The sequence below is a fragment of the Flavobacteriales bacterium genome (genome assembly GCA_016704485.1).
Classification (GTDB): Bacteria; Bacteroidota; Bacteroidia; order Flavobacteriales_F; family PHOS-HE28; genus PHOS-HE28.
Genome location: JADJAA010000001.1, coordinates 1959272 through 2016942, shown reverse-complemented (window position 1 = coordinate 2016942; position 57671 = coordinate 1959272). Strand labels below are relative to the sequence as shown.

57 protein-coding genes (1 of these 57 cut by a window edge) are annotated in these 57671 nt (G+C 50.7%); 29 read left to right on the top strand and 28 right to left on the bottom strand.

Annotated elements, in window-relative coordinates; all coding sequences use genetic code 11:
- The first annotated feature begins 119 nt into the window (after nt 1-119).
- Both IPF95_08580 and IPF95_08575 read left to right on the top strand, forming a co-directional pair.
- Nucleotides 120-1931: an acyl-CoA dehydrogenase family protein gene (locus tag IPF95_08580; protein ID MBK6474755.1), complete on the top strand. Its 1812-nt coding sequence runs from the start codon at nt 120-122 to the stop codon at nt 1929-1931.
- 275 nt (nt 1932-2206) lie between these two features.
- Nucleotides 2207-4027: a hypothetical protein gene (locus tag IPF95_08575; protein ID MBK6474754.1), complete on the top strand. Its 1821-nt coding sequence runs from the start codon at nt 2207-2209 to the stop codon at nt 4025-4027.
- Here the strand turns inward: IPF95_08575 and IPF95_08570 are convergent, their stop codons facing one another.
- Both IPF95_08570 and IPF95_08565 read right to left on the bottom strand, forming a co-directional pair.
- On the bottom strand, nt 4028-5029 hold the full coding sequence (locus IPF95_08570) for a hypothetical protein (protein ID MBK6474753.1): 1002 nt from the start codon (nt 5027-5029) through the stop codon (nt 4028-4030).
- 16 nt (nt 5030-5045) lie between these two features.
- Entirely contained in the window at nt 5046-5486 is a 441-nt protein-coding gene (locus IPF95_08565; GenBank protein MBK6474752.1) for a hypothetical protein, read from the bottom strand.
- A gap of 235 nt (nt 5487-5721) precedes the next feature.
- On the opposite strand from IPF95_08565, the gene IPF95_08560 reads away from it, so the two are divergent.
- The 5 genes from IPF95_08560 (at nt 5722) to IPF95_08540 (ending at nt 11074) form a co-directional block, all read left to right on the top strand.
- Nucleotides 5722-6924 (top strand): T9SS type A sorting domain-containing protein, encoded by a 1203-nt coding sequence (locus IPF95_08560; protein MBK6474751.1) that lies wholly within the window; start codon nt 5722-5724, stop codon nt 6922-6924.
- Between the two features lie 3 nt (nt 6925-6927).
- Nucleotides 6928-7569, top strand: coding sequence for an O-methyltransferase (locus tag IPF95_08555; protein ID MBK6474750.1), 642 nt, complete (start codon nt 6928-6930; stop codon nt 7567-7569).
- A 4-nt stretch (nt 7570-7573) separates the two neighbouring features.
- Nucleotides 7574-7999 (top strand): DUF2007 domain-containing protein, encoded by a 426-nt coding sequence (locus IPF95_08550; protein ID MBK6474749.1) that lies wholly within the window; start codon nt 7574-7576, stop codon nt 7997-7999.
- A gap of 262 nt (nt 8000-8261) precedes the next feature.
- Nucleotides 8262-9281 (top strand): aminotransferase class I/II-fold pyridoxal phosphate-dependent enzyme, encoded by a 1020-nt coding sequence (locus IPF95_08545; protein MBK6474748.1) that lies wholly within the window; start codon nt 8262-8264, stop codon nt 9279-9281.
- A gap of 50 nt (nt 9282-9331) precedes the next feature.
- Nucleotides 9332-11074 (top strand): sensor histidine kinase, encoded by a 1743-nt coding sequence (locus IPF95_08540; protein MBK6474747.1) that lies wholly within the window; start codon nt 9332-9334, stop codon nt 11072-11074.
- A gap of 7 nt (nt 11075-11081) precedes the next feature.
- On the opposite strand, the gene IPF95_08535 is transcribed toward IPF95_08540, so the two are convergent.
- From IPF95_08535 to obgE, 6 genes are all read right to left on the bottom strand, one after another.
- Nucleotides 11082-12383, bottom strand: a complete 1302-nt coding sequence (locus IPF95_08535) for an OmpA family protein (GenBank protein MBK6474746.1) — start codon at nt 12381-12383, stop codon at nt 11082-11084.
- 199 nt (nt 12384-12582) lie between these two features.
- Nucleotides 12583-12987, bottom strand: a complete 405-nt coding sequence (locus IPF95_08530; protein MBK6474745.1) for a hypothetical protein — start codon at nt 12985-12987, stop codon at nt 12583-12585.
- Between the two features lie 185 nt (nt 12988-13172).
- Complete coding sequence (locus tag IPF95_08525) at nt 13173-14843, bottom strand: alkaline phosphatase family protein (GenBank protein ID MBK6474744.1); 1671 nt, start codon at nt 14841-14843, stop codon at nt 13173-13175.
- The gene (locus tag IPF95_08520; protein ID MBK6474743.1) at nt 14840-15208 is read right to left on the bottom strand and encodes a CrcB family protein; all 369 of its coding nucleotides are present in this window, start codon (nt 15206-15208) and stop codon (nt 14840-14842) included. Before IPF95_08520 ends, IPF95_08525 begins: the two co-directional genes overlap by 4 nt.
- A complete protein-coding gene (locus IPF95_08515; GenBank protein ID MBK6474742.1) occupies nt 15205-15720 on the bottom strand; it encodes a phosphatase PAP2 family protein in 516 nt (171 codons plus the stop codon). The genes IPF95_08520 and IPF95_08515 overlap by 4 nt, the downstream gene beginning before the upstream one ends.
- 91 nt (nt 15721-15811) lie before the next feature.
- Nucleotides 15812-16795, bottom strand: a complete 984-nt coding sequence (gene obgE / locus IPF95_08510) for a GTPase ObgE (protein MBK6474741.1) — start codon at nt 16793-16795, stop codon at nt 15812-15814.
- A 228-nt stretch (nt 16796-17023) separates the two neighbouring features.
- Here obgE and IPF95_08505 point away from each other — a divergent pair, with 228 nt between their 5' ends.
- Nucleotides 17024-17518, top strand: coding sequence for a hypothetical protein (locus tag IPF95_08505; protein ID MBK6474740.1), 495 nt, complete (start codon nt 17024-17026; stop codon nt 17516-17518).
- Between the two features lie 110 nt (nt 17519-17628).
- Here IPF95_08505 and IPF95_08500 read toward each other — a convergent pair whose 3' ends face one another.
- Nucleotides 17629-18207 (bottom strand): adenylate kinase, encoded by a 579-nt coding sequence (locus IPF95_08500; protein ID MBK6474739.1) that lies wholly within the window; start codon nt 18205-18207, stop codon nt 17629-17631.
- Nucleotides 18204-18752: a hypoxanthine phosphoribosyltransferase gene (hpt, locus tag IPF95_08495; GenBank protein ID MBK6474738.1), complete on the bottom strand. Its 549-nt coding sequence runs from the start codon at nt 18750-18752 to the stop codon at nt 18204-18206. The genes IPF95_08500 and hpt overlap by 4 nt, the downstream gene beginning before the upstream one ends.
- Nucleotides 18753-19195: 443 nt before the next feature.
- On the opposite strand from hpt, the gene IPF95_08490 reads away from it, so the two are divergent.
- From IPF95_08490 to IPF95_08475, 4 genes are all read left to right on the top strand, one after another.
- Nucleotides 19196-20008, top strand: coding sequence for a hypothetical protein (locus IPF95_08490; protein MBK6474737.1), 813 nt, complete (start codon nt 19196-19198; stop codon nt 20006-20008).
- On the top strand, nt 20005-22179 hold the full coding sequence (locus IPF95_08485) for a helix-hairpin-helix domain-containing protein (protein MBK6474736.1): 2175 nt from the start codon (nt 20005-20007) through the stop codon (nt 22177-22179). Before IPF95_08490 ends, IPF95_08485 begins: the two co-directional genes overlap by 4 nt.
- Before the next feature lie 101 nt (nt 22180-22280).
- Nucleotides 22281-23042, top strand: a complete 762-nt coding sequence (locus IPF95_08480; protein ID MBK6474735.1) for a hypothetical protein — start codon at nt 22281-22283, stop codon at nt 23040-23042.
- 70 nt (nt 23043-23112) lie between these two features.
- The gene (locus tag IPF95_08475; protein ID MBK6474734.1) at nt 23113-23721 is read left to right on the top strand and encodes a hypothetical protein; all 609 of its coding nucleotides are present in this window, start codon (nt 23113-23115) and stop codon (nt 23719-23721) included.
- A gap of 44 nt (nt 23722-23765) precedes the next feature.
- Here IPF95_08475 and IPF95_08470 read toward each other — a convergent pair whose 3' ends face one another.
- Entirely contained in the window at nt 23766-25160 is a 1395-nt protein-coding gene (locus IPF95_08470; GenBank protein MBK6474733.1) for an MATE family efflux transporter, read from the bottom strand.
- Between the two features lie 132 nt (nt 25161-25292).
- Nucleotides 25293-26195: a T9SS type A sorting domain-containing protein gene (locus IPF95_08465; protein MBK6474732.1), complete on the bottom strand. Its 903-nt coding sequence runs from the start codon at nt 26193-26195 to the stop codon at nt 25293-25295.
- Between the two features lie 402 nt (nt 26196-26597).
- Between IPF95_08465 and IPF95_08460 the strand changes: the two genes are divergently transcribed.
- On the top strand, nt 26598-27689 hold the full coding sequence (locus IPF95_08460) for an OmpA family protein (GenBank protein ID MBK6474731.1): 1092 nt from the start codon (nt 26598-26600) through the stop codon (nt 27687-27689).
- 25 nt (nt 27690-27714) lie between these two features.
- Here IPF95_08460 and IPF95_08455 read toward each other — a convergent pair whose 3' ends face one another.
- From IPF95_08455 to IPF95_08435, 5 genes are all read right to left on the bottom strand, one after another.
- Nucleotides 27715-27993, bottom strand: coding sequence for a hypothetical protein (locus IPF95_08455; protein ID MBK6474730.1), 279 nt, complete (start codon nt 27991-27993; stop codon nt 27715-27717).
- 115 nt (nt 27994-28108) lie between these two features.
- Nucleotides 28109-28363 carry a DNA-binding protein gene (locus IPF95_08450; protein ID MBK6474729.1) on the bottom strand — a complete coding sequence of 85 codons (255 nt, stop codon included), beginning with the start codon at nt 28361-28363 and terminating at the stop codon, nt 28109-28111.
- A gap of 129 nt (nt 28364-28492) precedes the next feature.
- Nucleotides 28493-29527 (bottom strand): T9SS type A sorting domain-containing protein, encoded by a 1035-nt coding sequence (locus IPF95_08445; GenBank protein ID MBK6474728.1) that lies wholly within the window; start codon nt 29525-29527, stop codon nt 28493-28495.
- Nucleotides 29528-29669: 142 nt separating this feature from the next.
- Nucleotides 29670-30074 carry a hypothetical protein gene (locus tag IPF95_08440; GenBank protein ID MBK6474727.1) on the bottom strand — a complete coding sequence of 135 codons (405 nt, stop codon included), beginning with the start codon at nt 30072-30074 and terminating at the stop codon, nt 29670-29672.
- Between the two features lie 134 nt (nt 30075-30208).
- Entirely contained in the window at nt 30209-30706 is a 498-nt protein-coding gene (locus tag IPF95_08435) for a hypothetical protein (protein ID MBK6474726.1), read from the bottom strand.
- A gap of 34 nt (nt 30707-30740) precedes the next feature.
- On the opposite strand from IPF95_08435, the gene IPF95_08430 reads away from it, so the two are divergent.
- Complete coding sequence (locus IPF95_08430) at nt 30741-31181, top strand: hypothetical protein (GenBank protein MBK6474725.1); 441 nt, start codon at nt 30741-30743, stop codon at nt 31179-31181.
- A 17-nt stretch (nt 31182-31198) separates the two neighbouring features.
- On the opposite strand, the gene IPF95_08425 is transcribed toward IPF95_08430, so the two are convergent.
- Nucleotides 31199-32881, bottom strand: coding sequence for a formate--tetrahydrofolate ligase (locus IPF95_08425; protein ID MBK6474724.1), 1683 nt, complete (start codon nt 32879-32881; stop codon nt 31199-31201).
- Nucleotides 32882-33071: 190 nt separating this feature from the next.
- Between IPF95_08425 and IPF95_08420 the strand changes: the two genes are divergently transcribed.
- The gene (locus tag IPF95_08420) at nt 33072-33677 is read left to right on the top strand and encodes an intradiol ring-cleavage dioxygenase (GenBank protein ID MBK6474723.1); all 606 of its coding nucleotides are present in this window, start codon (nt 33072-33074) and stop codon (nt 33675-33677) included.
- A gap of 36 nt (nt 33678-33713) precedes the next feature.
- On the opposite strand, the gene IPF95_08415 is transcribed toward IPF95_08420, so the two are convergent.
- Together IPF95_08415 and aroB are read right to left on the bottom strand one after the other, a co-directional pair.
- On the bottom strand, nt 33714-34928 hold the full coding sequence (locus IPF95_08415) for a 3-phosphoshikimate 1-carboxyvinyltransferase (GenBank protein MBK6474722.1): 1215 nt from the start codon (nt 34926-34928) through the stop codon (nt 33714-33716).
- A gap of 40 nt (nt 34929-34968) precedes the next feature.
- The gene (gene aroB, locus IPF95_08410) at nt 34969-36108 is read right to left on the bottom strand and encodes a 3-dehydroquinate synthase (GenBank protein MBK6474721.1); all 1140 of its coding nucleotides are present in this window, start codon (nt 36106-36108) and stop codon (nt 34969-34971) included.
- 59 nt (nt 36109-36167) lie between these two features.
- Here aroB and IPF95_08405 point away from each other — a divergent pair, with 59 nt between their 5' ends.
- From IPF95_08405 to IPF95_08395, 3 genes are all read left to right on the top strand, one after another.
- Nucleotides 36168-37364, top strand: coding sequence for a proline dehydrogenase family protein (locus tag IPF95_08405; protein MBK6474720.1), 1197 nt, complete (start codon nt 36168-36170; stop codon nt 37362-37364).
- A gap of 35 nt (nt 37365-37399) precedes the next feature.
- Nucleotides 37400-37777, top strand: a complete 378-nt coding sequence (locus IPF95_08400) for a hypothetical protein (protein MBK6474719.1) — start codon at nt 37400-37402, stop codon at nt 37775-37777.
- A gap of 259 nt (nt 37778-38036) precedes the next feature.
- The gene (locus IPF95_08395; protein MBK6474718.1) at nt 38037-38429 is read left to right on the top strand and encodes a hypothetical protein; all 393 of its coding nucleotides are present in this window, start codon (nt 38037-38039) and stop codon (nt 38427-38429) included.
- Between the two features lie 12 nt (nt 38430-38441).
- Here the strand turns inward: IPF95_08395 and IPF95_08390 are convergent, their stop codons facing one another.
- From IPF95_08390 to IPF95_08375, 4 genes are all read right to left on the bottom strand, one after another.
- Nucleotides 38442-38828, bottom strand: coding sequence for a hypothetical protein (locus IPF95_08390; protein MBK6474717.1), 387 nt, complete (start codon nt 38826-38828; stop codon nt 38442-38444).
- A 76-nt stretch (nt 38829-38904) separates the two neighbouring features.
- A complete protein-coding gene (locus IPF95_08385; protein MBK6474716.1) occupies nt 38905-40125 on the bottom strand; it encodes an alanine dehydrogenase in 1221 nt (406 codons plus the stop codon).
- A 128-nt stretch (nt 40126-40253) separates the two neighbouring features.
- Nucleotides 40254-40664 (bottom strand): tRNA (adenosine(37)-N6)-threonylcarbamoyltransferase complex ATPase subunit type 1 TsaE, encoded by a 411-nt coding sequence (gene tsaE / locus IPF95_08380; GenBank protein MBK6474715.1) that lies wholly within the window; start codon nt 40662-40664, stop codon nt 40254-40256.
- Nucleotides 40665-40712: 48 nt separating this feature from the next.
- The gene (locus tag IPF95_08375) at nt 40713-42266 is read right to left on the bottom strand and encodes a PglZ domain-containing protein (protein MBK6474714.1); all 1554 of its coding nucleotides are present in this window, start codon (nt 42264-42266) and stop codon (nt 40713-40715) included.
- Between the two features lie 220 nt (nt 42267-42486).
- On the opposite strand from IPF95_08375, the gene IPF95_08370 reads away from it, so the two are divergent.
- The 11 genes from IPF95_08370 (at nt 42487) to IPF95_08320 (ending at nt 53299) form a co-directional block, all read left to right on the top strand.
- Nucleotides 42487-43710, top strand: coding sequence for an HD domain-containing protein (locus IPF95_08370; protein MBK6474713.1), 1224 nt, complete (start codon nt 42487-42489; stop codon nt 43708-43710).
- Between the two features lie 113 nt (nt 43711-43823).
- On the top strand, nt 43824-44747 hold the full coding sequence (locus IPF95_08365; GenBank protein ID MBK6474712.1) for a hypothetical protein: 924 nt from the start codon (nt 43824-43826) through the stop codon (nt 44745-44747).
- A 128-nt stretch (nt 44748-44875) separates the two neighbouring features.
- A complete protein-coding gene (locus IPF95_08360; GenBank protein MBK6474711.1) occupies nt 44876-45283 on the top strand; it encodes a hypothetical protein in 408 nt (135 codons plus the stop codon).
- A 6-nt stretch (nt 45284-45289) separates the two neighbouring features.
- On the top strand, nt 45290-45838 hold the full coding sequence (locus tag IPF95_08355; protein MBK6474710.1) for a DUF2911 domain-containing protein: 549 nt from the start codon (nt 45290-45292) through the stop codon (nt 45836-45838).
- A 77-nt stretch (nt 45839-45915) separates the two neighbouring features.
- On the top strand, nt 45916-46962 hold the full coding sequence (lpxD, locus tag IPF95_08350) for a UDP-3-O-(3-hydroxymyristoyl)glucosamine N-acyltransferase (GenBank protein MBK6474709.1): 1047 nt from the start codon (nt 45916-45918) through the stop codon (nt 46960-46962).
- Nucleotides 46963-47075: 113 nt separating this feature from the next.
- Entirely contained in the window at nt 47076-48527 is a 1452-nt protein-coding gene (locus IPF95_08345; GenBank protein ID MBK6474708.1) for a bifunctional UDP-3-O-[3-hydroxymyristoyl] N-acetylglucosamine deacetylase/3-hydroxyacyl-ACP dehydratase, read from the top strand.
- Nucleotides 48524-49306, top strand: coding sequence for an acyl-ACP--UDP-N-acetylglucosamine O-acyltransferase (gene lpxA / locus IPF95_08340; GenBank protein MBK6474707.1), 783 nt, complete (start codon nt 48524-48526; stop codon nt 49304-49306). The genes IPF95_08345 and lpxA overlap by 4 nt, the downstream gene beginning before the upstream one ends.
- A 14-nt stretch (nt 49307-49320) precedes the next feature.
- A complete protein-coding gene (locus IPF95_08335; protein ID MBK6474706.1) occupies nt 49321-49941 on the top strand; it encodes an ABC transporter ATP-binding protein in 621 nt (206 codons plus the stop codon).
- A gap of 544 nt (nt 49942-50485) precedes the next feature.
- The gene (efp, locus tag IPF95_08330; GenBank protein ID MBK6474705.1) at nt 50486-51049 is read left to right on the top strand and encodes an elongation factor P; all 564 of its coding nucleotides are present in this window, start codon (nt 50486-50488) and stop codon (nt 51047-51049) included.
- A 95-nt stretch (nt 51050-51144) separates the two neighbouring features.
- Nucleotides 51145-52071, top strand: coding sequence for a UDP-3-O-(3-hydroxymyristoyl)glucosamine N-acyltransferase (locus tag IPF95_08325; GenBank protein MBK6474704.1), 927 nt, complete (start codon nt 51145-51147; stop codon nt 52069-52071).
- A gap of 1 nt (nt 52072) precedes the next feature.
- Entirely contained in the window at nt 52073-53299 is a 1227-nt protein-coding gene (locus IPF95_08320) for a PP2C family protein-serine/threonine phosphatase (GenBank protein ID MBK6474703.1), read from the top strand.
- A 54-nt stretch (nt 53300-53353) separates the two neighbouring features.
- Here IPF95_08320 and IPF95_08315 read toward each other — a convergent pair whose 3' ends face one another.
- The 4 genes from IPF95_08315 to IPF95_08300 form a co-directional block, all read right to left on the bottom strand.
- Nucleotides 53354-54784, bottom strand: coding sequence for an O-antigen ligase family protein (locus IPF95_08315; GenBank protein ID MBK6474702.1), 1431 nt, complete (start codon nt 54782-54784; stop codon nt 53354-53356).
- A gap of 3 nt (nt 54785-54787) precedes the next feature.
- Nucleotides 54788-55753 carry a hypothetical protein gene (locus IPF95_08310; protein MBK6474701.1) on the bottom strand — a complete coding sequence of 322 codons (966 nt, stop codon included), beginning with the start codon at nt 55751-55753 and terminating at the stop codon, nt 54788-54790.
- Nucleotides 55746-56765, bottom strand: a complete 1020-nt coding sequence (locus IPF95_08305; GenBank protein ID MBK6474700.1) for a hypothetical protein — start codon at nt 56763-56765, stop codon at nt 55746-55748. The genes IPF95_08310 and IPF95_08305 overlap by 8 nt, the downstream gene beginning before the upstream one ends.
- A 96-nt stretch (nt 56766-56861) precedes the next feature.
- Nucleotides 56862-57671, bottom strand: the 3' portion of a protein-coding gene (locus IPF95_08300) for a polysaccharide biosynthesis C-terminal domain-containing protein (GenBank protein ID MBK6474699.1). 687 nt of this gene lie beyond the right edge of the window; the window shows 810 of its 1497 coding nt (coding positions 688-1497); the start codon falls outside the window, past its right edge — the gene reads right to left on this strand; the stop codon is at nt 56862-56864.

The window sequence follows — 57671 nt, the reverse complement described above, 5'->3', positions numbered from 1 at the left end:
AACTAAAGTTATGCATGCATAACTTTAGGCCGAACAATGACGTAGTGTAATCCGTAGAACGCATTCAGCAGGCATTCGATCATCAGATCGTATGATCTTCTGTCCATCTGATCGAAACCATGGCAACTGAAACAAAAAACAAGGCCCTCCAAGGAGGCGAATTCCTGATCCGCGAAAGTGATCCGAAGGATATTTTTATTCCTGAAGAGTTCAACGAGGAGCAACACATGATCGCGCAAACTGCGACCGATTTCCTGTTGAAGGAGGTGTGGCCGATCCTGGACCGGATCGATAGCATGGAAGAGGGCTTGATGCCAAGTCTGCTGGATAAAGCTGGCGAACTGGGGTTGCTGGGCGTATCAGTACCGGAAGACCTGGGTGGTTTCGGTAAGGACTTCTTGACCACCATGCTGCTGACGGAAGTCACCGGTGCGGGACACAGTTTCAGCGTAGCGATCGCTGCGCATACGGGAATCGGTACACTACCGATCCTATACTACGGCAACGAGGAGCAGAAAAAGAAGTACATTCCAAAGCTTGCCTCGGGCGAGTGGAAGGCTTCGTATTGCCTCACCGAACCCAACGCTGGCAGCGATGCTAACAGCGGAAAGACCAAGGCCGAGCTTTCGCCGGATGGCAAGCACTACATCATCAACGGCCAGAAGATGTGGATCACCAACGGTGGTTTCGCTGACATTTTCACGGTGTTCGCAAAGATAATTGATCCTAAGACCGGTGAAGCTGATGAGAACCTGAGCGCGTTCATCATAGAAAAGGATTTCGGTGGAATTACGCTGAACCCGGAAGAGAAGAAGATGGGCATCAAGGGCAGCAGTACGCGACAGGTGTTCTTCAACGATTGCAAAGTTCCCGTTGAGAATTTGCTTAGCGAACGCGGCAACGGATTCAAGATCGCGGTGAACATTTTGAACATCGGCCGGATCAAGTTGGCCGGAGCAGCATTGGGTGGGGCCAAAGCAGTTGTGGACCAAAGCGTGAAGTATGCCAACGAGCGCCATCAGTTCGGAAGGCCGATCAGTTCGTTCGGTGCGATCCGCCAAAAGCTGGCCGACCAAGCGACCTATTGCTATGTGGTGGAAAGCGCGACTTACCGCTGCAGCTACGACATGGAACAAGCCATTGTAGCCTTGGAAGCTGGTGGTGCGGATCATGCAAAAGCATTGCTGAAAGGTGTAGAGCAATACGCAGCCGAAGCTGCCATTTTGAAAGTGGCCGGTAGCGAATGTTTGGACTACGTCTGCGACGAAGGCGTGCAGATCTATGGTGGCATGGGCTACAGTGCCGAAAGCCCTGTAGAGCGCGCGTACCGCGACAGCCGGATCAACCGGATCTTCGAAGGAACGAACGAGATCAACCGCATGCTCACCGTGGACATGCTGTTGAAGCGCGCAATGAAAGGTCAGCTTGATCTGATGGGTCCTGCTCAGAAGGTCGCGTCGGAATTGATGGGGATCCCTGATATGCCGGAGCCGGATGAAACACTGCTCGGCGACGAAAAGCGGATGGTGGCGAATTTCAAGAAGGCCGTGCTGATGGTGGCCGGTGGTGCTGCGCAGAAGCTGGGCTTGGAACTCGCGAAACACCAAGAGACCTTGATGCACATCGCTGACATGGTGATCGACACCTACCTTGCTGAGAGCACCTTGTTACGCACGTTGAAATTGGCCGATATGAAAGGCGCCGATACGGTACAGGAGCAGATCGCAATGACCCAGCTCTACATCCACGATGCTGCTGATCGGATCCACAAATTCGCGAAGGAAGCAGTGAACAACTTCGCAGATGGCGACGAGCAACGCGCGATGCTGATGGGTGCGAAACGCTTTACGAAAGCGACGAATTTGAATACCGCGGAGCTTCGGAAGAGTATTTCGAAGAAGATGATCACAGAGGGGAAGTACTGCTACTGATCGATCAGACAGTTGAATAATTGAACGCCGGAGCAGAGTGCATCTGCTCCGGCGTTCGTGCATTCAGACCAGCTATTTCTTCTATTGGTCGATCGCCTTTCAAGGTGCAACAATTCCTTCAGGATCGCAGTCTGCCGCAGGTGGTAATGCGATGGTTCGTTGATCTCTCTTCAGGTCGCGGGACCGATCTGGCATTTCGAACCCGTCTGTTCCCAATAACGTTTTCACCGTGCATTCGATCATTTCCTTATTGACGCTTTGTATCTTGCAAGGCCATGCGTAACGCACCCTACTGGATCATAATAGCACTCATCCTACCCAGCGCGGTTTCCGGACAGATCAACGTTGAGGTCGATGCAACGAATGTTATCGGCACGGTGAACCCGCTTTGGGGCGATCATTACGATGTGCAATTATTGTTCGGTACAGGAGGCAATCCTACCGTTGAAGGGCCGAAGGAGTTATACATCGACGATCCCGATTTTATGCCTTTGATGAACACGTTGAAGCCACGGAGCATCCGGGTATCCACTGGGCGATTTGATGATCCGCACAGCGCCGACTACTATTCCTCGGACACAGTGGTCCTGCGTAACCTACCGACCGAATGGTATCACGGCCCGAACACGATGGCGGGTGTGAATGATCTTTCGAATTACGACTTCACCTACATCGATTCGTTGGTGGATGTAGTGCGATCAATTGGTGCGGAACCTTTCGTAGAATTTGCAGCAATGCCCTTCGACCTGAGCAGCGTTCATACACCGACCTATTTCGGATGTATAGAGTGGCCTATCCCCTGCCATCTGTTCGGTTGGGACAACGCGATCCGCACGGCACCACCCGCCGACAATGCGGTATACGGACGAGCAGTTTACCAGCTGATCAAGCATTTGTACACCACACGCAATGTGACCTGGTTCGAAGGGTGGAACGAACCCGATCAGTTTCCGGGACTCACGCCATTCTGGGATGGGGATGTTCCACAGCTTCATGCAATGTATGCGGCAATTGTCGCAGAAGTGGAAGCGGACCCTTTGCTCTCGCCGAATATTGAATTGGGCTGTTGTTCTTTCGCGATGCAGAGTTTCCTGAACTTATTTCCGATCCAATTCCTGAGCACCGTGCAGCAGGAAGGCACGCGCATGGACTTCCTTTCATTCCACCCCTATGACGTGATCAACGGTGGGTATGACCACGTCAAGACCGAGATCGCACGCACCTGGCGTGACACTTTTGTACCCAATGCGGAACTGGTGAACGGTGAATGGGGCATTCTCGATCCGGGCTTCGGCTCCGCCGGTTGGAATAGTTTGGATTATGGCTTGGATCGGATCAAAGCGATCATTGGGATGCAGGACGCAGGGATCACTTACGCGCATGCAGCAAGCATGTCGGACAACGATACCACAGTGGGTACGTGTTGCCTTGGCATGTTCTACACCAAGCCGACCTTTAGCGCTAAACCTGCAGCGCATGCATACATGGCCATGAACCGGATCCTTGGTGCCACGGATCGATTGCTGTCCCAAGTGGATACGCCTTATGCAGCATTGGCGTGCAGTACGATCGATCAAGATACCATCTTCGTAGTGGTTCCTGCGGATGATCCCGGTGGAAGTTCCGGTACTATTTCCATTTCGATCAGTGATCTTCCGTGGAACACAGGCACTGCCACGCGCTTTGAATTGACGATGACCGACTATGCGAACGGCGAAGTGCTGGTCCCAACTTCTATGCAACCAATCCTATCCAACAGTTTTCAGGACAGCCTTTCATACACATCCGACCAAAACAATGGGCGGCTATTGATCTGGGAATTGGTACATGAGAATGACATGAGTGTTCCGCAAACGCAACACCCGGCGATCCGCGTTTACCCGAACCCCACCAAGCAGGAAGTAACTATCGACGGACCGTTCAACATCACTCCGCACGATGTGTGGATCACGGATGAATTAGGCAGACCGGTCACAGTGAAGTGTACGGCTGTAGCCCACGGAATGGTCCGTATGGACTTACCTAGTTCCGGTGTGTATTCGATCCGGATCGCTGGTCTGGAGCAGTTCCCGGTGCGGGTTGTGGCACTGAAGTGATCAACACAACAAATTGTAGCGCACCAAGAGGCGTACGCCATCACGCCAGCGTATCCAACCGGTCGGAGGCATGCGGTCTGCGAGTTCCGATGTTCCCACCATCAACCATTCACCGCGAACGGCGAGCGGTTTCAACAAGGCGTCAGCGCCATCGGCGAGGACTGATGCATGGTCGAGTGGTTTGATCCGGATCGGGTTGGTTTCCGGATCAATGATCTCCACTGTATTGACCGTGCTGATGAATTCCGGCCAAAACACAATACCCAGTTCCTGTCGGTCCACCCAACGTGTAGTTCCATCGAAGGTGTTCACCTCAACCTCCACCCAGTTACGTGAGAGCGTGATCATCTTTAAAAGGAGGAGGTCATAGTCCAACTTCATATGGGCCGGAACGAACCATGGTGGCGCCGAGGTGATATTCGTGAAGTGCTCGCCCTTTGCGAAAGTGAGGCTATCCAATGCCTGGAAGGTTGCCGGTAGCTGGTCCATATCCGGTGCACCGTAGAAGTGGAGGACACCGAGTTCCATGATCGGTGATGCCATACCAAGACCCAGCACTGGTTCCTGTTGCTCGGTGGCGTTTCCAAGAACGTCCAACGTAGAACGCCGCGATGCGAAGATGACCGGCGCTATTGGCGCAGTTGGTTCCAATTGCTCATACCGCTCTTGTTCTTTTTGCCATTGTTCATCCTGCTCGGCCTTCATCTGCATGAACCGCCAAATTCCAAACACCACCATTATTAACGCTAACGGACCAACAACAAGCAATGACCGAACGATCCTCCGTCGGGAAAGTTTCTTCACCAGAAAAATACCAAGCACAATGAAAGCGATGGATATGACCAGCATATAACCGAGCACTTCGGCGGCGCCGGCAAGTCCATCCGAATTGGGTACCGCGAAGCGTCCAATGATGCCACCGACAAAAATCCCTAAAAGAGCAAGACACAACACGAATGTGAACCCCGGCAGAAGTTTGGAACGATGTGTAGTCTTGGTCATGATGCGCTCACCATACCTACTGCATCACTTTCTGCAACTGTTCTATCATTTCCGGATCCACCCCTTCCATGCCACCTTCCATCATGGCTACCTGCATACCCAACTTCGCTATGCGCATTCCATAAGTTGCACCAATGGTCTTAAACTCGGACCAACACTTTAGGCCCAACGCCTTTTCACCTCGTTGTTGAATGCGATCACTGAGGTCCTTCGCCTTGGCGGAAAGTTCCTTTTGCTTTTCCGCATCCACTTTCTTAGCAGCGACCATTTCAGTCAAAGCTGTTTCGTACTCCTCCATCAGGTTGCGGAATTCACCGACCAAGGGGTCGCATTCCGCTGCTTCATCCATTACGCGTTCTTCTTTCTGCTCAGGCGTTTCATTCTTGGGTTCGCTGGAACACGCAGCAATAAATAACATGGCAAACGAGAGGATGACGATGTGCTTGGTGGATCTCATGATGGTCGGCGTTAGGTGAGCGAAGTTGGGTGATCCGACCGAATCATCCAAATCAAAAGGAAATTGCAGGAAAGTGAGTTGACCGCATCGGAAGAGTTCACTTTTATCAACTTATCGCCTCACTGAAGACTGAGCCTTGTTCTGAAATGGCGCGACATGTAGTGGAGGTCATGTATGAGCAATAAGCCTCACTCACTGGCCAGCCCCTTCTGATCGCCTCGTCTACCTTTACAGAATGCACCACCTCACACTACTGGCATTCTTCACCTCCACTGTTTGCCAAGCGCAATGGACCCAACTCCCTGATTTTCCTGGAACACCTAGGGATGATGCTGCAGCATTCACTGTTGGCGGCAAGATCTATGTTGGTACTGGATATGCCGTCGGCTGGGTGCTGATGAATGACTGGTTCTGTTATGATCCGGATATGGGAACATGGACTACCATTACACCCTTACCTGCTGATCCGCGACAGTATTGCACCACGTTCACACTTGCCGATACGGGATACGTCTTCGGTGGTCAGGGTCCGAATGGCGCATTGGACGAATTGTGGGCCTACCATCCTGCAACGGATCAATGGGAACAGAAAGCATCATTACCAGCGGAAGGGCGCTACGCTTGTGCTGGTATGGGTATGATGTGGGCCGATGCCATCATTGCAACCGGCATATTAGCGAGCGGAGTACCAACGAACGAAGCATGGAAGTACAACTCTCAAACCAATTCATGGACGGCAACCGGTGATGTGCCTGGCCCTCCGCGACACCGCGCTGCATCTGTTCGTGGAAGTGGCGAAGGATTGTTATTGATCGGTGGAGCGGACAGTGCGTACGTTGGCATGCGCGATGTTTGGGAGTACCCTAGTGCGTTTGAAACCGGGACATGGTACCAGCGCGATAGCATTCCGGAACCGCGATGGGGTGCGGATGGCAGCGGCAGTTACGTTTCCGTAATAGCGTGCGGCGCAACAGAGCAAGAGATATTCCATGATGACGTTTGGGGCGGTTATAGTTTAACGGAACCACTACCCGCATTTCCTGCTGGTGTGCGGCGTGGCGGCGTTGGTGTTGGCATAAGCGGACCACAAAGCTGGGCCGATGCGTTCTACTATGGCCTTGGATTAGATGGTGATATTATGCGCCGAAACGACTGGTGGCGATTGGATATGGTTGTGGGGATCGAAGAAGAGGACCCGATCAACTCGTTGCAAGTGTATCCTGTACCAACCTCCGATCAACTCACCATTACCATACATCCACATATGATCGGAAGCGAACTGACCATATCGGCAATTGATGGACGGGTCTTGTATCGCGTTCGCGCTGGATCGGACACTGTTCAACTTGCGACAACGAATTACGTGAACGGCGTTTACACCATTTCTTTGCACACGGCTGTCGGCAGGGTTACTCAACGCTTTTCAGTTCAGCATTAAGTCATGCATTTTCTATCTCCGGACCTTGAGGCGTATGCCGAATTGAATACTTCTCCGGAACCGTCATACTTACAAGAACTAACGGCAGAAACCAAAGACAATGTGGAACTTCCGCAAATGCTTAGCGGCCACCTGCAAGGCCGATTCTTGAGCATGATCAGTAAGTTGATGTCACCGCATTTGATCTTGGAGATAGGCACCTTTACGGGCTATTCCGCCTTGTGTTTGGCTGAAGGGCTTTCCACAAAAGGCAAACTCCACACGATAGACATCAACACACGTCTTGCAGGGATGGTGGATAGGTACGTCCGTAAAGCGGGTTACCATGATCGGATCCATCAACATTTGGCGCCTGCAACGGAAGTGATACCGACCATTGGAGGCATCTTCGACCTGGTCTTCATCGATGCCGATAAACCGAGCTATTGCAACTACTTCGATCTTATAATTGACCGCATGCGACCTGGAGGGTTGATCATTGCTGACAACATACTATGGAGCGGCCGAGTGCTATCACCAGAAAGCGAAATGGACAGTGAGACCAAAGGTTTACATGCTTATGCCGAGAAAGTAAAAACAGACGACCGCGTGGAAAATGTGCTGTTGCCAATACGGGATGGGCTTATGGTGAGCCGAAGGAAATGATCAGATGAAGCGCGACCTAGTAACGATACGTTTCTACGATGACCCGATTGAAGCACACTTGGCCCGTTGCATTTTGGAAAATGCGGGCATCGGTGCATATGTGAATGATGAGCATACCATCAGCTTGAACCGTCTCTGGGGTTATGCGCTTGGAGGAGTAAAATTAAAAGTGAGTACTTCGGATCGAGAGTCTGCAATTCTATTGCTGTCAGAAAGCGAGTCTTTGCCTTATCTTGATGAAAATGAAGCGGAGATGAAATGTCCGCGGTGTGGCTCAGCCGATCTAACCAGTGGGGTCAGTCGTCCACGGGATTGGAAAAGCATAGGGCATCTTTTGGTCTCATTCATTTTTATCACTTATCCACTGGGATTTCAACGCGGCATGTCCTGCGGCCAGTGCGGTCATTTTTTCGACATGAATGAACAATAGCTCCGATCCAGTTTCAGAACGACCAGTTCAACAGTTCCAAGATTGAACTTTCATCCAACTGCAGGTCCTCATTCCAAGATCGTTTTTACAGCATTACTGCCCATTAAATTGATCAAAAGGCATTGAAGGCACCTTTTACATGTTATGCGTCGATACTGATCAACTGAACTTCTGTAACTAATTCGATCTTGAGTTCGAGCACTAATGGATCTGCTTATGGTGAGCCGTAGAAGGTAAGCTCTCAATTATCTTGCGCTCCACTATGATCGACCTACGCTCCGACACTGTTACCAAACCCTCTGCTGCAATGCGGAAGGCCATGCTGAATGCCGCCGTCGGCGATGATGTTTTCGGCGAGGATCCAACGGTCAACTCGTTGGAAGCACGTGTTGCTGCACTCTTTGGACATGAAGCCGGTCTGTACTGCCCAAGTGGGACAATGACCAACCAGATAGCGATCAATATACACACGCATCCCGGTGATGAAATTATTTGCGATGAAGGCGCGCACATTTATAGATACGAGGGAGGTGGAACAATGGCCACGAGCGGTTGCAGCGTTAAGTTCGTACCAAGTGATCACGGTCGGTTCACTGCTGAAGATGTAGCGGCTGCGATCAACGACCCGAATGCGCAATGGTTGGCACGAACACGTTTGGTGAACATTGAGAATACCTGCAATCGCGGAGGAGGAGCTGTATGGAGTTTGAAAGAGGTCGATAAGATCCGAACCGTTTGTTCATTACATGGATTAGCAATGCACATGGACGGAGCGCGGATCTTCAATGCGTTGTCGGTTACCAAAGAAAAGCCGGAGGAATGGGGCAAGCGGTTCGATACGATCTCGATCTGTTTAAGCAAAGGATTGGGTGCGCCGGTCGGCTCCATACTTGTTGGGAACAAAGTGCTAATGGCCAATGCCCGTCGTGTACGAAAGCGATTGGGCGGTGGCATGAGACAGGCAGGAATACTGGCAGCAGCAGGTCATTATGCGTTGGATCATCATGTGGATCGCTTGGTCGAAGATCACGTTCGTGCTACAACCCTTGGCGATGCGATCGCCGATCTTCCGTATGTGGATCATGTTATGCCAGTGGAAACCAACATCATTATTTTCACGCTGGCCGGAGGGCGTGAAGCAAGCTCAATGCTTACAGAACTGAAGGGATCCGGGATCATTGCTGCTGCATTCGGGCCCAATATGGTGCGCATGGTCCTGCATTTGGATATCGATGATACCGACGTGGATCGTACCATTGCAGTACTCAAGAAATTACAATGATCGCGGATCAGCCTTGCACGTATCATCGCATTTGGTAGGAGAGTTCATCCATGAAGAAGCGCAGAAAGTTCGAACGTTGGTTGGTGGTAGCCATAATTGTGCTACTGGTCTCCACGCTCGGATTCATCGGCTCGCGTTGGATGAAAATGGACCAGCGCGTAATTGTCGTGGCGGACCTGGGTCTCGAAAGTGCCCAACAGTTGTACCGCGTCCGGTTGGATGCCATGTTCCACGAATTGGGTACGGACCTACGGGAAGAATGTGCTGCGGTCCAAGAGTTGGATTCACTTACACCTACTGATCATATAAAGCGATGGCGGCCATTAATGAACTCACAGTGGCCGATCCTTGCGGTACGACTTGCTGATGAGCGCGGAAATGAGATCGGCCTGGTAAGAAATGGTCTGGACTTTCAACTACATCTTACTGATGAAGGATCCAACGGAGGTTCGGTGATCCAAGGCCAAGTCGCCAACAACGCTCAGTCAGGCAGGATCGACAGCGTTTGGATCTCGGACCTGGACTATGACCCGCGTGATCAGCCTTGGTTCAGCAAAGCACTGGAGGATGCGAGGAATGAACCTGCATGGAACATGTACTTCCCTTCGGGATCGGAAAATCCGGTAATGCAGCTTTCCATGTTGATCCGCGGACGGGAGGATGCGGACCCGTACCGCATTCTGGCGTTCGAAGTGGACCTATCCAGATCGGAAGCATTAGTGACCCAAACCACAACACTGCGACATTATGGAGCAATGATCCTAAGCAATGATGGTCGTCGGATACCAACGCCGGATTCTGCACAAGTGGACCCCATTCTACGTGAGGTTGAGCAAGAAGCTGGCCGCACGTGGACCACGGATCAGATTCAATGGCCGCGCACATTCAGCCATGGGGGCAAGAGATTCAGAGGCCTGATAACGCCTTATAAATTGAACGGCCAGACGATCTGTACCGGAGAGATCATCGATCTATCCACCATTCGCAAATTGATGGCTCCTGAACGGAACACGTTGTATGGCATGCTCATAGCATTGGCCGGTCTCACCTTTCTCTTGGGTTGGGTCCGTGTACGCAGAGGAGTTGAGATCTCCTTGATACGAAAACAGGAAAAACGAACACGGGCACAGGAAAAACGACTAGCAAAGGCGCTGGGTGAGCGGGATGTGTTGAACCGCGAAGTACATCACCGGGTAAAGAATAACCTACAGGTCGTAAGTAGCCTGTTGAACTTACAAAGTGCCCGTTTGGAAGAAGGAGAAGTAAAGGAGGAGTTCATGCGCGGCAAACAACGGATCGATACGATCGCGCTTGTCCATCACAAACTGTACGAACTTCAGGACCTACGGAACGTGGATCTTCAATTGTTCTTCACCAACCTGATCACTTCATTGGCTGAAATGCACAAGCCTGAAAGTAACGCTGTTAGTTACGAGGTAGCGACCTATGGGTTAAAGGCCGATCAGGACACAGCGATCGAACTGGGTATCATCGCGTGTGAATTGGTAAGCAATACGTACCGTCATGCGTTCCCATATGCTACAGGTGGCCACGTGGATATCCAAATAACGAATGTTGAAGGAGATCTGTTCCGTCTCGTTGTCAAGGATAATGGTCGAGGTCTATCCGAGGATCAACGTCAAGGTCCTGGAAAACTAGGTTTGGAGATCGTGGAGGCCATGGCCGATCAACTGGATGGGTCATTCCATGTGCGAACCAATGGTGGCGTTACGTTCGAGGTGCTCTTCCGGATGCAGTACAAGCCTTCTGACCTGGAAGAAGCCGAAGACTGACCATACCTCAACGCGCCAACCACTCGATCTCCACGCGTCGTTCATCCGGCGCTCGGCCCATACTGCGGCTATCTCCGTAGTAATTCACCATCAATCGTTCGGCATGAATGCCTCGTTCCAAGAGATAGTTGCGTACCGCCTTAGCGCGTAGTTCACTCAACTTAAGGTTCACACTTGGCGATCCGCTGGCATCCGTATAGCCGGTGATCAGCACACGATCCTGCGGTAGGCGTGCCAACTGTTCGAAAACCTCGTTCAGAAGCACAAAATGTTCCTGGCCCAATAGTGCGGAATTACGATCGAACGATACTGAAAGATTCTTACCGGCCAGCTCACTGAGCTTGGCAAGTGGATTTTCCTGTTCAGGCTGCGGTGGATCGATCTTATCGCGCACCTCCAGTTCCAATCCAACAATACGATCCTCAATATCTTCCAATCGATCTCGCAATTGCCATAGTTCACGACGTTGATCAAGATCATCCAGACGTGAGTTGATCATGTCAAGTTCCGTCTTTAGCCAACGGTCCCGCTTGCGGATCTTGCCGGTGTAAGAAACAACCTCGGCCGTATCCTCTGGTGCAACCTGAGTTTTCGGTACATAAGCCTTCAAAGCGGTCAACCCGATCGATGGGTCGACAGCAGCCATATCACTATCAGTCAGTTTCAGGTCAAGTGCACACAAGAAATTATCCTCGTCGAAAACAGTACCGCACGTAGATGCAATTCGATAGACATTTCCTCTTGTGTCATTCGGTTCTCCCCATACCAGAACGCTACCTAGCTCCATAAGATCAGCACGTATCTGTCTATCCAATTCGGTGCGCTGCGCTTTCAGCGTATGATAGATCGCCAAGTATTTATCGTCGCTGGAACCCGATGCAGTCTGGGATGAATTCCCGCTCCAATCCATGCTCGCAAAGTGCAGAAGTTGCGTTACAGTAGGCACTGTAAGTCCAACAACTGGAAAGGATACCTGAAGTTCCTCGGCAGCGGCTGCGATCATGGAATTCATCTCCAAGGTCATTTCCGTAACCGAAATGTCCGTAGTTACTCCTGATCGACCAAATTGAAGATGGGCATCGAGGTACGCACCCAGTCCGGCTTCCACAAGGCGATCCAGCATTACACGAACATCAGCGCGTGGCGCACTTGTTCGTTGCAATTGAAATACAGCCAATGCACCGGGCACACCTCGCCAAACGCCTTGGAATACTGGTTTTGGAGCTTCCGGATCATCGATACTGGCACTAACGATGACATTGCCTCGCTCCACGACGGACTCCATGGTCAGCACCGGTTGTGCGATCATTGAGCCATGGAGAAAGCATGAGATCAGCGCTGCTGTGACCAGGCCGAACCCGTATGACGGACGATATGGAGCGTGCTGTTGCACACTACAAAATTACCCCGTACAGAGCTGATATTCCAGACCAAGGTCGTAGAAAATGCAACACGCTTTTCAACATTATCAAAGGAAACGGCCAGCGAAACGGCCTCGAGCGAACGGTTCAAACCGTTTCCTTCACAAGCTCTTTATGCTCTTGGGCCCATAACAAAGCATCCTGGCGCCATTCGAAAACACGGAACGGAAATTCCGGTCTGCTCATTTTCTGGAACATCACCCCTTGACGCCTGCTCTTCTGGTCATGCGTAAAAAATGCAACCGGATGACCTTGTGCCTTGCACGCTCTTTTCAATAGGATCCTAGCGGGTTCTTCCGCGTAAGCATTTTCCGGGAACTCCAACAGAACAGGTGCGGTACCAGAAGGATCCAAAGCCGAGATCAACCGGATCATCTCCTTCATATCGCGGATCTGCAACCGGGCTCCTTTTGCAAGGACCAAATGGAGTAGACCATCCTCACGCCATAGTTCGAAAGGACTTCCAAATGCGGGTTTTTCCCAAGCGATCATGGCACCAAACTAATTATGTTTTTCACGATAGAGCCACATGGAATTGTCAAAAAATTAACAGGTCTTGGTGGGCAAGGGTTACAGCACGTTGGATCTCTGACCTGGTATGATCGGGATCCGGTCCATCAAGATACCGCGTGTTCGATCAACCCTCATACGCCCTCATTCGTTGAACGAGTATGCATTCACTTTAGTGCCCTTTCCACCACATTCCCTGATGCGGCATTGGGCAATGAAATTCCAACAATAGCACAAACCGTTGGCACGATATCCGTAATGGACGTGCGTTCCATGATCTCGCCTTGCCGTATGCCCTGGCCATAAAAGATGACAGGCACTTGGGTATCGTAGTTCCATGGGGTCATGTGCGTTGTCCCCTTCGTAGTTCCGTAATAGGACTCCAGATAATTTGGCCGATATACCATCACTACATCTCCACTGCGCTGAACCATGAAGCCCCGTTGAATTGTACGCCTTACACCGTCGGTATATTGGTTACGTGCCAGATCCGTAGCGGACAGCGCGACAATGACATTTGGATCCAACTGCATATGGTCTACCGTTGCTCGTTGGATCTCTTCCGGAATGATCTTTCGGGCCTGCATGAGAGAGTCGTTCAAGAAAACCTGGCCACGGCGGATCGATCGTACCCATTCACCTTCACCAAACCGCTTGGCGAGTGCCTCGTTCAATCCCTTTCTTGCACTCTTCTTATCAATATACCCAGCACTGCTTTTCAGGTCCTTCAGGTATTGTGGCACATCCACTACACCATGATCCGCTGTAAGGAAAACTGTGTATTTGCCTGTTCCAACGCGCGTATCCAACTCGGCGAACAAACGCTTCAGCTCTTGGTCCAATCGAACGTACATATCTTCCAATTCCACGGCGCGTGGGCCCAATTCATGGGCAAGTTCATCCGGACTACCATAGCTTAAGGCGAGCAGATCCGTTACGTCATCCGCACCAAGCTCTTCCCCCGCAATAGCAGCTAGCGCCAGATCGGTAGTAAGCGTATTTCCCCACGGAGTATACTTGATCACTTCGGCTGAGCCGGTTGCCTTGAACATGGCCTGTAGATCCATGGGGAGGGTGGGCGATGTGGTTCCGGGGATGGGTTCTTCGTACGGGTTATCATCCGGCATCACTTGGCGATACCGTTCAATAGGAAGCAACAGATCCCACTTGTTCTGTAGATAGTTGATCTGTCTTTTTTCAGCATTGAAGGCCATAAGCCATTCGGGTAATTCATTCCGGTACCATGTGCTGGTGGCGAACGCACCTTCATCATCGGGGATGAACCAATATGCGGCATCCCCGGTCCTGCCGATCGGAAGAATGGCACTGCGGTCCTTCAATGCGATACCGATCGTCTTTGACCTGCGCTCAGTGGCAAGTTCCAGTTCATCCGCTAGTGTAGAAGCGATCAAATTCTGTGGAGAACTGTGACCGGAGGCTTCACCACAACCAACGCCCTTCACACTCTGATCCTTAACACAATAGTTAAGGGTATCATCCGTACCGAAGAACATATCGTTGAACGTGATGCCATGATCTGCGGGTGTGGTTCCAGTATAAATACTGGCATGTCCGGGTCCTGTCTCTGTTGGGGCGTAGTCGAATTGTGCATTCCGCTGGAACGAACCTTCGTTGATCAACCGCTTAAAGCCGCCATCGCCGAAATTATCCCAGTACCGATAGATGTAATCCACGCGCATTTGATCCACGACGATGCCAACCACCAAACGCGGCGGTTCTGTCCATGCCGGATCTTGGCCGTACATTCTCATACACGCTAACAAGCTTGCACAAAATAGGATCGAATTGCTTTTGATCCGATCGAGATTACCCATCATGTGGTACGTGCAAAAAAGTAAAAGATCAATAGACCGGCCAAGACACTTACGAGGATGTTCATCGCCGCGAAACCATAAAAACCATCACGCATTAATTGATAATTCTCAAAATTGAATGTGCTCATGGTACTGAACCCACCGCAAAAGCCGATAGCCAACAAGGCCATCCAGTGTTCACGTCCGGGTAAATGAGCATGCATGCGGATCATGACATACGCCAAAAGGACGGTTGCAAGTAGATTACTCGCGAGTGTTGCCCACGGAAAAGAAGCCCTTAATGCCAGTGACAACACCCCACGAGAAATGGCGTAGCGTAACAGACTTCCCGCTCCACCACCAAGAAAAACCGCTAACCACGTATTCATTTTCCGGACTTGTTGAAATTGAACATCAGTTGCTTGTACGAGAATGCACACCCAAAGCCAATGATGCCACCGTATAACGCCCCTACCACCACATCAGCAGGAAAATGAACACCGAGATAAATGCGACTGTAACAAATAATGCCGGCCCACAAGAGGAGTGCAGGTGTGATCCACTTGCGCATACCGGATAATAATCCGGCCATGAAAACAGCGATCCCGAAATGATTGCTTGCATGCGATGAAACAAAACCGAACTCACCGCCACGGTACAATTGGCCATCACTTCCGGTCAGCAAATGGATACTATTGTTGAACGCATCCACATGACTTGGTCGCAAGCGCTGAACCGTGTTCTTGAACAGCATTACCGAACCCGTATCCGTAAGAAATATCATCAGCGCTATCACTGGTACCGCAATGCCTAGACCACGCCATCCATATCTCCGTTGGATCAGGTACAGGAAAAAAACATAGAGCGGGATCCACGTGAATAGATCACTTATCTGCCACATGACGGCATCCCAGAACGGTGAATGAAACCCGTTGATCACAAGAACGCCTCATGATCCAGTGAGATGATGCTGTTTACAAGATCCATAGCGGTCAAGCGTGCAGTTTTTCCCAGAGCTTATCCTTTAGTACATCAAGACCCATTCCGGCAACGCTGGAGATCATTACGTGCTCAATGTCCTTTGGCAATTCTGGTGCAAGTTGTTCCATCATTTCCGCATCGAGCATATCGCATTTGGTAATGGCCAGCACGCGGTCCTTATCCAGGAGTTCCGGTGAGTATGCCTTCAATTCGTTCAAGAGAATGGTGTATTCCGCCTTAATATCCTTGGAATCCGCAGGAACCATGAACAGTAATACGCTGTTCCGCTCGATATGCCGAAGGAATCGCAGGCCCAATCCTTTTCCTTCGGATGCGCCTTCAATAATACCGGGGATGTCCGCCATAACGAAGCTCTTATGATCGCGATAGCTCACGATACCAAGGTTCGGGACCAAGGTTGTGAACGCATAATCGGCCACTTTGGGTTTCGCTGCACTCACAACGCTCAACAACGTGCTTTTGCCCGCATTCGGAAAACCGACCAGACCCACATCTGCAAGTACCTTCAACTCCATGAGCACCCATTGCTCAATACCGGGTTCACCGGGTTGGGCAAAGCGCGGCGTTTGGTGTGTGGCCGTTTTGAAATGCTGGTTGCCCTGCCCTCCTCTACCGCCGGGAAAGAGTATATGTTCCTCGCCGTCGGTCACTACTTCGCAGAGCACCTCACCGGTCTCTTCGATCTTGATCACGGTGCCTAAAGGCAATTCAAGGACCTGGTCCTTGCCGCTCGCCCCGGAACTTTGGTTGCTATAGCCCACTTTCCCATCTTCGGCAATTACGTGCTTGGTGTAGCGCATATGGAGCAAGGTCCAAAGCTGTCCGTTTCCACGCACGATGATATGACCACCACGGCCACCATCACCACCATCCGGGCCGCCTTTGGGCATATACTTTTCCCGTCGCAAGTGGCTACTTCCTTTGCCCCCAGCACCGGAGCGGCATTCTATACGGATATGGTCGATGAAGTTCATGGAGGCGCAAATGTCGGGATTGTGCGGTTGGCAGCTCTTTTCGAAATATTCACATTCTATTTCGCACTATTTCGTTAACGTGCAAAGTGCAGGGAGTAAACTCTATATACGAGCATCCCCATTTCGTGGGATATAAAGGGTCCATTTGGGTCGAGCGATCGAAATAGTTCTATTTTTGAGCGGTTAAGACCAGATCAAAACCACCTAAAAACAAAAGCACTCACCCAAATGAAATTGTTGAAGTACACCCTAATGTCGATATTATTGATCGGCAGCACAGGCACATTCACCTCCTGTAAAAAAGATCCGTGCAAAGACAAGAACTGTGAGAACGGCGGTACTTGCGCGGATGGCACCTGTGTATGCGCTGGTGGTTATGAAGGTGAAGAATGCAAAACTCAGGTCCGGAGCAAATTCATAAGCACATATAATGTTTCGGAAAGCTGCCCAAGCGGTAACTTCTCCTACCAGATCACGATCTCCACATCGTCATCAGGTGTTGACCGTGTATTGATCAGCAACTTTGGTGGATATGGTGCAGCTGTTAATGCGTCTGCGAGTGGTAGCCAATTATCCGTTCCAAATCAGCAAGTAGATATCAATGGTAATAGTGCCACGTTCTCAGGCAGTGGTCAATTATCGGGCAACATCCTTACGATGACCTATACCATCGGAGGTGGAGGTGGTTCGGAGACCTGCACAATGACCTGTACGAAAGTGTAACCAGCACTTGGTCTTTTTCTTGTTGAACGAAGAGCCAGACTCGAACGAGAAGCCCCTGTATCCGTCGGATACAGGGGCTTCTCGTTCATCGAAATTCAGAGTTCCGGCGTTCACGACCTACCGATCGCCTCAACCAATCGTTTGGTGATATCTTCCACGGTCCCTACACCATCAATGGCTACAAATTTTCCTTGCTCGCTGTAGTAGTCCTTAAGGCGTGCTGTTTTCTTCTCGTATTCGCGGATCCGGTTGCGAATGATATCCTCCGTGGAATCATCCTTACGATCACTGGTGGCACCGCGACCTAGCAACCGTTTCACCAACTCCTCTTCGGGAACTTGCAATGCCAGCATGGCAACGATCGGTTCTTTGCGGAATTCGAGCATCTCATCCAACGCTTCGGCTTGTGCCTTGGTGCGCGGAAAGCCATCGAAAATAAAACCGTCGGCTTCCACATGTTCCTCGATCGCGTTCTTGATCATACCGATCACGACCTCATCCGGTACCAGTTCACCTACGTCCATAAGCTCCTTGGCTTTTAGCCCCAATGTGGTTTCCGCTTTGATCTCAGCGCGTAAAAGGTCCCCTGTGCTCAGGTGAGCCAAGTTGTACTTCTTGATAAGGAACGCGCTTTGCGTGCCCTTTCCTGCACCCGGTGGGCCGAAGAGTACGATGTTCAGTTTGTTCATTTTCCGTTCTGGATGATCTGGTATATGCCCGGCAGATTCCTACCAAGGCCATCGTGGTCCAATCCGCTACCCACCACAAAAGCGTTGGGGATCTTCAGGGCCACATGTTCTATTTCGATGTCCGGTTGCTTATATGCATCCGGCTTGAAGAGTAACGTTGCAATGCTCACACTGGCCGGATGATGATCCTTCAGTGCATCGAGGATGTGGCGTATCGTATTGCCGGTATCCACAATATCCTCCAATACGACCACATGCCGGTCGGTGATCCGTTCGTTGAGCCCGATCAGGTCACTCACCTTCCCTGTGCTGCTGGTACCGTGGTAGCTGGCCACCTTTACGAAGGTGATCTCACATTCAATATCCAAGCGTTTCATCAATTCGGCAGCAAAGAAAAAAGCGCCGTTCAACACACCAACGAACAAGGGTCGTTTGCCATCGTACTTTTTCCGCAATTCGCCCGCAAGGCGGTCAACAGCGGCGTTCACATCCTGTTCGGTAATGAACAGTTCGAACTCGATATCATGCAAGCGAACGCGTGCCATGGTGTTGTATATGCTCGCTTTGGTGAATACGTCTTCCATGAGCAAGGCGCGAAGGTAAGGATCGTTACCGGGGTGACAGAACAACAACGCAGAGCGATCGCGTCGTAAATCATTCACCACTAAAGCTCTGCGACCCATTCTGGGTCGAAACCCGCACTTGTCAGGGGTTTTGTCTAATTTCTGTGACCCTTCCAGGGTCCATACATGAACTTTTTCTGACCCTTAGATGGGTCGCAGAAATTAGAAATACAGGATCGCCCTAAGTGCTTTTTGACCCGCAACGGGTCACAGAAACAGAATGCTCGAAGAATATACATTTCAAGACGCGATAGCCTTGAACCATAACGTAACAGGATCATTTCATGCATCTACTGTATACCACAAGAAGATGAATTTTCATCCACTTACACCTCACTCCATGTCTATACCCTACTTTCGGAGCGATGCGACCGATACTTGCTATCCTTTTACTACTTAGCTCACCACTGATCCGTGCAGGTGGAGAGGATCTGCCCATGGGCGCTCGTTTTGCCGGAATGGGTTACTCCGGGTTAGCACTGAGTGACCTCTGGAGCATACGGCTTAACCCCGCAGGACTTGCCGCACTTGAAGTTCCCGCGGCTGGAATATTCTATCAGCAACATTTTCTTTCACCTGATCTCGCGCATCAAGGATTGGCGGTCGCCATACCGTTGGGCAAGGGTACATTGGGGATAGGTGCGGACCGGTTCGGTTATTCGTTGTACAACCAGAGCAAAGGCAGTTTGGGTTATGCCATGCGCTTCGGAGAGAGCATTCGCGTCGCCGTGCAATTCGACTATCTGAGTGTTCGGTTAGGAGAGAATTACGGGAGTGCAAGTGCGTTCACGGCCGAGATCGGAATGCAAGCCAAGCTCACAGATCAATTATGGGTAGGAGCGCATGCATACAATTTGAACAAGGCGAAGATCGGAGGCCCTTACGATGAAACGATCCCGACCATTCTACGGGCTGGGCTGGTCTATACGTTCAGCCCAAAATTCTTGCTGACCGCGGATGTGGAAAAGGACATTGATCGCGGTGAGCAATTCAGATTCGGTGCGGAATATCATCCCAATTCCGTTCTGTTCCTCCGCACTGGAATAAGCACTGGTCCGGTACAGGGCCACTTCGGTGCGGGCATCCGCTACAAGAAATTGGATATTGACCTGGCTCTTGCCGTTCGTTCACAACTGGGCGCAACACCAATGATCGGGTTGACATACAGGTTCAAATGAAAAAGGCCTTAGCAGCCATAGCCATGTTCTGCGGCTGTATGCATGTACAGGCGCAAGAGGATGTGATACCACGGGATATTATTGAGCAACGGATCGAAGCCGCCAGTGATCAATTAGGCGATGATAGCAGTGTGGACCTTACCGCGCTGGTAGATCAACTTACGGATAGGCTGAAGAATCCGATCGACCTGAATCATACCGATGCTCAGGAGCTGAACAGTTTGATCTTTTTGAGCGATGTCCAAGTAAGTGCAATATTGGAACACATCAGAAAATTCGGGAAGCTGCAAAGCTTCTATGAACTGCAAACGGTCAATGGCTTGGATGCAGAGACCATTGAGCTGATCAGACCCTTTGTCACGGTGCGCGAAAATGCGAAGAGCACGCGAGCCAATTTGAAAGAGATCTTTTCCAAAGGCGGTAGCGAAGTACTGCTCCGTAGTACCATGAACATTGAGGAACGCAAAGGATTCATGGATCGCGATAATCTGTTCGGCAAGGAATATTACGACCCTGATGGAGAAGCTCTTCCGAATTACGGCGACCCAACGGTACGCGATTCATTGCGTGCGAACAACAAGGTTTATCTGGGAAGTCCTTACCGATTGTATGCGCGTTACAGATTCCGTTATCGCCAGAACGTGAGCTTTGGTATCACGGCGGAAAAAGATGAAGGTGAGGAGTTCTTCAAGGGGTCTCAAAAAAATGGTTTTGATTACTACAGCGCACACCTTTTCCTACGTGATATCGGGCGTTTGAAGGCAGTGGCTATCGGCGATTATCAAGCGCAGTTCGGGCAAGGACTTACTTTCTGGAACGGCTTAGCGTTCTCCAGTAAGAGCAGTTTTACCATGAACGTGAAACGCAACGCCGTTGGTCTATCGCCCTACACAAGTGTGAACGAGAACCTTTACCTGCGCGGTGGTGCTGCTACGATCGAACTAGTGAAGAACGTCGAACTGACCGGATTCTTTTCGCGCAAAGCGATCGATGGGAACGTATCCGCATTGCCCACCCAGAATGACTCCATCGGCACACAGATCCAGGAGGTGACCTTCAGTAGTTTCCAGGAAGACGGATTCCACCGCACCAATACGGAACTGCGAAAAAGCAACGGGATCAATGAGCAGATCATTGGCGGACATGCGCGTTACAAGCGAAGCAATTTCAGCATTGGTGCAACAGCTGCGAACGTTCTATATGATGCATTCCTACAGCCGAACACACAACCGTATAGCCAGTTCAATTTCAGAGGCAAGACCAACACCACGGCGGGAGTTGATTGGAACTACCTCTACCGCAACTTTACCTGGTTCGGTGAAGTGAGTACCAGTTCCAATGGTGGCAAAGCAATGAATACGGGTGTGCTGGTCTCACTGGACAAGCGCGTAAGCATGAGCCTGCTCTACCGTAATTATGGAAGGGATTATCACGGTCTGTACAGCGTGGCCTTTTCGGAAGGTGGCAGTCCTTGGAATGAGCATGGCCTGTTCACTGGATTGGAGATCCGTCCGAACAGGCATTGGACCTTCAATGCATATTTCGATCAATTCAGTTTTCCTTGGTTGCGTTACTTGACGGATGCACCCAATTCTGGATTTGATTGGTTGGCACAGTTGAACTGGAAACCGAGCCGTGGCGTGGAGATCTACATACGCGCACGCCATCAGGAACGCGCAAAGAACACGGCATTCGATGTTGACGGTATTGACAATTTGGTGAGTGTTGACCAGACCAACTACCGGTTCAATGCCACGTACAAAGTGAGTCCATCCATAAGTCTTCGCACGCGTGTAGAGACCGTGGATTTCCAGCGGGGATCCAGCCCTTTGGAACATGGTTTCTTACTCTACCAGGACATTGTACACAGGCCGTTGAGCAGTCCGTTCGAGACAACGTTCCGAATTGCACTATTCGAGAGCGGATCCTACAATGCGCGTTTATATGCCTATGAGAACGACCTGGTCGGAGTATTCTCCATTCCACCCTACTATGGTCGTGGGATCCGCGCTTATGCCATGTTCCGTGTAACACCACTGCGGCGTATGGATATCTGGGTGCGTTATGGTGCGTGGATCTATCAGGACCAAACATCTAGCAGTAGCGGCCTGCAAGAGATAGCCGGGAATACACGGAGTGATCTTAAGATACAGCTGCGGTATAAATTCTAAGTAACGATCGATAATGATCTGTTATCAGGTAATGATCGAAGCGTACCTACGAAAACCGAATACCGACCACAGTCCTACCTTTGAGCCTCGTTGATCCAGCAATGCGCCAATTCCTACTATCGCTAACCTTTCTTTTCTCTTTCCAAGGGTTTACCCAGCTCAACAATTGGGATCCATCGTGGTACGCTACGGATTCAGCGTTGGTCTTTCATGACGATCTGGACTTCTACTTGAATGCATATACCAAGAAGGAGATCAAGAAAATGCGCAAGCAGGTGAACATGTGGCGTATGAATTTCGACAAGATGATGCGCACGACGATCCGCGAGGTGCGTAGTTACAGCGAAGGCGGGGGGATGGTGCCAAAAACACATGATCTGGAACTTCCAGTGGTGATCAGCGGTGGCACCTATTCTTTAAGCGGAAATGCGGGTAGGATCAGGGCATTCATGTTCGTCAGCATTACCAGTCCGCCGGCGCGTGTGCAGATGGAACGCTGGACCGCATTGGCAAAGAAATATGCAAATGAGGACGTGGACCTGTTCGTAGTTTACGGCAGGGAAATGCATCCATCCGACAAGGGTGATTTCAAGAAATTTCCTATCCCTACCACGATTGAACAGAAGACCCAGTACGCTGCACAGTTCTCACAACTAGGCGAATTACCTGTGCTGTTAGATGGCATGGACGATGCAACGTTCAACAACTATGGCCGTGCACCCAATGGCGCCTATCTGGTGGATAAGGATGGCAACCTTGTTTTCCGCAGCACTTGGGCCGATGCACGGAAGATCGAGCACATGATCGATACGTTGTTGAAGTGGTACAAGGCCGGAAAGCCGAAGAATTTCATTCCGAAGTAGTACGGGGAACGATCGGTGAAGAGCAATCAGCTACATTGAATTTCCTTAGTGTATTAAACTGCGGAACATAATGATGCGTCTTCTTGTACAGTCATTCATAGTGTTGTTCCTTTTTGGATGTAACCACGTGATTCGATCCATAGACCTAGAACAAAAAAGCAAGACGGATGAAAGCATTGTGTCAGGCCATAAAACCTACGTCATTCGTGGTACTATTCAAACCACAAGAGGAGAGCCTTGCTCTGGCGTAATCGCTTGCGTTTCAGATACCGGTATCTACACTGGAACGCAAACAGGTCCTGTTTCTGACTTTTTCGAGATCCGTCTAAGGCCAGAACAGTTCAAGATGCTTCGCGCATTACAAATTACTGCAGCTTGTTGCGATACGATCATTGAAAAGTTCAACGGAGCAACGTACACGGATTCGATAATTAAGAGAGGATACAGGCTCTACATTGAGCCGCAAAAGTTTATGGTCATGTACCGCCAATCAGATCATCCCGCTGAATCGGAGCCTGTTGATACAATCTGGTTCAAGCCTCCAATTACCAGCCCCTTCAAGACCAGTTTCATTATACTCCCCAAATACATCGAACAAGACCACGATTTGAGAATGCCGGTTGACACACTATGGCCTGCCAAGGATGGCACCTTTGAAGTACCGTTCAAGAAGAAATAGTCGAGACCAAAGGCAATTTGAGGTCTAGGGAGATCGATCGCCGATCACACCTGCATCAGTTTCCACTTGCCGCGTTTGAACAGCACAACGCTTAACACCGCAAGCGCACTTTCGCTGATGGCTATCGACGCGAATACACCGTGAGGTCCCCATCCAAGTGTCTGGGCAAGGAACCAACCGAGCGGGATCTCCAGCATCCAGAAGCAGACCACATTCATCCACGTGGGCGTAAGGGTATCACCTGCACCATTGAATGCCTGGGCCAATACCATTCCATATCCGTAGAAAAAGTAGCCTAGGCAAATGATGCGCAATGCGTCAACACCAACGCTGATTATTTCTTGTTCAGTGGTAAAAAAGCTGACCAACCACGGTGCAGTGATCCAGAAAAAGATCGCGACGCAGGTCATGAAGATCATGTTGTAATGACCACATAACCACGCGGATCGTTCGGCGCGTCCCGGTTGTGCCGCACCGAGGTTCTGCCCTACTAACGTACTTGCGGCGTTTGCCATTCCCCAAGAAGGAAGTATGGAGAATATGATGATCCGCACTGCGATGGTATACCCTGCAACCGCCGCACTCCCGAATGCAGCAATGATGCGGACCATGAACACCCAACTCGCAGACGCGATGAGGAATTGCGCGACTCCCCCGGCAGAGATCTTCAGGATATTCAGCATAACGCTCGGGTCCAAAGCGAGGGCAATGCCGCGTACGGTGATCCGCCCCTTGCCGCTGAACAAATGGTACAATTGATAGACCACTCCACTACCTCTACCAATGGTCGTAGCAAGTGCTGCACCTGTAACGCCGAGTCCTTGGATCGGACCAATTCCATAGATCAACAAAGGGCATAATATGATGTTGAGACCGTTTGCCAATGCTAGTGATCGCATGGCCATGGCTGCATCGCCTGCTCCGCGAAAGATCGCATTCACCGCAAAGATCAACAGGATAACGATGTTACCACCGAGCATGATCCGCATATAGGGAGTGCCCATTGTCACCACTTCTGGTTCGGCTCCCATGATGCGGAGGATCTTCTCTGGCATTATCAGACCGGGGATCGCGATCAGTATCCCTAACAGTACGGTAAGCAACATGCCTTGCATGGCTGCACGCGATGCCCCTTTAGGGTCCTTCTCGCCTACCCTTCTTGCTACCAACGCCGTAATGCCCATCCCCAGGCCCCACGCGAGGGAATAGACCAACATCATCACCCCTTCCGTAAGACCAACTGTTGCGATCGCTTCTTTGCCGAGTTTGCTCACGAAGAAAATATCCACCAATGCGAACACAGCTTCCATGCCCATTTCAAGGACCATCGGAATACAGAGCAGAACGATCGCATGCCTCACTCCGATCTTCGTGTAATCACGCTCCTCGTTGCCATCGAAGCTTTCGCGGACAAGGTTGAATATTCTGGCCAAAGTCATTTAAGGGGCGCAAAAGTGCGAAGAAAAGGAGCTATATCCAGTTGGCAGTTGGCCGTGGGCAGTTTGCAACTGCAAACTGCAAACTGCGCGCTGCTGGTTTCACACTGCCAACTTCCCACTACAGGCTGCGACCTAATACAAGACGAACTTATGGGATGACCCTTTGCCTTGTTGATCAATGATCTTTACCACATAGGCGCCACGATCCCATGCGTTCATTTCGATAAGAAGATCGGCATTGATCATGCGCCATGTACCCAACGCGCGCCCGGCAACTTCAAAGACTGTTACTTGAGCCGACGAATGCTTCGGACCCACCTGTTGGATGCTTAAAAGACCAGAATTTGGATCCGCAAAAACAATGAATCTGTTCTGCTGTGGTTGGGTATCTAGCTCGCCCAGATAAAAGGCACAATCCCCTGAACCGCCTATGTTGCTACCGAACTGCACGATCCCGTTATAGGTCATGCAAACAAGTTCGCCATTGCCTGAAACACTTCCGCATGTATTGGTGAATTGAAATCCTCCTGTGCTACCAATTCCTTGGATCCAATAATCTCCAGTCCAACCTGGTGAAGATGGGCAGGACAAGGCAATTCTCTTCCGTGGGGTTCCATTGATCGTTATCGTATCAACATCATGAATGAGAACATCTTCCATCCACCAAGAGAAAACAGATAGCACAGTATCTCCAGGCATTACATCAAAGTCGCACCATATGGCGGGTGTAGTACTACCCTGATCACAAATGAATACTTGGCCTGATCCATTGTCGCGTAATGCACCAATGTAATCACTGGGACCACCGGTATTCGATGTCAAGAACAGCTTTTTGAATACATCACCTGCAATAACTGTATCAGGATCGGTTTGATCATAGTGGTAATAGTAACCCAAGATCGAAGCCCACGGGTATTGTAAATATGTGTTCAACCATGTAGCATTTGAATCCGGAATGGCATCGAATTGTGCATTGCCAGAAAGAATCGATAGCGATGCTATCAAAAATGTCAATGGGCGTAAGTTGTTCTTCATTGTGCAATTCTTTCAGGCCATCAAGATAACGAGTAATAAGACTATGATGCCTTTTATAAAATTCACTGAACAAAGTGTGTAAAGCGAGAATGAGTGGAATCTGCTGTTAACAATAAATTCTCGTCATCGAAGCATTGGCGCGCTGAACGTTTGCCATGCTTACATCCTCACTATGTTCGCTACTACAGCTATGGTCTTTGAAGTGCCCACGGCCAACTCATCACCCACCGATCAACGATCCATAGTTAAAACCCAGCTCCGGTTTACACAAAAGAGCAAGAAACACCCAATAAATTTGACCTTATGTGTACTCGATCATTTTTCATTTCTCTTGGTTTGGCGACCCTGTCTCCGACCATATCCGCACAGAATCTTCTTCAGCGGGCGCTGCAGAACGACACGATGCCGAATCTGGTTGTCAATCCTGGCTTTGAAGGATCACAACGCGTGTATTGCGGTTGGACACAGGATGTCGCCAAGTTCAACACGAACATGATCGGATGGAGCAGCCCTACGCAGACCACGCCGGACCATTTCAGTACCAAGAACGAGAACACCTGTTGGGCGCATCCGAGCAAACATAGCAATGGCAAACAATCAACACACACTGGTGATGCCATGATCGGGATCAAGACCTACGGCCTCGGCAACACGCCTACATTCTGGCACGAATATGTACAGGCTGAGTTGCCCGAACCCTTGATCGCTGGTACCCGTTACATCGCCGAATTCTGGGCATTGCGCGCTGTGCGGAGCAATGAAGCCAGTAATAATATCGGTCTGCTTTTCACTGATACGCCCATAAGCACACGTGATTGCTTGCCGCTGTACCTGACACCCACAGTGAACGAGGAAAAGACCGTAAAAGGTGGATGGCATAAGGTGAGTGGCGTGTTCGATGCGACCGGTGATGAAAAGTTCCTGGTGCTCGGAAATTTCTACGGTGATGAAGCTACGAACATTGAGAAATTCGACCAAGGCGAGCGCGGGGCATACTATTATATCGATGATGTGAACATACGAATTGCGCCGGAAGGTGCAGCCCTTTCGCCGAAACCAAAGGAAAGCATACCGCCTCCACCAAAGATCGTTGTGCCACAGCACACAAGCAGCAAAGAAGTCGCTATCGAAACCGTGGAACCTACAGTTGGTACCAGCGTACGTTTGGACAATGTGCAATTCGAGTTCGATAAGGCCGTTCTGCTTCCCGGTTATGAGGACGAGCTCACCAAGTTGGTGGACATGCTAACTGACTACCCATTCCTTCGCGCAGAGATCGAAGGGCACACGGACGATGAAGGCACCGACGAATACAACATGAAGTTGAGCAATGATCGAGCTAAAGCCGTAGCTGACCATTTGCTTAAAAAGAAAGTGGAAAAGGAGCGTATCACGTGGAAAGGCTACGGTGAATCGAAGCCGCTAGTTCCGAATACCAATGATGCGAACAAAGCCGTGAACCGCAGGGTAGAGTTCCGGATCATTGAGCGATAGTTGGAAGTTGATCGACCACAGGTCTTCAGACCCAGCCTTGCCAGAATGCGAGCCGAGCGAATAGCGCCAATGCTGCCAAAGTGAATGCCATCAACATGGCCACGCGCCAACGACTGCTGTGGTATCGCCGTGCGAATAGTAATGCAACAATGCCTAGGACGATCAACACGGAACTTGCCGCTTTGAGCCAATAGCCATCCCAAATATCAATTACCGAAGCGGCACTGGCAAGCACCAATAGAATGATCACGACCGTACTACGCCATCTATGCTTTTTCGCTATATCGTTCTCTGACTTCGTCATTACATCCCTGCACGATCCGGATCAAGCCCTCTGGATCACGTATACCTTTTTGCTGATCGGTAGAAAAAGTGAACGGCCCACCTCAGTAGACCGTTCTCTTATTTTTGGAAAAGGTTCAGGCGTGAACGGGCTTTTCGTTCAAGATCCTATGCGCAATATCCAGGATCCGCGTATCGTCCAAAGCGATCACACCTCCGTCTGGTCCTTCTTCAACATGCACACCCATTGGTCTTCCATTGGCGTAACTGTATCCACCGAAATAGTTCCAAACGGTCTCTACGTTAAGCTCAAGTTCCTTCGCAATGCGATGGATGCTTCCATCAGGTAAAGTATCCTTGATCTTGCGCAACTCATTGAAAGTGATGTTCATAATGGGAGCTGGTTTTTATTTGTGAACCCTAAATCTAAGTCTCAAATAGACAGATCCCAAATGGGTTTGGCACAAATAGTGTTGGCGCGGGTATGAGCCGCGCCAACACTGAACACCTACTCCAATAGCCTACTGAGCGCGAACGAAACGGCTGAACTGAGCAGTTTTGTCCAAGGCAAGCATGTAAACCCCTGGACTTAGTCCACTCACATCGATCGTTGCGTTGGATGGGATCTTTCCGGATAGAACTACGCGTGAAGCTGAGTCCATGATCCGATAGGTGCGCGCATTGGTCGTATTGGCGATCTGGATCGTGTTCGTAGTTGGATTCGGCGAAATGGTAAGTCCTCCGATCGCGCTTAGATCAGCAACTCCTGTTATGCAGTCATCAACTGTTTCGAGCGTAACGGTACTGGTGGATGTATTCGGGATACAGATCAGTGAATTCACTGCATCAAAATCAATATCCGCAGGATTCGCTACTGTCCAACCCATATTGGTCTGTGTTCCACTGGCGATCTCCAGGCGCGTAATCGCATCCGGCGTCCATGATGCGAGGTAAAGGTTACCAAAACAATCGCGCGTGATCCCGTCGATGTTGGACAATGTCGTAGCGAACGTTTGCCCCGGCGTGCCGTCCAATTCATAAGCTTTTACCGGTGCATTCGCCCCCCAGAAAGCGACCCAAAGCAGATCGGTATCCGGATCATGAACAATGCCATTCGGTGTGCCATTGGTATTGGCCACTAAGGTCGAAGAGGTAGCCGCATCCACATCTACTTTAAAGATCTTGTCCCCGTTGAAATCCGTGACATAAATGAACATACCATCCGTTGCGATGCCATTCAAGAATGTACCTCCTGTATTCACATTGAACACTTCAGCACCCGTAGCCAGATCGAACCCGCGAACACGGCCACCAGCACAGGCATAAAGGGTATTCTCAAGGATCTCCAGACCGTACGGTCCGGAAGGGATACCAGTAGCGAAAGAAGTGATAACACCCGCTTGATCACGCGCAACGATCGTACCATCACCGGAATTGGAAACGAGGTAACGATTGTATGCCGGATCATATTCAACGCTTTCCGGGCTGGTGAGGCTTTGGGCGTTGAGAGAAAGCGCTACGAGGGTGGCAAAGGACAGAGTAAAGAGTTGGCGCATCAAGGTTCAGGGATTATTTAGTTCGGCGAAAATAGGGCATTGATGATGGACTGTATCTTATGAAGATGTATGCAACATGCTGTGATAGCTTCAAAAAAAAGAAAACTCGCCACCAACCTAATACCAACCCAAGAAAGCATGCTCAATTCCCTGACACCTCGTCGGAGTCATCTTCACGATCATCCGATCCCGACACCACTACGCCTTTGATCGGCATTTCGGCATAGCGGTTCCAGTTGTAAACGGAAGTTTGTTTCTGCTCGCGCGCAAAGCGTTCGGCGTTCTGCATGTCCGTGAACAAGCGACAGCTGGTGTAGATCACATGGCCATCCGGCTGGCGTTGCCCACTGACTATGCTGTCGTTATCGACAGCATGTGCGAGCACTTTCGCAAGGTCCACAGGACCATCTGCGCTGTCGATATTGTAGGCCACGACAATGTCGGTTATCACATACGAGTCACCGCGTACATGGTAGCTGAAACGTTCTTTGCGTGCTCCAATGGCGCGCAGGCGTTCCATCATCAAGGTAGTGGTTCTATCGCTCATAAGTGACATGTAGTTCTTCGGCTTGCCCCATGTAGAACGGGACCGCTAAGGTTGATCCAGAGCAGCGTTCAAAAGCTTGAATACTAGCGCGATCCATTAACAACGATCTGTCGCTAAGTCATCAACCCACTGGATCACAGGCCGAAGGAAATTCCTGCTCCGTGTGGAATGACCATCTTCATTGCACCTGTTTCCGAACGATCGGATCCAGAAAAAGACCGGGTATAGGCATAACCGTAGTTCCACGTATCGGTGATCGTGATCGTAATGGTATCAGCTGGCGGGTCGACTTTGACACTTCCTTCTTTCTTGACACGGGGGTTTGTAAGCTCGAGAACGCAATCACTTATCCAGCGCACCGTGTAGCGCACTTTGTGCCGCGTGGCCCTGTTCGTTTCCACATGGCTATTGCCGCGTCGCAATATCCGTATACCTTCCTTATTTCCGCTAATTATTTCTTGTTTGGTACGAGTGCCTTCCTCGAATGTGCCGTGTATGAACGTGCGGCAAGGTGGCGCTTGAGCGAGAACAATACCCGTTACCATGAAGACCATCGCGCAGATGGTTGACCGTACCAGCATGTTCGAACAAAGATCAACATAACCAGTGACCGTTACTTTAAAAAGGTCCATGCATTCTCTCTTTCGACATCCAACCCTATTCACGATGAACCTGACCAAGCAAACCATGAAAACCGCAGAACGTTCTCTCCTGATCATCGCCCTACTTGGCTTCGGCATGAAAATGCTTCACCTTCCAACGGCAGCGATCGTATTGACCATTGGATCCGTGCTCTTGGCAACGCTCTATTTCCTTCGGGGAAAAACCATGATACCTGAAACGAACAGAGATCGAAGCCACCTACCGATCATTACCCTGGGCAGTGTTTCACTTGGCGTAAGTGTACTTGCGCTTCTACTGAAGGTTCAGCATTGGCCATTTGCAACCTCATTCGCACTGTTGGGTGTTGTATTGTGTGCTGCAACCATCTTCGCCGTTACGACTTCACGGAAACCTTCACCACGTGAAACGTTCAAGCGTTTGCTCCTTCGTGTGGTACCAGCTTTGTTACTTGTGGGTGTTGTCGCACTGATGCCGTTCATCTAACAGGCGGCTCGCATTGATCACGACAACCCGGTAACCACGCCGTTCTCGTCGATGTCCATGTGTTCGCTTGCAGGCACTTCCGGCAAGCCCGGCATACGCATCATCTTTCCGAGGACAGGTACCACGAAACCAGCTCCAGCGGCGATCTCGATATCATTCACGGTGATCTCGAATCCAGTAGGTGCTGCAAGAAGTTTAGGGTCGTCGCTGAAACTGTATTGTGTTTTGGCGATGCATACCGGCAGACCTTCCAGACCGAGGTTCGCGATCCGCCGGAGGGCCGTCCGCGCTGCCTCGCTGTAGTTCACTGCATCGGCGCGGTAGATCTCCTTCGCAACCACCGCGATCTTCTCCTCGATGGTAAGCGCCAGGTCATAAAGCAATTTGAATTTGGAACCACCAGCTTCCGCAACTTGGATGACCGCTTTTGCCAGATCCTTCATGCCTTCGCCGCCTTCAGCGAAGCCTTTCGCTACGACCGCTTCGGTGCCGCGTGCACTGCAATACGCTTTGATCAGTTCGATCTCATCTGCCGTATCCGTTGGAAAATGGTTGATGGCCACCACGGCCTTCACACCGAATTTCTCCATATTCTCAATGTGTCTACCCAAATTGGCAAGACCTGTCTTTACACGATCGGGCGCAGCATTGTTCACTTCCTTGATATCCGAACCACCATGGAAACGCAGCGCACGGACAGTCGCCACGATCACCACGGCATTGGGTTCCAGACCAGCTGCACGGCATTTGATATCGAAGAATTTCTCAGCCCCGAGGTCAGCGCCGAAACCGGCTTCAGTAACCACATAATCCGATAGGCTGAGACCCATTTTCGTTGCCAACACGCTGTTCACTCCTTGAGCAATGTTCGCGAACGGACCACCGTGGATGATCGCAGGGTTCCCTTCCAAGGTCTGCACCAGGTTCGGTTTGATCGCATCCTTCAACAAAAGCGCCATCGCTCCTTCTGCTTTCAGATCGCGTGCATACACATATTTTTTTCCTTCCGCGTTGCTATTCCCAACGAAGATGTTACCCAACCGAACTTTCAGATCCTCGATGCCCGTAGCCAAACACACGATCGCCATCACCTCACTGGCTGCTGTAATGTTGAACCCATCTTCCCGTGGAATACCGTTCCCGGTACCTCCAAGTCCGATCACGATATCCCGCAGTGCGCGGTCGTTCATGTCGATCACCCGTTTCCAAGCAATGGTCCGTGGATCGATCCCAAGATTTCGTTTTTTGCTCTGGATGTTGTTATCGATCAACGCGCTCAACAAGTTGTTGGCCTTTTCGATCGCCCCGAAATCACCCGTGAAATGCAAGTTGATATCTTCCATCGGCACCACTTGCGCATAACCGCCGCCGGCAGCGCCACCCTTCATCCCGAATACCGGACCGAGTGATGGTTCACGCAGTACGGCCATCGCTTTCTTACCCACTTTATTCAACCCTTCGACCAGGCCGATGGTCGTGGTGGTCTTGCCCTCACCGGCAGGCGTAGGCGACAACGCGGTAACCAGGACAAGCTTACTTTTTTTGATCTTGGCCTCATCGATCAAGTTCAATGGAAGCTTGGCCTTGTACCTGCCGTATTGCTCGATCACCTCAGGGTCCACACCCAATGACTGCGCAATAGTGTTTATGTGTTTCATCTGCGCTTTTTGCGCGATCTCAAGGTCTGAAGGGAATGCCATATTTTTCACGGAATAGATCAAGTACCAATACATACGACCACCTATCCGCGATGGTCGCGCAGCTGGTTCATCCGTGCGAAGATGGGGATGATCATCGAAATGGCCAGTGACAATCTTTCGATCACCCGAACTTCACTTATCATTTCGTTACTTTTCACTTGAACCCGAATTATACATTGAAAGCGAGCAAATGAAACCCCTCATCGCGTTCTTGATCCTATCGCTGTTCCAGTGCAGTGGTAAAACGGAACATGAAACCCCAAGCACAACCACCACACGACAGGTAGGCGGACCATGTGATGGGTGCGACCTTTTGTATGAAGGCCAGCCACCGCTAGCAACGCTCGTCCCCACACTTGAACTAGCGTCGGGATCCGAACCCGGTGATCAGCTGGTGATCAAGGGTAAGGTGGTCCAGATCGATGGGAAAACACCAGCTGAGAACGTCATACTTTATATCTATCACACGGATGAGAACGGGCGTTACAGCCCGGGAAAGCAACAGACCTTAGGCTTGCGCCATGGTCATTTACGCGGTTGGCTGAAGACCGGAGCTGATGGCCATTTCACGTTTAAGACCATCCGCCCTGCCGCATACCCGGAAAGCAAATTCCCTGCACACATCCACATCTTTGTGAAGGAGACGGATAAGAACGCATACTACATTGATGAAGTCCGATTCCTTGACGACCCAAAGCTCACTACAGAGGAAAGGAACAAAGCGGAACAGCGCGGTGGTGACCTCAATATTCCGCTGGAAATGGACAGTTCTGGTGTGTGGCAGGGCAACCTATAGATCACGCTAGGGAAGAATGTTCCAGGATATTGATGATCAGGAAATACGATAACCTGCCTGTCGCAGATCCTCCCAAAAACTCGGGTAGGATTTATTCACCACCTCGGGATCGTGGATGGTCACTTGGGGTAGAACAAGTGCCAACGGCGCAATGGACAAGGCCATGCGGTGATCGATATTCGGATCGAAGGGTAACGGGTGCTTGTTCTTGATCGACCCACTAAGTGAAAAGGTGCCATCGGAATGGACGGCAGTGCAACCCAATGCGTGCAGAACGGATGCCACTTCTTTTAGGCGATCGGTCTCCTTTACGACCAAGTTATCCAATCCGGTCAGTGTGGCATTGCATCCGCGTGCAGCGAGCGTAAAGGCCAAGGGTTGGAAGAGATCCGGAACGTGTTTCATCTGCACGGCTTGGTCGGGCCATTCATCGGGTACTTCGCGGTGCGTTAATCGCAACCCATCCGTTTCGAATTCCGCATTCACCCATGGTGCCCACAAACGCATGGCTTCACGATCGCCTTGGAGCGTTTCATCGTCAAGCCCTGTCAGGAACACATCAGCGCCGCGATCCATTGCGACCTGTTCGAACCAAAAGGCAGCGCTGCTCCAATCGGGCGGCACATTGTAGGTCACCTTCTTGTATGCACCGGGAAACACGCGTACACCATCCATTTCCAACCGTGGAAAAACCCCGAAGTGGGCAAGCATTTTCAACGTCATACTTACGAACGGTTCGCTCAATCGTGTTCCGGTCCAACGCATATCCAGCCCTTCTTCCATCATCGGTGCGATCAATACCAGCGCACTCAGGTATTGGCTGCTGATCGGCGAATCGAAATGTACTTTCCCGCCCTTCAGTTTCTTGCCCTTTATCTTGAATCCATTGGGTAGTTCTTGAATGTCAGCTCCCAAGGTGATCAATGCATTCACGAGATCCTCATGTGGACGTTCCAACAGGCGTGAAATGCCTGTGATAACGTGCTCTTCACCTTCCTGCACGCTGGCCCATGCAAGCAAAAATCGCAATGTGGTACCACCGGCGCCGCAATCCATTGTATGTGGTCTATCGCGCAACAATTGATGCAGAACGCGGGTATCATCACCCTCGCTCAAATTCTGTACGAGGTCCAGGTCTCCGATCAGCGAAGCCATGATCAACGCCCTATTGCTCACACTCTTGGAACGTGGCAGGTTGATCGTTGTCTTCAGCGATCCTGATGGTCGCTTGATGGTAATGGAAGTATGCATGTTAGTGAACCGTGACCCGCAATGGATCCACAAAGATCGCTCATCGGCGGTCACGCACAAGCAAGCGATAATGCTCCAATGCTTCACGTGCCATTTTTGCGGTTACAGGAACATCGGTGACCGCACTACCGATACGATCGATCAGTGTGAATCGGAATTCACCACCCTTGCTCTTTTTATCATTCCGCATCAGTTCCACCACGCGATGATCCGCAGCACCATCGATCAAATATGGTTTGTACAGTTCGATCAGGAAAGAGGCAATTCGATCATGATCCTCGCGATCAAGGCCACCGACCCTACTACTGATCCATGACTCCGTGATCATCCCGATCGCAACGGCTTCACCATGCAAAAGTGCGCGGTGCTGGCTTTCCCAGGAATACGCTTCAATGCCGTGCCCGATGGTGTGGCCGAAATTGAGCACCTTCCGATAGCCGGCCTCAAGGGGGTCGCGTTTCACCACTTCGGCCTTAATGGCTGCTGAGCGATAGATCAATGGTGCCAACGCATCCAGATCATGCAACGGTGCTTTTGTGATCGCTTTCCAATGGTTCGCATCCTCGATCAGACCGTGTTTCAACATTTCCGCAAGCCCGTTCAACAACTCGCGTTTATTCAATGTACGCAGGAACGGAGGGTAGATGAAGACCGCAAGCGGATCATGGAATGTTCCGACCATGTTCTTTGCCCCTCTCAGGTCGATCCCGGTCTTACCGCCTATCGCCGCATCGACCATGCCCATGAGCGAAGTCGGCAAATTGATAGAACGTATGCCTCGCTTGTAGGTTGAAGCAATGAAACCACCAAGATCGGATACGACGCCGCCACCCAGATTCAAGAGCACAGCACTCCGGTCAGCCTTTAATTCAGCAAGGTGTTCCCAAATATCTTGGCAGACGGGCAAACATTTGGATGGTTCTCCACTATTGACCGAGATCAGTTCCGCTTTCTGAAGGGATGGAACATGGGCCTGAACCTCAGGAAGACACTGGCTGATGGTATGTTCGTCGCCAAGCACAAAGCATTGCTTTGGCGCAAGCATTTTAAGCATCTTTTCCAAGAAATGCAGTGCGTCATGACCTGCGAACACGGGGTGTCCACCAGCGTCGATCTCTATGACCGCTTTCTTGATCCTGCCCATTGCTACTTTTGCTACCCTCAATTCGGTAGAGTTCATTGGAATGACCTCCACCGATGTTCAAATAAACGAAGGAACCAGTTACCTCAGCCCATCTGATGCCCAAAACCTTACTATCCACTGACCGATTACCTGACCTTGGAGATACCCGGACCGCCTTCGCTCATAAAAGCAATAGCGACCTTTTCAAGGCCTATTGGCTGTTCCGCATCATTGGTACGCCGTGGCTTACCGCTGCGGGAGCCAGTTTGACCAAGCTTGCCTTAGCGCTGCATTTACCGATAAAAGGGGTGATCAAGGCCACGATCTTCAAACAGTTCTGTGGTGGAGAAACAGTGCGTGAAAGCTTGTTCACGGCGGAGAAATTGGCCGAAAGTGGCGTTGGCACCATCTTGGATTACAGTGTGGAGGGGCAAGATGACGAAGCCACACTCGACGAGACCACGGAAGAGTTATTGGTCGGGATCCGTGCAGCGAACGGACAGAATAAGATACCGTTCGCGGTGTTCAAAGTAACCGGATTGGCACGTACCGAGCTGTTGGAAAAGGTCAGTTCCAAGGACCAGCTCACCTTGATCGAGACCGAGGAATGGAAACGTGTTGAAACTCGTTTTGCACGGATCTGCAAAGCTGGATATGATGCCGGCACTCCGGTACTTATTGATGCGGAGGATAGTTGGACCCAACAGGCAATTGATGACCTTACCGAAAGGCAGATGGCCTTGTACAACAAGCAGCGCGCAATGATCTTCAACACGCTTCAATTGTATCGCCATGATCGACTGACCTTTTTGAAGGACAGCTTTCAGCGTGCGGAACAGGGAGGCTATCACCTTGGCGTAAAGTTGGTGCGTGGTGCATACATGGAAAAAGAACGTGAACGTGCGGAGGAAAAGGGTTATCCCGATCCCATTCAACCGGACAAGGCAGCATGTGATCGTGATTACGATGCTTCGTTGGCATTCTGCGTGGAGCATTTGGACAGGATGGCCGTAGTGGCTGGAACGCACAACGAAAAGAGCACTTTGTACTTAGCGCAGCTGATGCAGGAGCGGGACATTGCATTGAACGACCCTCGCATCTGGTTCTCACAACTGTTGGGCATGTCGGATAACATCAGTTTCAACATGGCCGCAGCGGGATACAATGTGGTGAAGTATATGCCCTATGGCCCCGTGAGCAAGGTCCTACCCTATTTGATCAGAAGAGCGATCGAGAACACCAGTGCCCGTGGACAAACAGGTCGTGAACTAGGGTTGATCATTGCGGAACGGAAGCGGAGAGGGAAAATATAGCTCGGAGTTATGTGCTATGCAAAGAATGACATACGATGAAACAGGAATATAAGACACTACTATTCGGACTAGTCGCGGTTGGATTTCTTGATACACATGGTTCAATTACTTCAAGTCAATTTGACTTTAACTATTCACTTTTGTCCCTTATTTCATTTATCATTTACGGTACGACAGCTTTTATCGCAACCAGACAGAGGGACATAAAAACAGGAATGATCTACGCAGCAATTTTGGGACTATTTGACACGACAGTTGGATGGAAAATATCAATGTTGCTTGACGCAAACACAGGGGATATTGAAAATCAAGCAACGAGAGGACTTTGGATCATAACTGCAATAATTGGGACTGGAGTTGCTGCATTATTCGGACTACTAGGTAGTGGACTGACCAGAATAACAGGAAAGTAATTCGCAAGCGCATAACACGGTGTATTAACAATAGCTCGCGCAAGCCAAAGCTCAAAAGCCGCTACTTCTCATACACAAAACGTTGATTGGATTGTGTTGTTCGTGGCTTGTTTCCATTGAGCAGATACAAGTAGCACCAACCAACTCACACGATCATCAGCGCTCCGGGACCAATTATCAACCCGGACAGCCATTCAACCTGAAAGACCTTTGGGCTATGTGGCTGTGTGCTATCATTGCTTCATAAAACCCAAACACAATGCGCAATCTCTCAACCATCTCGATCCTGCACTATGTATATGGTGGCCTTATTTGTCTTACGGCAATCGTTCTCGGGTTCATCCTATATGCTGTTGGTGGAATGATGAACAGCGATCTTGTGCAGCATGATATGGATGCACCGCCAGAGGTCGTCGGGCACTTAATGCAGAGCATTGGGGCCGGAGTTGCATTCGCCGTACTTGCTTTTGGGGTATTCGTGATGCTAAGCGGTTATTGGATCTCCCAAGCACGGAACCGAACCGGATCCATGGTCATTGCCGCGTTGTGCTGTCTAAGCATCCCCTTCGGAACCGCACTCGGTGTTTTCACACTGATCACATTGAGCAACGACGAGGTAAAACAGCATTATAGCGGGATAGGTCCTATCTAATACATTGACCACCTATTGGACCAACACAATACGTTGAAGTGTCGCAGTGGTATCCAGGTCAAAATCGCGGAGCACAGCGATCGTTAGGTCAGCGTTCCGGCCAGCAACGATCGTGCGCATTGAATAGAAAATGCTATCTGGTGTGCGCTTGCTTGCACCTAGGTCCAATGATGCGCTATCCAAAGAAAGACGCACTGCATTAAGGTCAGTTGACCATTGCGCAAGTTGCTGATCTGCTTCCGGTGATGCCTTTATCAGGGTACATGTCAATCGTTGTTTCACTTTGTTCTCCGGCAGCCATTTCCCATTGGTGACGCGGTCGCCATAGAACTTATAGGCCATCATTCCACCGAGGATCAAACCTATGAGGTAGAGCGTTAAGCGGCGTTGAAGAGACATTTGTTTTTTAGAACTAAGTAACTGGTATTGGGTACAGGGTACGGTTCTGTACTAGGTACTCTGTACCCAATACCTATTAGAATGCTGCAAGCAAAATATCCAAGTCCTTGAAAGGAAGCTTGAATGCTTCACCCAATATAGCGCTGGTAACATGACCATTGTACAGGTAGACGCCATGGCGAAGACCAAGATCGCGTTTGATCAGTTCCTCGAAACCACCTACGTCTCCCATATGCAGAAGCATGGGGCCGAAAATATTACTGAGGGCTGTGCTGGCCGTTCGGGGTACGCGACTTGCGATGTTCGGTACGCAATAATGCAACACTCCATATCGCTTGTACACAGGATCGGTATGTGTGGTGACCTCACTGGTCTCAAAGCAACCACCGCGATCAATGCTGATATCCACGATCACCGACCCGCTTTTCATCTCCTTCACCATCTCCTCGGAAACCACCATGGGTGTGCGGCCATCTTCGGAGCGAACGGCACCAATGGCAACATCAGCATTCTTCAGTGCTTTACCAAGTTCATTCGGTTGTATCACGGATGTCCAAACACGACTTCCGAGATCATTCTGCAAACGACGTAAACGATAGATGCTACGGTCGAACACCTTGACACTAGCACCCAGGCCAAGGGCGGCTCGCGTAGCGAACTCACCGACGGTACCGGCTCCAACCACGACCACTTCCGCAGGGGCAACACCGCTGATACCACCAAGCAAAAGACCTGGTCCGCCCTTTTCTGCACCGAGGTATTCACTTGCCACTTGGATACTTGTAGTTCCGGCGATCTCACCCATCGCACGAATGATCGGATAGATCCCTTCACGATCTTTTATATAATCCCATGCAACAGCGGTCATGCGCTTTTCCATCATCCGGCGCAGGGTATCCTTGGGTTGAACGGTAAGCTGCAGTGCCGAAATGAGGATCTGCTTATGGCGCAGCATTTCGATCTCCGTATGGTTGGGCGGAGCGACCTTCAGGATCATATCCGCCTTGAAGACCTCTTCCGCACTTTCGACCACCATGGCACCGGCTTCGCTATAGTCGTTGTCCTGGAATTGTGAAGAACCTCCGGCACCACGCTCGATCAGCACTTCATGACCGCGCCCTACCAATACGGCCACTGCAGAAGGAGTTAACGGAACACGGTGTTCTTGGAAGGATATCTCTTTCGGGATACCTATGAAGAGGCTTTTCTTCTTACGACCCGTTGCTAATGCTTGCTCTTGCGGGAGCATGGTCATCTCGCGGACCAATTGTTTCGTGAGTTGGCTGGAAAAGCTCATTCGGTTCGGCCACTGAGAGAAGATCGATAAGGCGCTGCAAGATAAACCATAAGCTCACTTTGGCACAATAGCAAAGAACAAGGGTTTTGAACGATGACCTCGGAACATGTGCCAACGAACAAGGCAGATCACGGTGTTGGGCCTATTTGTAATCTGCGCGTGCCGTTGGCAGATACACTGATATCAATAACAACGGCATCACTCGGCAACAGGTCCAACGCCAGCTCAGGCCACTCGATGAAGCAGTATCCACCACTGTCCACATATTCCACGAATCCGATGCCTTCCAGTTCTTCGGCTGCCCGTATGCGATACAGATCGAAGTGGTAGAGACGGTCGCCGTGTTCCGTTCGGTACTCATTCACGATCGAAAAACTGGGACTACTCGTACCCTCGCTGACGCCAAGAATTTCGCACAGCCCTTTGATCAATGTTGTCTTTCCGGCACCCAGATCACCCTTCAAAGCGAACACACGATGATCCTTATAACTATTCAGGATCAACCGGGCGATGTCCGGGACATCAACGGGTCTGCGCAGAAGTAAGGTGGAGATCACGGGTAGTGGGTTTTCAAAAGGGAAGCTGCCTTACCTCGGCTTAAGTACCGCCCACGGGATCAGCATCTCTTCCAAGGAAATGCCACCATGCTGGAACGTATGCCTGAAGTAGGACACGAAATGATTGTAGTTGTTCGGGTACACGAAGAACCGATCGCCTTTAGCAAAAATATAGCTCGTGCTCATATTGGCTTTCGGAAGGAAAACAGAAGCTGGGTCCTTGATCTCCAGAACATCGCGTTTTTCAAACGTGAGGTTGCGACCATGCTTATAGCGCAAGTTGCTATTCGTGTTGCGATCGCCCACCACTTTGCTCGGTTCATTCACGCGAATGGTGCCATGATCCGTGGTGATCACCACACGCCCCCCACGTTCTGCAATTCCTTTTAGAATATCGAAGAGCGGCGAGTGTTCGAACCAACTTTTCGTAAGACTGCGGTAGGCCGCATCATCTTCGGCAAGCTCACGGATCACCTCCATTTCAGTACGCGCATGACTTAGCATATCCACGAAATTGTAGACGATGACATTGAAGGGATTCTCCATCAAATTGTCCAAACTGTCCGCGAGTTTTCGGCCGGCATTCAAGTTCAGGATCTTGTGATAACTGTATTTCACCTTCTTACCCAAGCGTTGCAAATGCGCACCAACGAATTCATCCTCATGCGCGTTCTTGCTGCCTTCCTGGTCCTCACTGATCCATTTACCGGGATGGCGCTTTTCAATATCACTCGGCATCATACCAGCGAACAAGGCGTTTCGTGCATACTGCGTTGCCGTCGGAAGAATGCTATAGAACATTCCTTGTTCCTCGATGCGATAGAATTGGCCTAATATCGGCTCCAGCACACGCCATTGATCCAACCGCAGGTTATCGATCAGTACCATGAACAATGGACTTCCCTTCTCATCAATGTGCGGTGCGATCTTGGCCTTGAGAAGTTGGTGTGATTGCAATGGAACATCATCACCTTTACCATTCACCCAATCCACATAATGATCGATCACGAACCGGCTGAACTGCTCGTTGGCCTCGGCCCATTGGGAACGTAGAATATCGGTCATTCCTTGGTCCTGATTACCACTCAGCTCCAACTCCCAGCGCACCAATTCATCGTAAAGTGTTATCCATTCTTCGGTACCGAGCCTGTCGCCGAGGCGCATGCTCAACTGCCGGAATTGCTGTTGGTAGCTGCTGCTGGTCTTCTCGCTCACGAGCCTGCGCCCTTCCAAATTCTTTTTCAATGAAAGCAGGATCTGGTTCGGGTTCACCGGCTTGATCAAGTAATCACTGATCTTACCACCGATCGCTTCTTCCATGATGTGCTCCTCCTCACTTTTGGTGATCATTACGATCGGCACGTGAGGATGGATCACTTTGATGCGACCAAGCGTTTCAAGACCGCTGATGCCAGGCATGTTCTCATCCAAAAAGATGATATCATACTCTTTGGCCTTCACTTTTTCAATAGCATCCAACCCGCTATTAACGGTATCCACGACATAGCCTTTTTGTTGCAGGAAGAGAACGTGTGGGCGCAATAGATCGATCTCGTCATCAGCCCAAAGAATGTTAGCGGTCATGTTCAAAACGGTTGCCCCAGTAGGTCGGGACGGTTCCATGGTACGTGTGGTCATAACAACCGAACGCAAAAAATACGCAGGTGTTGCTTACTGATCTCTTGTGGGTGCAAAGTACGAGGGTTCTTAGCGTTAATGTTTGTTAGCTAATGAAGGCTTCTACCTACTAACGGCTGAAAGCGTTGGTCTTACCCGCGAATTCACGACCTTGGCACCGGCTTGCATGAAGATCCTGAACGACCCCATCTACGGATTCATCACGGTAGCGCACGCGGAGGTGTTGCGGTTGATCGATCATCCTTGGTTCCAGCGGCTGCGCTACATCAAGCAATTAGGGTTAGGGCATCTCGTGTATCCTGGAGCGTTGCATACGCGCTTTCACCATGCGTTGGGCGCAATGCATCTCATGGGCGAAGCGATCCACACGCTCCGCAGCAAAGGACATGAGATCACGGAAGAAGAAGAACTAGGAGCCACCATCGCCATACTCTTGCATGACATTGGGCACGGGCCATTCAGCCATGCGTTGGAACATAGCCTCGTTGATGGGATAGGACATGAGGACATCAGTGCCTTGGTCATGGATCGCCTGAACGAAGAATTCGGTGGAGGGTTGGAACTTGGACTTCGGATATTCAGGGATCAATATCCGAAGCATGCATTGCATCAATTAGTGAGCAGCCAGCTCGATGTGGACCGCATCGATTACCTGAACAGGGATAGCTTTTACACGGGCGTTAGCGAAGGTGTGATAGGCGGCGAACGCATTCTGAAGATGTTACAGGTCAAGGACGATAAACTTGTAGTGGAGCAGAAGGCGGTTTACAGCATTGAAAAGTTCATCGTTGCCAGGCGATTGATGTATTGGCAGGTTTACTTGCACAAAGCGGTAGTGGCGTGTGAGATGATGCTGGTGGAAACACTTCGGCATGCCAAGGAGATGGCTTTGCGCGGAACCGTACTCTTCGCTTCTCCTGCCTTGCAACAATTCCTTACGAACAGGCACGATCGCGCATCGTTCCAGAAACCGGAGGTGTTGAATGACTTCCTGAAACTGGACGATCATGACATCATGGGTGCGATAAAGGTCTGGTGCGATCATCCGGACACCACACTATCGCGCCTTTCCACGGATCTTGTGCAACGCCATAACCTCCGCATCAAATTGCAGGATAAGCCATGGCCTGCCGAGCGGATCAATGATCTGAAGCGACGTGTTTCCAAGGCACTTCAAGTACCGCTACCCGAAGCGGACCGGTTCGTACTGCACGGCAGTATCATCAACAATGCCTATGATCCTAGCAAGGACCGCATTGAGCTTCTGTACAAGGACGGCGCCTTGGTCGACATTGCTGAAGCCAGTGATAACCTCGGCATAGCCGCCATGGCGAAACCTGTGGAAAAATTCTACTTGGCCTGGCCGCGGTGGTTACAAGAGGAAGCCTAAAGGTCAGACGGAGGCTAGATCGTTGAAAACTAGGCTGTTTTGTTGAAAAGTAGCCACTTTATATAAGATCAAATCTTTTCAGTCTCAGGACCTTTACGCTGCCGAATCACACAATGCCAAGTACAAAAAATACTCCGACGAACTATCTTCGCGATGAAGAAATGGCTTCGGGTAGTCTTACAAGTTCATTGAATAAGACACCGAAGGATCTCTTAACTGAAGTGACGCCTACTCTCCCAAATAGTGTCGCGAGGCAAAGATCTGAGCATCGCACCGGAAGTACCTATAAAGGTATTCCACCACTTATCCATTACGTATGGTTCGGTGGGGAACCGCATTCCGCAGCTATGCAGAAGCGCATCTCGAAATGGCACGATCTTATGCCGGACCATGCGATCATTGAGTGGAACGAGAGCAACTTGGACATTGACTCCCATCCATTCATGAAACGGATGCTTGAGGCCAAGCAGTACGCATATGCCAGCGATGTTGCACGGCTATTGGTCCTTAGGGATCACGGAGGTCTATACTTGGATACTGATGTGCGAATGAAGAAAAGCCTTGCGCCTTTCTTCGATCGCCGGACCTTATGGTCATTCGAATACGACCACTTCCTATCCACCGCAATAATGGGCAGCGTTGCGGGTCATCCATTGATCACGGCGTTGCTTGCACAATACGATGAAATGGTGGAACCTGAGGTCAATAATGTCATTGTAACGAAACACTTCATCGAAACCTACCCGAAATTCCGCTTGAACAATAAGGAGCAGATCATAGGTGGCGATATCCGAATTCTGCCGAAGGAGTATTTCATTCTACCCTCCTTCCGTCCAGGCAAGAATTTCAGCGTTCACCTTGCTGATGGACAATGGCGCAAGAAAAATGGGTCCATGGGTATTGGCACCATAGCACGCATGATCCTCGGAGACGTGCTATTCTTCAAGCTCTACAATCTCCAAATGGGCTGGCGCAGTGATTTTCCGGCCATGGAAAAAGCCAGACGAATTAAAGGCAGATCCTCTGCCCCGGAATAGGTGATCCCATAGAATAGCATCATCAATTTCGCAACGCACGATCATCTCAATGAATGAGTTCGGCACTTCGCAAGGTCCTAAAGATCCCTGCTACCGAAAGTTCATAGCATGCCATTACCTTCGGCACCATGAATACCAACTGGGCCAAGATCCTACTCTTCAGCTTGATCGGATCCGTATTGGGCTTCCTCGTGTGCAGGGTCAGTTGTAACGGAAATGCGAAATGCGATCGCAACAGCATGTGCACATCCGCCTCGGCATGTGGCCATGGAAACGAGGGTAAAGAAAATTGCTGCAAACGCGGCCACGAAGGTCATCAACGGAATGACGAGGATCATAGCGAGCATCCTGGCGATGCAGAAGCTGAACGGATCGTGAGCGAATTGGAAAAAGTTGATTTCATCGGTGATACCACGATAGCTATTGACGATGGAAAAGTGCGTGTATTGCGGGACGCCAAGAACATCAGCGTACATGTCGATTTGGTAGATAAGGCGTCCGTTGAAAAAGAAATTGAGATCGAAAAGACCCATTGAGCCATCATGTCGAAAACAGTAAAATGGACAGTGATCATTGCTGCCGTGCTCGGAATTGGGGCCTATGTTGCCCTGAAATTCATGAAGGTGCAGACCAAGCAGGCAAGTCCGGAAGTGGAGCAGACCTATATCGTTGGTGACTTGACCGCAGTTTTGCATTATAGCAGGCCAAGCAAGAAAGGCCGTGTGATCTTCGGATCCTTGGTTCCCTTCGGAAAAGTTTGGCGAACCGGTGCGAACGAAGCGAGTACCATCAGCTTCAATGAATCCATCACCTTTGGTGGAACTGCGGTACCGGCAGGTACCTATACGTTGTGGACCACACCGGGTGCGGACCAATGGAGCGTCTACCTCAATAAAAAAATGTACGGTTGGGGAATTGATTTCGATGGAAATGCCATGCGTGACCCTTTGGAAGACGTTGCCGTGGCTAAGGTTACCCCGCAAACACTGACCACACCGGTTGAACTGTTCTCAATATCGGTCGGAGGTACACCGGCAACATTGGTCCTGGAATGGGATCTGACACGGATCGAGGTGCCATTGGATCAGTAATTCGCCTGAGCCTTACCTTATGGAACAACAAATGCCAAGATATCAACGTCCTATCTTCGCACGCAAGTAAACCGCCCATGCAGTTCTCCGCCGGACAGATCGCCGATTTCCTTCAAGGAACAGTGGACGGCGATGCCCAGATCCTGGTATACGATGTGGCCAAGATCGAAGAAGGCAGAACTGGCACGCTTACTTTTCTTTCCAATCCCAAATACACCGAGTATTTGTACTCCACGGCTGCGAGCATAGCCATCGTTGAGGACAGGTTTCAGCCCAGCAAGCCGTTGGCCAAAAGCCTTACGCTCATACGCGTGAAGGACCCGCGCGCTGCTTTCGCGAAGTTGTTGGAGATGCACGATCTGCAGATGCACAACAAGATCGGTTATGAACAACCCAGTTATATCAATCCAAAGGCCAAGTTGGGCGATGACGTCTATGTAGGTGCCTTCACGTATATCTCTGAGAACGCTGTCATTGGCAATGATGTAAAGATCTACCCGAACTGTTTCATCGGTGATGGTGTGATCATCGGATCCGGTTCGCGGCTTTATGCAGGCGTGAAGGTGTATGCCAAGAGCGCGATCGGCGCGAACTGCATCATACACAGTGGCACTGTGATCGGAGCGGATGGATACGGTTTTACTGTAACTGAAGCAGGTACGCAAGAGAAAATGGCCCAGATCGGCAATGTCATCATCGAGGATGACGTGGAGATCGGCGCCAATTGCACCATCGACAAGGCAACACTCGGGTCCACATTCATCCGACAAGGCGTTAAACTGGATAACCTCATTCAGATCGGGCACAACGCGGACATTGGTGCCCACACATTGGTGGTGGCGCAGACCGGGATCGCTGGTAGCACGAAGATCGGCACGCATTGCATGATCGGTGGTCAGGTCGGGATATCGGGCCACCTGAACATTGGTAACCGGGTGAAGATCGCTGCCCAAAGCGGGATCGGATCCGATATTGCGGATGATTCCGTGGTTCAGGGTTCTCCAGCATTCAACATCGGCGAGTACAAACGCAGTTACGTGGTATACCGCAATTTGCCGGATCTCAGAAAGCGGTTGGAGCTTCTGGAGAAGGAACTGGACGCGTTACGCAAGGCGGCGGAATAGGGAGTTAGCTCCTGCACGATCACACCTTTTCAAAGGAACGCTCCCAGATATTGCGCGGGATCCTACCTTCGCGGAGCACTTGCATGATCATGTGCAAGCGCGTAATGCAACCCATGAGCGACCAACAGCATACATTGAAAGGCAGTGCCACGCTTAAAGGCGTAGGGTTACATACCGGCGAACCGGTCACTTTGAGTCTTCGTCCTGCGCCCATTGGGCATGGCTACAAGTTCCAGCGGACGGACCTGGATGGTGAGCCCATCATCGATGCCGATGCGGACCTTGTGATCAGTACGGAACGCGGAACGACGCTTGGCAAAGGTGATGTCGTGGTGAACACCACCGAACATGTATTATCCGCACTCTACGCCTTAGGTGTGGACAATTGCCTGATCCAAGTGAGCGGTCCGGAGATCCCGATCATGGATGGCAGTGCCCTGCCTTTCGTTAACGCCATTGAGACAGTTGGATTGGAAGCACAGGACGCCCCACGTAATTGGTTCGTATTGAAAGAACCGCTCTGGTTCGAGACCAAGGAAAAAGGCACCGAAATGCTGGGCGTACCAACACCAGGCGGTGAGTTCCGGTTAACGGTGATGGTGGATTACAACAGTCCGGTCCTTGGAACGCAGCATGCCAGCATGTATCGTTTGGACGAGTTCAAGGAGGAAATTGCACCGTGCCGCACGTTCGTTTTCCTGCGGGAGCTGGAACACCTCGCCAAGCTGGGCTTGATCAAAGGCGGAGACCTCAATAACGCCATCGTATTGGAAGACCGTGAAGGCACCACCAAGGAGCAATTAATGGAATTGGCCAAGACCTTGGGCCGCGAGTACGAGGAAGTGGAGATCCGCCGCAATGGAGTACTGAATACCACGGACCTGAAGTTCTTCAACGAACCGGCACGCCATAAACTGTTGGACATCATTGGTGATCTGGCTTTGGTGGGCCGCCCGATCAAAGGTCATATTCTGGCTGGTCGTCCGGGCCATTTCGGCAACACCAGTTTTGCAAAGCGCCTCAAGGAAAAGATGCGCGAAGAGGACAAGAATCCGGTATCGCATATCGACCTAGGCGCAAAACCCCTCTTTGATATCAACGACATCCAGCGCATGCTGCCTCACCGCTACCCGTTCCTGTTGGTAGATAAGGTGATGGAGATGGATGAGACCACGATAGTAGGTGTGAAGAACGTAACCATGAACGAGCCTCAGTTCACGGGCCACTTCCCCGGAAACCCCGTAATGCCGGGTGTTCTACAACTGGAGGCCATGGCGCAGGTGGGTGGCATATTCGCATTGAGCAAAGTTCCCGATCCGGAATTCTACACCACCTACTTCCTAAAGACCGATGGCATACGGTACAGACGCAAAGTGATCCCGGGCGATACGATCATATTCCACTTGGAGCTTATCACCCCGATACGCCGTGGCATCGTTCACATGCGAGGCAAGGGATACATCGCGGGCGTGCTGGCAGTAGAAGCAGAAATGATGGCCCAGATCGTAAAGGATAAAGAAGATCCAGCGGCTACGGCCAAGCAAGCAACGGCTACTGCGCAATGACCATTTCCAAATTAGCGTACATACACCCGGATGCCAAACTAGGCAAGAATGTCACTGTAGAGCCCTTTGCAGCGGTATACGGCGATGTGGTCATTGGTGATGGCACATGGATAGGCCCGAACGCAATTCTGATGGATGGTGCACGTATCGGAAAGAACTGTAGGATATTTCCTGGCGCGGTGATCAGTGCCATACCGCAGGATCTGAAATTCAGAGGCGAAAAGACCACTGCCGAGATCGGTGATGGAACAACGGTTCGTGAATGCGTTACCGTTAACCGGGGAACAGCCGACCGAGAGCGTACTACTGTGGGCGAGAACAGTCTTCTCATGGCCTATGTGCATTTGGCACACGACTGCATGCTTGGCAGCAATGTTGTTATTGCGAACAGTGTAAACCTTGCGGGACACGTTACCATAGACGATTGGGCCATTCTGGAAGGCAATGTCGCGGTGCAACAGTTCATCCACATTGGTGCGCACAGCTTTGTGGCGGGAGCAAGTCTTGTTCGCAAGAACGTACCACCCTACGTGAAGGCGGCACGTGAGCCACTGAGCTACATGGGCGTGAATGTTGTTGGTCTGCGTCGGCGCGGCTTCAGTGATGATGCAGTGATCCGGATCGAGGACATTTACCGGGAGATCTTCGTGCGCAATACGAATGTTGACAGAGGCGTGCAGAACGTGGAACAGACCATGCAACGCAGCCCTGAACGTGGTACCATTCTCGATTTCATCCGCAACAGTCCGAAAGGGATCATGCGTGGATTGGCGGAATAGCGCGTTGCATTCCAATGCACGTCACACTCCACGATATCGCCAAACAATACGGTCGCGAAATTGTATTCCGAGGGGTTGACCTTTCCCTTGAAGCGGGCAGTCGCACAGCGATACTAGGACCGAACGGCAGCGGAAAAAGCACCTTGCTCCAGATCATTGCCGGTGCCATCATTCCCACGCAAGGCACCATTCTACATACTTTGAATGGCACACGGCTAGAGCAGGAACAAGTGTACACTCACATCAGCATTGCAGCACCCTATTTGGGATTATATGAAGACCTAAGCCTGCGCCAGACCATTGCGTTCCACGCGCGTTTCAAACCATTCCGCCAAGGAATGGCCCCGGACGCCCTTGCCAAGCTTGCGTACTTGGACCATGCCCTGGAAAAACCAGTGAGCCACTTCAGCAGTGGCATGAAACAGCGCTTGAAATTGGCCCTTGCGATTTTGAGCGATACCCCCTTATTGCTCTTGGACGAACCCACAAGCAACCTCGATGCCGAAGCCATTGCGTGGTTCAGCCAGCTGCTACGCGACCACGCAGATAACCGCACGTTGGTCGTAGCGAGCAACCGACAAAAAGTTGAATTTGAATTGTGCGAGGGGGTTGTGGAAGTTGGCAGCTACAAGTGAAAGCCTTGTGGATACTGCTTTAAGTTTGAATTGGTCCTGCAGGTTTTTTGGGTTGAAGAGGCCTGTACTCAATTCAACGTATCATTCAAACAAACCCTTGAACTCCAGGTTCTCCGTGAACTGATCTTTTCCGAGCTCCATGATCCTGAGCGCTTCTGCAGTGTCGCCGGTCTCTTTCTTGAACTCTGCGTAGTGGGTCATTCCTTCGCGTAGTAAGCGTTGCTGGTCCTTGCGTAAACGGTCGATACCCGAAATGGCATCATAGGCTTTTTAGAAGGCTTTCATGCTTTCACCCGCGTCCCGTGCAAGTTTGGAGCGGTATTGGACCGTGGCCAGCATTAACCAAGCCGCTGCGTTCTTCAGATCATAATTCAATCCTGTTCAGCTCAACAACATCGGTACTGAAGCGCTATTTGACGTATGCGTGCATGCAGTGTTTTGCGTATCAGCGGCAAGGCGGGTCGAAAAGCATATACAATTCAATTGGTCCGGGATATTCCGAAATCCCTAAATTCGCGGCCCTCATACACAGCAAGCGCAACCCATGGCCACTTCCTCAGACATCAGCATCGGCACCTACCTCCGCTTCAACAATGACATTTGCCAGATGATGGAGTGGCAGCACCGCACACCCGGCAACCTGCGTGCCTTCTACCAAGGTAGGATGCGCAACCTACGCACCGGTAAGCTGAACGAGCATCGCTGGCGCAGTGGTGAGGTGATCGACATCTTGCGAGTAGAGATCCACGAACTGCAATACCTCTACCGTGAAGGAGATAACTTGGTGTGCATGGACCAGACCACCTACGAGCAGAAGCATATCCCCGTAGTGTTGTTCGGCGATGGGTTCCGTTTCATGAAAGAAGAAATGATAGTGCAGGTAGGCTTCGAGAGCGACATTGCCATTTTTGCCACTCCTCCTAAGACCGTTGAATTGGAAGTGACCTACACGGAGAACGTTGTGAAAGGTGACACCAGTAATAAAGTGATGAAGTCCGCAACCTTGGATGGTGGTGCAGAGGTGAGCGTACCCAGTTTCGTGGAGATCGGAACCGTTATTCGTGTAGATACCGAAACCGGTACGTACATGGATCGGGTGAAAAAGTGATTCCTGCTTCCTGATTCCTAATTCCGACGCAAGGATCAGGAATCAGGAATCGAGCGTAGCGAGCAATTAGGAATTAGGAATGTAAATTAGCCCTCGTGGACCTTACACCATCCAGTACCGCTAAAGACATCGCTCAATTACTGGGCGCAGAAGTGAAGGGCAATTCGGACCTCGCTGTTACCGGGATCAATGAGATCAACCGCGTACGTGCTGGAGATCTAGTATATGTGGACCACCCCAAGTACTACGAAAAAGCACTGAACAGTGCGGCTACCACCATCTTGTTGGACAAAGATGACATTGTCATACCGGACGGTAAAGCCATTATCATCAGCGATGATCCGTGCCGCGATTACAACACGTTGATCATCCATTTCAACCCGCGTAAAGCGTGGGGAAGTATTGAACCGTTGATCGGAAGAGGTTCCGAGGTGCACTCAAGCGTGGTACTAGGTTCCAATGTGCGCATTGGAGTTGACTGTTTGATCATGCCTGGTGTAGTGATCTATGAGAACACCACGATCGGAAACAACGTGATCATCCATGCGAACACAGTGATCGGATCGGACCCGTTCTATTACAAAAAGCGAAAGAATGGCTATGAAAAGATGGTGCCCGGAGGCAGCGTGGTGATTGAGGATGATGTGGAGATCGGAGCGCAATGTGCCATTGATCGTGGTGTTAGTGCGGAAACACGGATCGGCCGTGGCACCAAGATCGATAACCACGTACACATTGGTCATGATACGCTCATAGGCCGCAATTGCTTGTTCGCTGGTCATGTAGCCATTAGTGGGGCCGTTGTGATCGAAGATGATGTAACGCTTTGGGGCCAAGCAGGCGTACCCAGTAAATTGCGGATAGGCAAAGGCGCCACGCTATTAGGCCAAAGTGCCATCATGAATTCAGTAGAAGGCGGCAAGACCTACCTAGGTAGTCCTGCGGGTGAATGGCGCCAGAAAATGCGGGAGATCGCGTTGATCGCCAAATTGCCGGATCTCTTTAAAAAGATGGAAGGCTGATATGGCCCGTCTCGATAGGATCATAGAACGATTGGACCTGAAGGAGTTCCAGCTTCGTGCATTATTGGATGTCACCAAGGCGATCAACAACAACACGGGGCGTGAAGACTTATTGAAGCTGTACGAACACTCCTTGCGCGAAGAGCTCGGGATCACACGACTGATGCTATTCGAATTCACGGAAGGTGCATGGAGCCGCATTCTAGCTTATGGAACGGATAGTGGAGATCCGGACATTGATGTCATGGCCTTATTCGGCGAGAACAATGACATCCAAGTGATCGGTACTGAGCACGCGATCAGTTTAGGTTCCTTCGATATCGCAGTACCGGTGCATCATCAGGATAGGCCGCTGGCGTTGTTGCTTATTGGTGATATCGACGAGGAAGAACAGCGGATGAGTCCCGCAGTGAAGCATCTGAACTTCATTCAGACCATGACCAATTTGATCGTGGTGGCCATGGAGAACCAGCGCTTGGCGAAACAGGCCTTGCAACAAGCGCTCGCAAAACGCGAACTGGAACTGGCTGCGGAAATGCAGAACATGCTCGTGCCACGTGATCTACCCAACAACGAGCGCATCAAGGCTGCCGGCTGGTACCAGCCACACAGTGAGGTAGGTGGCGATTACTACGATGTGATCAGCTTGAACGAGGATGAGGTGGTCATTGCGGTTGCGGATGTGAGCGGAAAAGGAATTGCAGCGGCTTTGCTGATGAGCAATTTCCAAGCGAACCTACATGCAAGTGTTCGGCATGGTAATGATCTTACTGCCGTGGTGAACGACCTGAACGATAAGGTCTTCCTTAGTGCTCGCGGTGAGCGGTTCATCACCCTTTTCCTTGGACATATCAATCTACGAGCGCGGCGGATCAGTTACGTGAATGCTGGTCATAATGCGCCTCTGGTCTGCGATGCGGATGGAATTCGCACGTTGCAGGATGGAAGCATTGCGTTGGGCATGATGCCGAAATTGCCTTTCCTGAACGTGGGCGAAGCAGCGTTACCTAAACCGGCGACGATCTTGTGCTATACCGATGGGCTGGTGGAACAGGAGGATATCCACGGCAACGCGTTCGAGACCACTATGGTCGAACGCATGATGGTGGAACTTGGCGGCAATGGTCCTCAATTCCTCAACAAAGCACTGATCAAGTCCTTCGAGACACACCGCGGCACGCAACCGTATCTGGACGATATCGCGTTGCTTACGTGTCGGATCTATTGATCTATCGGAGCCGAGACAGCAGGCATTTTTCAGCCTCAGCACCTTCGTATCAAATTAGGTCTTTGTGGCCCTCGGATACTTCAGATCCAATAGGACGATCATCGCCGTGAATGCCCAGAACGGTACCGACGCTTTATCGGTATCCAGGAAGTTATTCAACCCGCCGTGGAGATAGTAGGTTACCAGCCCAAGTATCAAGGCCATGAGGATGGCGCGATCAGCACCCGGCGGCATGCGATAATGCAAGTGTACCGCCGTGATCAGCGTTACCAGCACCAGAGCTGCCATCAACAGGAACCCAAGCACCCCTTGTTCTGAAAGTGGGCCTAAGTACTCACTGTGCGCATTCCCTTGTACCCCGAAATTAGTAGAGATGATCGTACGATCCTCCGAAGCTTGGAACGGTGCATACTGGAACATGTAAGTACCCGGTCCCCAGCCGAACAACGGTTTCTCCTCGAACATCCGTAATGCGGAATTCCAACGATTGATCCGTTCCAGGTTCGATGCATCGCTGGAAATATTGGAGATGGACTGCACATGCTGGCCAAGATCGTCCGACGACTCTTCGGTGTTACTTGCCAAGGCCAAGGTTATCTGTTCCTCGTTCGCAAAATAGACTCCACCACCAATGATCAGAACCGCAGCAACGGACCAAAGTGGGATCCGCAACTTCATAAAAATGAAAACACCGAGTGCACCTACTAGGCTCACCCATGCTGCGCGTGTATAGGAGAATATCAGTCCTGCAGTTAGCAACACTAACATCAGCAAGGCAAGGCTTTTCCAAACTGCGGATCGCCCCGGAAGCCACAGTGCGGTGATCCCGAATGGCAGGAAGAATGCGATGATGGCACCGTAGCTCGTATGGTCCTTGAAGAAGGGTTCCATCACCCAATGCGCAGGTTCGTGTGCAAAGGAAAATTGCGCATGCTTCGTCAGCGTATAGATGATCACGATACAAAGACCGCTGATGTACGCCCAGATGAAACGTTGCATGTTCCGTTCATCCTCGAACACTCTTGTGACCAGAAAGAACATGGTGACAACGAACCATAGGCGTGCCGTGAAATACTTGAACGATACCAGCGGCATACTGCTGGGGAGAATACAGATGAACATCCATGTCAACTGAAGCATGATCACCCAAGTGATGGGATGCCGGAGGACCTTGCCACTGATCACATTCCTTTCCACGGAGATCTTCAGTAGCATGAGCAGCATAAGCCCTACCAGCAATGGTTCCGTGGGCAGCGCAATACCCAGACCACCAAGGTCCATCTCTTCCAGATTGATGGAGAGCGGCGTTGCGAAAGCGATGAACAGGACCAGGTTATTCACCGAAGTGAACATGGCCCAGATCACCAATAGAACCGCAGGAAGCGCACTGAACCAGTAGATCTCCTTCGCTATGAACGCTGCATTGATCAGAACGAACAACACGCATACGGTGGCGATCCAATGTACTTTCAGCGCTTGTACCATTTTCTATTCAGGATCACCGTTCCCTTTGCTCCGCTCCTTGATCATGAATAATGCGAAACACAGTAGCTCCGCTGCCACGACCGTGATCAGTAGGATCAGCCACCGGATGGGATATACCTTTTTATCACTCACTTCAGGGTAGGTCACCACATTGGTATAGGTCAGCTCTTTGGTAACATCATTCACTGCAACCTCATATTCCGTGAGCAGCCGGTTGTAGTTATAACGGAACATATCGCTAAGCCCGCTCAAATAGCGGAACTCACCACCCTTCTCTTCAAGTTCCTTCATAAGCGCCTCCAATTGCTGTTTTTGTGCTGAATTCGCTCCTGGTGATGAAAGAAGCTTCACATATCCTTTGGTCACTTCTTTCGCCTGGACCTCGTATGCCAAAAGTCCATTCCCTTGTCTTAAATGATCCAATCGCGCCTCGATGGAATCCAGCTTGTGGCGTTCGTTCTTCATCGCTCTAAGAGCCATGCGTTCCACTTCCCTGGATTTCTCACGTTGTAAGCGACGCGCCAAAAGGTTGGCTTGGTTCAACATCTCCAGCACCATATCACGGGCCACTCTCGGATCTTCATCCAGAACCTCGATCATTACGGATTCATACCGCGTCTTACTGATCTCCACACGATCATTGAACTCGTTGTACAAAGCGAAGTATCCACCATTCAGCGCTGTATCCACGTCATAGGACTTGGCAAGGTCGAAACGGGTGATCAGACTATCGCGGATAATATTGCTCTCCAACAACTGCAGCAATTGATCGGTGCGGGTCTCCTGACTGTAACTGTTCAGATTCACCGGATAAACGGTGGCTTTTGAAAGGAATTTCGGGGGAATGAAGGTTGGGCCGCTGAAGACATAAGCACATGCAATTGCAGCTGCGCCAACTATGGTGAATGTTCGCCAATTGGAGCGTACGATCCCAAAGAACCACTGAAAGGAGAGATCTTTATCAGCCATTGCTCGCACGGATCTTTTGAATATTTGCTTGAATAACGATCAATAGCAGTGCCAGTAACAGACCGGCAATAGCGCTAATGGCAACCACAAGCCACCGTATCGGATAGCTCTTCTTGTCGGCCGGCACAGCACGATCCACGATGAATTTATGCGGCAGCGTACTTTTCAGGTCTGCTTCTGCATGTCTCATCTTCATACGGAGCACCCCAAGCCTTACCGTTTCCTCGCGGATCAGATCCTGAAGGGTAACGTAGGCCCCGCCATACTCAGCAAGCACACTGAACCGATCCTCCAATTCGCGCACAGCTCGCTTATCCCCTTTCAGGATGGCGGCACCCATGTATTCGTTGTACCGTTCGGTCTGTGTGTGATAATCGTGCACACCAAGTTGGCGCAACACTTTCATACTGTCCTCCAAGAGTGAAATGACCTGTTCCATTTCAAGAACATTCTTCTGTACGATGCCATAGCCGACCATCGCGCGTTCATCCACCATTTGCGACCACACCGTATCCACCTGATCGGCAATGAAATTAGCCATATCCGATGCGCGTTGAGGATCATCATCCATAACACGGGCCTTGACACTTCCGAATTTGGTGTATTCGAACAGGACATGATCCAGGTACGCGTCCTTCAGTTCAGCTTCGCGCGTTTTGCTGTCCGCCTCGATGTTGTACACATTGTACAGGTCGAATTGCTTGGCTACGTGGTTCCGTACCATATCGGAATAGAGGATCTGCATCAACTGCTCGCCATCCTCTTCATCACCAAGTGCAAGAATATCCTCGGAGGTTCCGGAGTATTCATACAGCAACGCTTTGGAAGTGGATTGCGTGATAGCAGGGAACATGACCACTTCACTTTTATAGAGCGGAGTGATGACGTAGGCGGCAACGGTACCGCAGATGATGGCCAATGCGGTTATTCCGATGATCAATTTACGGTGTGCCCATAAGAAGAGCGCGAGATCATAGGAATTCTGTTCCTTGGGTTGAGAGGTCTGCGACATGCGAACGAACTACTTAAAAAAGGTCGGCTAAAGTAAGCCTTTGGCCCGGTGAACGTGATATACTGGAATTTATTGGTGCGGAGCACCACTTTCCGCTCAATTCATGTCATGATCAGTGTCGGTTCCGCTGTATTTCACGGCAAACAACGTTCGGATAGCGCGAAGATCCAACATACCGGTTACCACGGCAAGCCCCAAAGCTCCTACGCCAAATATGGCAAGTGACAGAACAAATGTGGTTCCGGTCCACAGAAGTACCCAAGCCATGCCAGCTAAGGCCAGCGTATAACCCAATGCCCTGCCAAGAACCGCGAGCGGCATACGAAGCTTGTATATGCGTATGGCAAGTATTACCTGCGCCGCTGCCGTCGCCATCTGCGTTACGAGGCTGGCCCATGCTGCACCTTCTGCTTGATAACGGGGGATCAGGATCGCGTTAAGGCAGATATTCACCACAGCACCAATACCGGCCAACCAGTTCAAGGTTCGCAGATCTCCTCCGGCGGTTAGCAGCGTACCAAAGATGTAGGTGGTGCAAACCCCAACAAAGCTCCAGATCAGCAAGGCGAAGACCGTTCCGGAGCGGACCGTATTGGTACTATAAAGAAGTTGCATAAAGTCGATGGCATGCACCGAGCCGATCACAGCAATGGCCAATGATCCAGCCAGAACAAGTTTGAATGCCATGCCTACCAACGGGTCCAACCCTTCGCGTCCACCGGGACCTGGAGCAGCCTTCGGAGAAAGCATGCGGCTGAACAGGGGCAAGAGCAATCCGGCGAACAGGTACCCGATCATATTGAACGCCTCGAAGAACCGGAACCCTTGGTAATAAACGCCGGCTTCGAACGCACCATCCGGAAGCATCCGCTCCAACATCAACGTATCGGTTCTGTAGTAGAAGGT

What these genes read in the sequence shown, in the direction of transcription:
- IPF95_08580 (MBK6474755.1), top strand. Translation starts at nt 120, where the DNA reads ATGGCAACTGAAACAAAAAACAAGGCCCTCCAAGGAGGCGAATTCCTG.
- IPF95_08575 (MBK6474754.1), top strand. Translation starts at nt 2,207, where the DNA reads ATGCGTAACGCACCCTACTGGATCATAATAGCACTCATCCTACCCAGC.
- IPF95_08570 (MBK6474753.1), bottom strand. Translation starts at nt 5,029, where the DNA reads ATGACCAAGACTACACATCGTTCCAAACTTCTGCCGGGGTTCACATTC.
- IPF95_08565 (MBK6474752.1), bottom strand. Translation starts at nt 5,486, where the DNA reads ATGAGATCCACCAAGCACATCGTCATCCTCTCGTTTGCCATGTTATTT.
- IPF95_08560 (MBK6474751.1), top strand. Translation starts at nt 5,722, where the DNA reads ATGCACCACCTCACACTACTGGCATTCTTCACCTCCACTGTTTGCCAA.
- IPF95_08555 (MBK6474750.1), top strand. Translation starts at nt 6,928, where the DNA reads ATGCATTTTCTATCTCCGGACCTTGAGGCGTATGCCGAATTGAATACT.
- IPF95_08550 (MBK6474749.1), top strand. Translation starts at nt 7,574, where the DNA reads ATGAAGCGCGACCTAGTAACGATACGTTTCTACGATGACCCGATTGAA.
- IPF95_08545 (MBK6474748.1), top strand. Translation starts at nt 8,262, where the DNA reads ATGATCGACCTACGCTCCGACACTGTTACCAAACCCTCTGCTGCAATG.
- IPF95_08540 (MBK6474747.1), top strand. Translation starts at nt 9,332, where the DNA reads ATGAAGAAGCGCAGAAAGTTCGAACGTTGGTTGGTGGTAGCCATAATT.
- IPF95_08535 (MBK6474746.1), bottom strand. Translation starts at nt 12,383, where the DNA reads ATGATCGCACAACCGGTGCTGACCATGGAGTCCGTCGTGGAGCGAGGC.
- IPF95_08530 (MBK6474745.1), bottom strand. Translation starts at nt 12,987, where the DNA reads ATGATCGCTTGGGAAAAACCCGCATTTGGAAGTCCTTTCGAACTATGG.
- IPF95_08525 (MBK6474744.1), bottom strand. Translation starts at nt 14,843, where the DNA reads ATGATGGGTAATCTCGATCGGATCAAAAGCAATTCGATCCTATTTTGT.
- IPF95_08520 (MBK6474743.1), bottom strand. Translation starts at nt 15,208, where the DNA reads ATGAATACGTGGTTAGCGGTTTTTCTTGGTGGTGGAGCGGGAAGTCTG.
- IPF95_08515 (MBK6474742.1), bottom strand. Translation starts at nt 15,720, where the DNA reads ATGTGGCAGATAAGTGATCTATTCACGTGGATCCCGCTCTATGTTTTT.
- obgE (MBK6474741.1), bottom strand. Translation starts at nt 16,795, where the DNA reads ATGAACTTCATCGACCATATCCGTATAGAATGCCGCTCCGGTGCTGGG.
- IPF95_08505 (MBK6474740.1), top strand. Translation starts at nt 17,024, where the DNA reads ATGAAATTGTTGAAGTACACCCTAATGTCGATATTATTGATCGGCAGC.
- IPF95_08500 (MBK6474739.1), bottom strand. Translation starts at nt 18,207, where the DNA reads ATGAACAAACTGAACATCGTACTCTTCGGCCCACCGGGTGCAGGAAAG.
- hpt (MBK6474738.1), bottom strand. Translation starts at nt 18,752, where the DNA reads ATGGCACGCGTTCGCTTGCATGATATCGAGTTCGAACTGTTCATTACC.
- IPF95_08490 (MBK6474737.1), top strand. Translation starts at nt 19,196, where the DNA reads ATGCGACCGATACTTGCTATCCTTTTACTACTTAGCTCACCACTGATC.
- IPF95_08485 (MBK6474736.1), top strand. Translation starts at nt 20,005, where the DNA reads ATGAAAAAGGCCTTAGCAGCCATAGCCATGTTCTGCGGCTGTATGCAT.
- IPF95_08480 (MBK6474735.1), top strand. Translation starts at nt 22,281, where the DNA reads ATGCGCCAATTCCTACTATCGCTAACCTTTCTTTTCTCTTTCCAAGGG.
- IPF95_08475 (MBK6474734.1), top strand. Translation starts at nt 23,113, where the DNA reads ATGATGCGTCTTCTTGTACAGTCATTCATAGTGTTGTTCCTTTTTGGA.
- IPF95_08470 (MBK6474733.1), bottom strand. Translation starts at nt 25,160, where the DNA reads ATGACTTTGGCCAGAATATTCAACCTTGTCCGCGAAAGCTTCGATGGC.
- IPF95_08465 (MBK6474732.1), bottom strand. Translation starts at nt 26,195, where the DNA reads ATGAAGAACAACTTACGCCCATTGACATTTTTGATAGCATCGCTATCG.
- IPF95_08460 (MBK6474731.1), top strand. Translation starts at nt 26,598, where the DNA reads ATGCCGAATCTGGTTGTCAATCCTGGCTTTGAAGGATCACAACGCGTG.
- IPF95_08455 (MBK6474730.1), bottom strand. Translation starts at nt 27,993, where the DNA reads ATGACGAAGTCAGAGAACGATATAGCGAAAAAGCATAGATGGCGTAGT.
- IPF95_08450 (MBK6474729.1), bottom strand. Translation starts at nt 28,363, where the DNA reads ATGAACATCACTTTCAATGAGTTGCGCAAGATCAAGGATACTTTACCT.
- IPF95_08445 (MBK6474728.1), bottom strand. Translation starts at nt 29,527, where the DNA reads ATGCGCCAACTCTTTACTCTGTCCTTTGCCACCCTCGTAGCGCTTTCT.
- IPF95_08440 (MBK6474727.1), bottom strand. Translation starts at nt 30,074, where the DNA reads ATGAGCGATAGAACCACTACCTTGATGATGGAACGCCTGCGCGCCATT.
- IPF95_08435 (MBK6474726.1), bottom strand. Translation starts at nt 30,706, where the DNA reads ATGGACCTTTTTAAAGTAACGGTCACTGGTTATGTTGATCTTTGTTCG.
- IPF95_08430 (MBK6474725.1), top strand. Translation starts at nt 30,741, where the DNA reads ATGAACCTGACCAAGCAAACCATGAAAACCGCAGAACGTTCTCTCCTG.
- IPF95_08425 (MBK6474724.1), bottom strand. Translation starts at nt 32,881, where the DNA reads ATGGCATTCCCTTCAGACCTTGAGATCGCGCAAAAAGCGCAGATGAAA.
- IPF95_08420 (MBK6474723.1), top strand. Translation starts at nt 33,072, where the DNA reads ATGAAACCCCTCATCGCGTTCTTGATCCTATCGCTGTTCCAGTGCAGT.
- IPF95_08415 (MBK6474722.1), bottom strand. Translation starts at nt 34,928, where the DNA reads ATGCATACTTCCATTACCATCAAGCGACCATCAGGATCGCTGAAGACA.
- aroB (MBK6474721.1), bottom strand. Translation starts at nt 36,108, where the DNA reads ATGAACTCTACCGAATTGAGGGTAGCAAAAGTAGCAATGGGCAGGATC.
- IPF95_08405 (MBK6474720.1), top strand. Translation starts at nt 36,168, where the DNA reads ATGCCCAAAACCTTACTATCCACTGACCGATTACCTGACCTTGGAGAT.
- IPF95_08400 (MBK6474719.1), top strand. Translation starts at nt 37,400, where the DNA reads ATGAAACAGGAATATAAGACACTACTATTCGGACTAGTCGCGGTTGGA.
- IPF95_08395 (MBK6474718.1), top strand. Translation starts at nt 38,037, where the DNA reads ATGCGCAATCTCTCAACCATCTCGATCCTGCACTATGTATATGGTGGC.
- IPF95_08390 (MBK6474717.1), bottom strand. Translation starts at nt 38,828, where the DNA reads ATGTCTCTTCAACGCCGCTTAACGCTCTACCTCATAGGTTTGATCCTC.
- IPF95_08385 (MBK6474716.1), bottom strand. Translation starts at nt 40,125, where the DNA reads ATGAGCTTTTCCAGCCAACTCACGAAACAATTGGTCCGCGAGATGACC.
- IPF95_08375 (MBK6474714.1), bottom strand. Translation starts at nt 42,266, where the DNA reads ATGACCGCTAACATTCTTTGGGCTGATGACGAGATCGATCTATTGCGC.
- IPF95_08370 (MBK6474713.1), top strand. Translation starts at nt 42,487, where the DNA reads ATGAAGATCCTGAACGACCCCATCTACGGATTCATCACGGTAGCGCAC.
- IPF95_08365 (MBK6474712.1), top strand. Translation starts at nt 43,824, where the DNA reads ATGCCAAGTACAAAAAATACTCCGACGAACTATCTTCGCGATGAAGAA.
- IPF95_08360 (MBK6474711.1), top strand. Translation starts at nt 44,876, where the DNA reads ATGAATACCAACTGGGCCAAGATCCTACTCTTCAGCTTGATCGGATCC.
- IPF95_08355 (MBK6474710.1), top strand. Translation starts at nt 45,290, where the DNA reads ATGTCGAAAACAGTAAAATGGACAGTGATCATTGCTGCCGTGCTCGGA.
- lpxD (MBK6474709.1), top strand. Translation starts at nt 45,916, where the DNA reads ATGCAGTTCTCCGCCGGACAGATCGCCGATTTCCTTCAAGGAACAGTG.
- IPF95_08345 (MBK6474708.1), top strand. Translation starts at nt 47,076, where the DNA reads ATGAGCGACCAACAGCATACATTGAAAGGCAGTGCCACGCTTAAAGGC.
- lpxA (MBK6474707.1), top strand. Translation starts at nt 48,524, where the DNA reads ATGACCATTTCCAAATTAGCGTACATACACCCGGATGCCAAACTAGGC.
- IPF95_08335 (MBK6474706.1), top strand. Translation starts at nt 49,321, where the DNA reads ATGCACGTCACACTCCACGATATCGCCAAACAATACGGTCGCGAAATT.
- efp (MBK6474705.1), top strand. Translation starts at nt 50,486, where the DNA reads ATGGCCACTTCCTCAGACATCAGCATCGGCACCTACCTCCGCTTCAAC.
- IPF95_08320 (MBK6474703.1), top strand. Translation starts at nt 52,073, where the DNA reads ATGGCCCGTCTCGATAGGATCATAGAACGATTGGACCTGAAGGAGTTC.
- IPF95_08315 (MBK6474702.1), bottom strand. Translation starts at nt 54,784, where the DNA reads ATGGTACAAGCGCTGAAAGTACATTGGATCGCCACCGTATGCGTGTTG.
- IPF95_08310 (MBK6474701.1), bottom strand. Translation starts at nt 55,753, where the DNA reads ATGGCTGATAAAGATCTCTCCTTTCAGTGGTTCTTTGGGATCGTACGC.
- IPF95_08305 (MBK6474700.1), bottom strand. Translation starts at nt 56,765, where the DNA reads ATGTCGCAGACCTCTCAACCCAAGGAACAGAATTCCTATGATCTCGCG.